Here is a 57,671-nt window from a genome sequence, read left to right as displayed (position 1 = left end):
CGACATTTACGTTTCGATGATGCAGAGAATGGACGCGATTATATAGCGGCCCCCAATGCAGCAGGCGATGTATCCAGTAAAAATGGAACACGCCGTAGATTGGTAGAAAGACACACCAAATGATAAACCAGCCAGGGTGATCAGAAAAATTCAAGATTGGTACGTATCCATTAGCGTATACCCACAGGCCAACAACTTCATACGCCGTCCAAATCGTCACCCCGCTGGCAATCGACCAAAAGACGTTGTCCAGGAATTGATTATTGAATGTATAAAGGGAGTTTTTCCTCTGGAATGGACGGGCATCATAACGAAAATGGTTGCCTTGCCTTTTGAATGTGTAGAGATAAAGATGCATCCCTCCTGCCACCAGGACCATCAGCGCAACGTTGCGCAGATAAACGGCCGCGATCCAATTAAAGGCGAAGTTTCGCGCTGTTTCCAATGAAGGTGACAGGTAGAACCATGTCAAAAACGACACGCCGAGAACAAGCAGCCGATCCGATATTGGAAGCCAGGAATTCCACAATAACGTGAGCCCAGCGATCGGACCACCTTTCACGTTAAACAGTGAACGGTCCTGCAGCGGGAGATCCGGGTGATAGTTCCAGGTCGATTTTCCCGGAACGGTCACTTCTGGTTTTGTGCTCTCTAGTGTCATTTCCCGTCATCCTTTGCTTTGCGAGCAGGACGAGCACGTCTCGTCCAGCCGAGCTCGGAAGACTTCAAGCTCATTAGTTTTCAACGAGATGGAGACGTCCTTGTAAGGGAAGGAGCCGTCGCGCACTGCCGACTGAAACGCGTTCAGGGCCTTTGAGCGTTCCAGCTCGATTTGCTGCTGTAGGCGAAGTACATTGCCGTACGCGCGGGCATGCCGTGGCGGATTTGCTGTTTCGCCGCAAATGTCCTCGGAAAAGAGAAATGTCACGTCCCCCCCGGAACCAGAGCCGATTGAGAAGGTAATCAAGCTAGTTCGCTTGTTGATCTCTTCTAGCACCTGCTGAGGGACCAACTCGACCTCGACGGCGAATGCTCCGGCTTCTTCCATAGCGCGAAACTCTTCCGCTAGTTTGACCGCCTCATCCGCAGTTGTACCGTAGGCTCGCAACCCTCCAATCCAGGTGCTGTAAGGCGGTACTAACCCGAGATGGCCCATGACTGGAAAATTGAGACCGGCTAACATCCTGATGGTGGCGAGGCTGCGGGTTGTATATAACGCATCTGCACCCTGATCCATCGCCCGCATTGCGCCTTCAAGAACGTCGTTCTCGGTCGGATGATCGACGAGCATGAGAGCCGCGGTGATGAATGTGTTTGGAGCCGCCTCGCGTACTTCCTTCAACATTTGACTGCGGGTGATGATCGTATCAATCCCGGCGGCGGCAGCCCGCGCTGCCTGTTCGCCATTCATTGCAGTCACTTCGGTTAGCTGCAACTTTCCTTTGTTGGCGCGCAAATCTGCAACGGTCCAATTTCGCTGAGCCGGACGGTGACCGAAAGTGAAGATATTGCGCATTCGTATGTCTTTCTCCGAAGGTGCCGAACCGGCCCCCTTCCTCACTAGGATGTTGCTTAGTGACCGTTGAAGCAAATGAAAGATGACACCCCCTTGCATTCCCTGGAGGAATTCATGGGGTCGATAACGCACGGTCCGGAGCGAATGCTGCTCCGGGTACATTCCTGCTGGCACCCGATGTCCTGCTTGTGGTCGGGAAGATCTCAGTAGCGATTGAACCAATCGGCACGAACTATTACCTGGACGCGAGCTCGGCCCAATTAAGCAGAGACAGTTGCCGATTTAGCAGCCATGAAGGGGCCATCCAGCCCTCACCCCGAGGTCGCCGGGCGGCTAAGTCTCTCGGTTTCAGACGCAATGAAGCCAAAAATATCCCCGCCGTATCGCCGCCAGAGCCATTGCTCAAATGGTTCGATTGCAAAATTGGGACGCCGATTCGCAGGCCAAGCCAGATGGTACTGGTCTTCTGTCTCTACAAACTCTGGAAGCGGTGTCACCAACTGGCCGCTACTCAGCGGGTCGCCCAAAAGACGAAGCCAGCCAAGAGCCACCCCTTGCCCAGCCAAGCAGGCCTGAATTGTATTGTAGTAGTTGTTGAAACCCATTGGCTGGTGGTTCTTTGGGAGTTCCAACGAGAAATGTCTCAGCCATTGGCGCCAGCCAATCCAAGAAGGGTGCTGAGCCTGCATATACAAGAGCTCGCACCTCAACAAATCATCAACGTGCCGCAGGGGTCCCGTTTTATTGATGAACTCGGGACTACAAACCGGAGCCAATATATCTCGAAACAACGGACGGATCTTGAAATCGGAAAAATCCGGTTTGCCAAATGAAAGTACGAGATCTATCTGGCCGGCGGTTTCAATCCCTTGGGGATCCGATGTCACCACAAAGATCTCGCCGCCAGGGAAGCATTCCCGCACCTCCGCGACGCGCGGCAATAGCATAAATGCCGCGTTTGCCGTGGAAGTCGAAAGGACGATCTGTTTTTTAGAGCTTTCTTGCAGGAGATCCTCTAGCGCATCCATCACTTGGGAAGCCGCAAGGCTGTATGCTCTGAGAAGTCTGTGACCAGCCGGGGTCAAGCTGACCGGTTTGTGCGCGCGGACGAAAATTGGCTGACCAAGGCGGCTTTCAAGCTCCCTTATCTGTTTGCTGACGGCGCTTTGGCTCAAGCCGATCTCTTCACCCGCCAGAGTGAAGCTTTGATTTCGGGCGGCTGCTTCGAAGGTCGGCAAGAGCCGTTGAATGTTCCGGTATACCGTTTTCGTTCGCATAGCTTATGTTGGTAGCGAGAACCGGCAGAGATGACAACTACATGCTCAGGCGCTGGGCCGACTTCGCCCGCTTCATCGAGGACGGCAGGATCTGCCTCAGCAACAACGCGGCCGAAAGAGCGTTGCGCGGCGTTGCTCTGGGAAGACGCAACTGGACCTTCGCCGGTTCCCAGCGGGGCGCCGACCGCGCCGCTGTCATGCTTACCCTCATCACCACAGCAGGCCTCAACGACGTCGACCCGAAGCCTGGCTTGCCGACGTCCTGGCCCGCATTGCGGATCTTCCCACCTCGCGTCTGCACGAAGTCTGTCCTGGCAATGGAAGCGCCTGCGCGAAGCCGCTAAGCCCGCCAATCAGCAGGCCATCTGACCTTCACGCAACGCCACTATAGATACCACCCGCGCGCACGCGCGTGCCCGCGCTCGCGAGCGGCTTCGCTGCCGCCGAGCTACACCTGTATGGGGCGATGATTGTCAAGCTTGCTCCTGGTTCGTTTCTCATCTCCTCGTTCTGCCGATTGGCGACCATCTCCTCGTGCCGACCTGGCTTCGAACTGGCCGCCGCGCGCAGTGACGGTCAAGGATGGCCTGCAGCCCATCGCGAAGCGACTTGTCCTTGACGGTCACGAGCACGGGCGGCCGGCTTTGCCGGGTCGGCACCGTTCGGGTGGGGCCAAATGCCGACGACAGCGGGCTGCAATAGTGACCGTCGGCCCGGATCAGGATCCGGATGTTCGGCCAGTTGCTCCGGATCGCCCGCACCAGGCGGCGCAGGTGAGCGCGGATCTCAGCCCCACTTGGCCGCTTGGCCGGTCGCAGGACAGCAGCCACGAACCGGCCGTCGCCATCGAACACAACGATCGGCTGGAAGCCGTACTCGTCGTGATGGGCATTGAAGAGGCGGAGCTGCTGGTTGCCGTGCACGGCGTCAAACGTGTCGTCGAGTCGAGCACGATCCGCTTCGGAATCTGCCGGAAGGAGGCGCAGTAGAGGTCGACCATCGTCCGGCCCATGGCCAGCGAGCGCACATCGGGTAGGTTCTCCAGCCGACACATCGTCGATTGCGACGCCAGATCCCGACCCGAAGGGGGCGCATCCTGGGCCATCTTGAAGACCGGGTCGGAACGCAGCCGGTTGGCGTCGTTGCCATCCTCGTAACCGGCGGCGATCATCTTCATGCGGAAGCCTACCGCGATCGGAGACTCGGCGAGGTCGAGAACATCGTTGAGATGAAGTCTGGTGTTTCGCGGAGCCTCTTAGGGCGCTCGTCCACCGGGGTTCTCCTCCTAGTCCAGGTTCAACGCTTGTCAACTGATCGGTGGCCTTCCAGGCAGGCCGAGCCTAATTCGCTGGCCTTCAGCGTAACTCTCGGCAACGGGCTTGAGCGTCGAATAAATGCCGAGTTATTCTGCCATTTCGACGACCTGGACAATCCATTGGCTGTCAGCATTTTTCAATCGCACGTCATTCGGTTCTCCGGCAACCACCTTCGTCTTCCGTTTCAGCAATCAAGAACGAGGAATGACAGTGGAAGTCCCAAGCCGCTGTACCGCTCTGTAGACAACAACATCCCCCGACGTGATATTCAAATCCAGATTTTCTGACAGCAGTCGTTGCTACACAACGGCAATCGCTTCGATATAGTCAGAATGCTCGACGCTCTAGAATGAAGGGCGCCTTGGTCAAGGGCGCCCTTCGCATCGGCGGCAGGCATCGGTCCCGGAGGTGCGGACCTAGGTACTTTGGAAGGAGCCGCCGATGATCCCCTTTTTTGGCGTCCCGCTTAGCCAACACAGGCTGGACGGACGGGGTCTAGCGCACGCAATCGCGACGGGCGCTATGGTTCAATGCTCGATCCGTCAGAACGAGCGCTGGAAGCGGAGGAAGCCGCCGATCGCACTATCGTCACCGGCCGGAATACCAGTCCAGCTGGAGTTGCCTTCGTTGATGTAGTCGACTTCGGCAGTGATTGTGAGACCCGGAACGATGTCGTAGGCGATATTCGCCGCAACGCCGAAGTTCTTGTCCTCGTCATAGGAGAGCTGGGCATTGAACGAGGTCTTTTCGTTGATGGTGTAGGTGCCACCGCCCCAGATTGCCCAGTTGCCGCCCCACTGCTTGTAGAAGCCACGGCCGCCGGCAGGGATTGCATAGGTCGGATCCGAGAGGTTGTCGTCTGTGCCGTAGCCGACCATAACGAACAGTGCCAGGTTCTGCACCGGGGTCACGTCCAGGCGAACCTTGCCGGCCACTTCTTCATAGTTGCTGTCATAGGCAACGACGCCGGTGATCGCACCCCAGCCCTGCGTGTACTTCACGCCACCGACGACATGCGGAACGTAGCTGTCGATCGTGCCGACCGCGCCAGAGCCTTCTTCGAGGGAGACCACGGCCGAGAAGCCATTGCCGGCGTCGAAATAATACTGCACGACGTTGGTGTCGAAATCGCCATAAGGAACCAGCGTATCGTTGATGACGTTGCCAGCGTAGCCGCTGAACGTGTCGAAGGCCGATTTGTCCTTACCGATTCGCAGGCCACCGAGTTGAATGCAGGCAAAGTTCAGCGTACTGCTGTTACTGCCGTCGGAATAGTTGAAGTTGGTTTGAGTGTAGGTCTTCAGGGTGCCGAGCTCTGTTTCCTGACCCGTCCAGGATCTTCAGCGAGAGGCGGCCCTTCTTGTGCCAGGTGTCGTTGATGCTGCCGTCCTCATGGCCAACAGCACGACGGCCATCGTACGAGCCTTCCTCACCGACCGAAGCATCCTAGCGGACATAGCCACCGATACGGAGGCAGGTTTCGGTGCCAGGGATGTAGAAATATCCGGCGCCATAGACGTCGCAAATCTTGACGTACTCAGCTGGTTCCGGCTCGGCGACAGTAACGGAATCGGCCGCGCGAACGCCGGTGACCGCAGCCAAGGCCGCAGCGGAGCCGAGAAGAAGGCTGTTGATGTTCATTTTGATCTCCACTCAAAGGATTAAAAAAAGGGCCAGGGTGTCATTGCTGAAAGACAGCATCCCTCCCCATCCCCACGATCGAAAAAGATGCGCATTGCGCTGCTTCTTCGCAGTCTTACGCTATCTATCACATTGAATATTCAATATATACAACGCAACGTCCTGAGCTATATCTGAGACCGTTGTGATTATGCCACAAAATGCAATAGATATTGCACGAGCAGTACAAACTATACAAATAAGGCAATCCGGACAACTTTCACGTATTGTAAAATGTGTCGATCGCGGTATGCCGAAGCGCTGTTCCAGATTAGGTTGGCCCTGCAACCCGACCCGCCAAGTCTTCAATTCGCAGGCAATCGCTTTGCAGATCTCGCGCTTTTAGCACTGCGTACCCACGCGCGCCCTCGATTCGAACCGCGAGCGGAGCCGCTTCATCGGCGCTTTCATTGGAACGACCCACTGCTTCGGCTGCGAGCCTGCGAACAACTTGGGACGCCAGGGCGGTCAAATCGTCATGAATGGTTTGTTGGGGCGGTGCAGAAAGTAAATCGGCGGCAGCGGTATTGCCCGTCCCGATGTGCGATGCGATTGAACTGCGTTCCTTCATAACCTCCTCGTGCTGAGCCAGAACGCGCTGGACCTCTTTTGCAACCAAGCTTGAAAGCTCGTCCTGGCGGGGCTCATTTCCAAAATCAAAAAATTTTGTCACGGTGTGGCTCCCCTGCCGCGTAAGAGTCCGCTTGATTCCCTGCGCGATCGAATTTTGATTACGGCTATGTATGTGGAGACAAGAGACGCGAGGCCGGATGGCCCGAATCGGGCGAAAGACGAAACGCTATCCGACCGATCTCACCAGTGAGGAATGGGAGCGAATTGCACGCTGCTGCGGAAGCCGGCCAGGCGGGGCTGAGCGTTGACCTGCGCGAGGTTCTCAACTGGCGCCGCCTCGTGCGCGCACTGCGAACGACGCATCGACGTCTCCGAAACCATGATCCACGCCGCCATGAGCAGTCTCTTGATGCGCAGAATGCATTGAACCAACCAAACAGATGGGGTGATTGGGGTCTTTGCCGAGCCCGGATAAGGGCGGCTGCTCCTGTCGAGATGTGAGAACGAGGTCGATGTTGATTCGCCACAAACATCGGGAAGGAGCAGCCATGAAGTATTTTGCCGGACTGGACGTGTCTTTGGAAGAGACTGCGATCTGCGTGGTCGAGGAGAGCGGCCGGATCGTCAAGGAAATACGTGCGGCGAGCGAGCCGGAGGCGTTGATCAACGCGCTGCGCAAAGTCGGGCTTCCGCTGGAGCGCCTCGGCCTGGAAGCGTGCTCGCTGACGGCATGGCTTCACGACGGATTGCGCGCCGAAGGCCTGCAGGCGATCTGCATCGAGACACGCCAGGCCAATGCGGCCATGAAGACGATGCCGAACAAGACCGATCGCAACGATGCCCGCGCGCTGGCGCAGATCATGCGCACCGGCTGGTTACCGGCAGGTGCATGTCAAGAGCCGGCAATGCCGGTTGTGGCGCGCGCTGCTGGTTGCCCGCCGCACGGTGCTGAACGAGATGCGCAGCATCGAGAATGTTGTGCGCGCCATGCTACGCGAGACCGGCGTCAAGCTCGGTACACCGTCGCGCACCGCCTTTGCTGATCGCGTGCGCGACCTGGCTGGCGCCGAGGTGATGGCAATGGTCGAGCCGCTTCTTGCGATCCTCAGCGTCATGCTGAAGGAGTTCGCCCGCTTGACCAAGCAGGTTCTCCACATCGTCCGCAAGGAGGAAGTGTGTCGGCGGCTGATGAGCGCGCCGGGCGTCGGGCCGATCACTGCGCTCGCCTTCCGCGCCACCGTTGACCGGCCGGAGCGGTTCAGCTCTTCGCGGGCGGTGGGGGCGCATCTAGGGCTGACGCCGGCGCGCTATCAGTCGGGGGAGACCGACGTCCAGGGCAAGGTCAGCCGCTGCGGCGACGAACTCGCCCGCACCGCCCTCTAAGAGGCGGCGCATTCGCTGCTCGTGCGCTCGAAGAAATGGTCGAGCTTGCGCGCCTGGGGCATGAACATCGCCAGACGCCGCGGCATGGCGCGTGCCGGCGTGGCGGTGGCCCGCAAACTGGGCGTCATCCTGCACCGCATGTGGGCCGACGCAACCGAGTTCCGCTTTGGAAAGGAGTCTGCCGCACTGGCACTGTGACCGAGATAGATTAAAGGAGCAAGGAACACGAACAATGCTTTCGCCCGAAAGGGCGATGGCCGGATCGTTCCGTGGGGACGATGGGCGAGGCGATCTCGTTGAGAGTCCTGAACCTGCCGAACCAAGGTTCGCAAGGTCGTGAACCAGATTGAGACGTTTCGCTCTCCTAATCCCATCATGCGGCGGCTCAAGCGCCGACCGCGAAGAGAAGCGAGTGACCCGCGGAACGGTCCGAGAAAAAGTGCAGGAGCACCTTGACCACCACGACCCCAATCAGAGAGGACTCTCAGCACCGACGACGTGGATCAGACAAGCAGACGCGGAATGGTACGATCCCAGGTCTTGGTGAAGACTTCCGCGTCCTTTTCGAAGGCCTTAATCTGACCCACAAACAGAAAGTTCTCCTTCGTCATGCTCAAACGCAGATGGCTCTCCACACGGATGTCCCAGTCACCGCGTCTCATCGTGTCAACATATTGCGCCTCGACTTTGGCGCTTGTCGGATCACGGTCAAGTATTTCCATAACTTCGCTTGTTGTCTGCGATATTTCCGTGCCGATCGCGTCGATCCTGTGACGTCCGCGGTCGATGAGGGTACGTGTCGTAAGTTTGTCGGTTGCGACGTCCCATTCATGGATTCTGGTCGGCGCAGGTGCTTCCTCCAAGACCGTTCGGCCAGAGACGGGTTCGGGCACGAAAGCCTGACCGAAGGGCTTCAGGTTCGCATCCTCGGCGCGCGGCGGTCGCACGGGCAGTTCGAGCTCCGACTGACCGGCATAAACCGTCAGTGTCACCGGCTCCGGCGACGGCCAGAAGGCCGGCCAATAGCTAGCCGACACTGCAATTCGGATACGTCTGCCGGATTTGAAGACATGGGCACAATCCTGCAGCGGAATGCGGATGCGATAACGCTTGCCGGGCTCCAGCGGTTCGGGTAACTCATGACTGTTCCGGTGGGTCAGATTTAGCACCTCATAAGTGACTCGCTTCGACAAGCCGTCGGGCTCGACTTCATTGAGCCTGAGGGCCAGGGCTGCAACCGGCTTGTCGACCGTCAGGTCGAGAGTGACCACCGGCTGGCCCAGAATCTCGAAATTCCCGTCGAGAGGCTCCGAATCGAATGTCAGTGAGCGTCCATCGTCAACTCGCTGATCGGTCGGCGTCTCCCTGTCGATGTCATGCTGATGCCAACGGGGCGCCGTTATTCCCACTGTCTGCAAAGACTTGAGAACACGTGCGGTTTCGGCGCCGGCATTGCTCTCCAGCCCGTCTTTGGTGAGATAGAAATGGCGCGGCGTGACGCGCGGCGACGGCCAAATGTCCTCGGCCGCCCACCGTCCGGGATTCTGGCGCACACCGCGCATTGTCGGCTCTTCCTGCATCCAGACCCGGTACATCGGCTCGGCCACTATGCCGGTGTCAATATCCTTGAGCCAGTAATCCCACCAACGCAACGATTGGGTGAGCCAGTCTATCGCCGGGCCGGGATCGCCCGTGTTTGGGTATTGGTGACCCCAGGGGCCGACGAGCCCCTTGCGAGGGCATTTGAGGTTGGCAAGCATGCGGGCAACTGTGCAACGATAGGGATCCGTCCAACCACCCACGGCGTAGACGGCACATTGAATGGCGCCATAGTCTTCGCTGATTGACCCATGCTTCCAAAACGCATCGCGGTGCTGGTGGGTAAGCCAGTTCACAGGGTAATAGTCTAGGTTATTGAGACGCTGCATCCACATGTCGCGCCAGCGGTCCCCAACGATTGCCGGATCGGGCGAGCGTGCAGGATAAGCGGCCCAACGGACGCCCCAGTCGCACCCGAGCGTCGCATCATTGATCAAACCACCAGTGTAGTGCCCGTCGTCGGTATAGCGGTCGTCGGTAGAGCAAACTGTGATGATCGCCTTGAGCTCAGGTGGACGCCGGGCAGCCACCTGGAGCGCGCTAAAGCCGCCCCAGGAAATCCCGAACATGCCGACCTTGCCGGTACACCAGGGTTGGCTGGCGAGCCACGCGATGATCTCGACCCCGTCGTCCTGCTCCTGTTTGACATATTCGTCCTGCGGCAATCCCTCCGAATCGCCCGATCCTCGAATGTCGGCTCGCACACAGGCATACCCGTGGGATGCCAAATAGGGGTGCATAGTCTCATCGCGAAGCCGCGTCACATCACGCTTGCGGTAGGGGATATACTCCAGGAGCACTGGCACCGGATTTTCCTCGGCATCCTCCGGCAGCCACATGCGGGCCGCAAGCTTCGTGCCATCGGACATCGGAATCCATATGTTCTCGATGTCGCGCACCCGGCGTGGACCTGCTTGCAACCCCGGCTGCGGCGCATGGGCGTCCCTTGTCGTGGTGCTCACGGATGCCCCAGCATTGCTGCCGGTGAGAACCGCCGCGTTCACATCTTGAGGAGCCGTGCGAATTGCCGAGCCACCATCGTTCTTCATTGTAACGGTCATTTAAAATACCTCTCCCTTCAGATCCATACAAACGGTCGCGACGTCGAATAGTGTGAGTCGCACTGCTTCAAGTCGAACTCACAACGGCCGATCCGTGCGCCGATTTTTCAGCTGCCATGCGCCCCAGGGGGGAATGGCATCTGAAGGTGTGCTCCGTATCATCTGGGCTCGTTGATGGTTCAGGGAAGACGCGGCCGCAGATGTCCTGCGCGTACCGACAACGGGTGTGGAACTCACAGCCGGATGGCCGCTTCATCAGGCTCGGCACCTCACCCTTGAGCTCGATCCTATTGAGCACCGCATCCGGATCAGGCTCGGGATTGGCCGCAAGCAGCGCCTCGGTGTAGGGATGACGCGGGTATTCAAAGATACGCTCGGTCGAGCCGACCTCAATAAAGCGGCCTAGATACATGATCGCCATACGATCGGTCATGTGACGCACCACGTTAAGATTGTGAGTGATGATCAGGATGGCCATCCCGAGTTCGTCTTGCAGCCGCGCGAGAAGATTGAGCACCTCGCCTTGCACCGAAACGTCGAGGCCTGCGGTCGGCTCATCGGCAATAAGTAGGTCTGGATTCAGCGCAAGAGCACGCGCGATACCAACGCGCCTAGCCTGACCTCCGGAAAGCTGATGGGGATAGCGGCGAGCAAAATCCGCCGGCAGGCCCACTATCCCAAGCAGGCGCTCGGCTTCGCCGCCAGCATCGCGACGTTTTAACCCATGGATGCGTAAGGGCTCGGATAGCAGCGATCGAACGGTTAGCCTGGGCGAAAGTGATCCGACGGGATCCTGAAACATCATCGCCATGCGCCGCAAGTACGGCTGGCGTTCGGCCCCGCTGAGTTCCTCAATTTCGCGTCCATCGAAGCTGATGCTGCCGCTCACAGCCCGCTGCAAGCCGATGATCGTGCGCGCGATGGTGGATTTGCCTGAGCCACTTTCACCGACAAGGGCGAGTGTCTCGCCCTTGTCGATTTCAAAGGAGACACCGCAGACTGCGTCGATGAAAGGCGCCATCGTCCCCGTCGCGAGCGCCTTCAGCGGACCCATGGTGCGGAAGCGGACGCGGAGGTCCTGGACGCGAAGTAGCGCAGTCATGCCGACACCAGCCGCTTTCCACCGAGGAGGTGGCATCGGGCGACTTGGTCCACACCGATGCGGTACTCGATCGGGTTCTCTTGCACACAGCGATTGAATTCCTGTCGGCAGCGTGTGCGAAAAATACATCCCACCTTGCTGCCGAGGAGACTGGGCACTTCGCCGGGAATGGTCGGCAAAGTGCGCGTGCTTTTTTTGATCCGTCCGGGATCGCACTCAAGCAGCGCGCGCGTGTAGGGGTGGGCAGGATTGTGAAAGATGTCCCTTACGGCCCCCTGCTCCACTACTTCGCCCGCATACATGACGGCGACCCGGTCGCACAACTCAGCCACCGCTCCGAGGTGGTGGGAGACGAAGAGAATCGAGCACCCGATTTCCTGTTGCAGCTCCTTGAGCAAATGAATGATTTGCACTTCCAGGGTTGCGTCAAGCGCAGTGGTTGGCTCGTCGGCGACGAGGAGCGCTGGTTTCACGAGCAGCGCCATGGCAATGCAAACGCGCTGACGCATTCCGCCAGAGAAGTGATGCGGATAGGCGCCGATACGGCTTTTGGGATCGGGAATTCCGACCCGGTGAAGCATCTCGAGGGCACGAGCGCGCTTTTCGCTCCGGCTTCCCTGTTCGTGGTGCTGAATATCGATCATCTGGCTCTCGATAGTCCGCACGGGATTGAGTGCGGTCATCGGGTCTTGAAAAATCATGGAGAGACGATCGCCAAGCAGGCTCCGACGCGCCTGAGCAGGCATTTTGAGCAGGTCTCTACCTTCGAACAGGATGCTGCCGGCTGTGACATCCGCGTTTTCAGAAAGGAGGCCCATCACCGTATAGGCGAGCGTCGACTTCCCGGATCCGCTTTCGCCGACTATGCCAACCACCTGTGCGGCTGGCACGTCGAGAGAAACGTTACGCAGGGCATGGACGCGCCCACGCGATGTGCCGAAATCGACATTTAGGTCACGGATCTCAAGAAGCGGCCGGGCGGACGTTTGCTGTTTCGGATCCTCGCGTCTCATAAATCTTTCCGCAATTTTGGATCGAATATGTCGCGCAGCGCCTCGCCCAGGAACGTGAAGCCAAGCGTTGCCAGGACGAGGGGAATGCCGCCGGCAATGACCGGCCAAGGTGTCTGGTTGATGTAGCTATAACCATCGTTGAGGATAGCTCCCCAATCGGGCGTTGGTGGTCGCACGCCCATGCCGAGAAAGCTGAGACCGGCCTCTACGGCGATGACGGCCGGTACGTCCATGCTCACTAGAATGAGAAGCGGGCCGAGGACATTGGGCACTATGTGCACGGCGAGAATGCGTGTCGTGCCGGCGCCCATACTACGCTCTGCGGCTATGTACTCACTGCTACGCAGCGCTTCTGTCTGGGTGCGCACGACACGCGCGTAAATGGGCATGGACGTTATTGCGATGACTAGAATGACACTCGCCAGGCTTGGTCCCAGAAGCGCGATCATGGCCAGCGCAAAAATGATACTTGGAAACGACCTGATCGTATCGAAGAAAAGCAGGAGCAAATTGTCGAGCCAACGCGGACCGAAGCCCGCGATCAAACCAAGGACCAGGCCGACTGCCAATGAACTGCCGAGAGAGGCGAAAGCAACGAGGAGCGGGATGCGGCCCCCCATGACGGTGCGAGAAAACGTGTCGCGGCCCAGTTGGTCCGTACCCAGTAGAAAATCCAGTGAAGGCGCGGCCAGACGCGGCCCGACCATGATCCGGGTCGGATCGTGCGTGACAATCAGCGGAGCGAAGATCGTGCTCGCGAACACGAGCACGACGAGCACGGCTCCAAGCACGCCCAGACGGTTCTTGCGCAATTGCCGCAGGAAGCTGCGAAAGGCGCCGATATCCATGGCCTCGTGGGCTTCTGGGGAGATGGCTTGAACGCCTACCATGTCAGAGCTTTTCCCGGGTTCGCGGATCGAGGAATGCGTTGACAAGATCCGAGAGCGTCGTAGCGGCAACGATAAGGAACGTGGTGACGAGGACGACGCCCATCACAATCGGATAGTTGCGCGTATTGACCGCGTTCACAATCAACGAGCCGACGCCAGGTCTCGCAAAGACCACCTCGATAAAGACAGCGGACGAAAGCAGCCACGCGATGCCTACCCCGAGTATGGTCACGGTCGGCAGGATCGCGAGCGGCAGCGCGTAACGCGCAACGATGCGCCATTCCGAGATCCCGAAGGAGCGAGCCATGCGTATGTGGTTTTCACCTAGAATCTCGAGCATGGATGCGCGCACCAATCGGGAAATGTAGCCGACCCAGCCTATCCCTATGGCAAATGCTGGGAGGATGAGATAGATAAGTGGATCCCAGAATCCATTGCCGGCTCCGATCGCTGGCAACCAGCGCAGAGTCACGGCAAAAATCAACAGCGCATAGACTGCCATGACGAAGGACGGAATGGCGATCGTGGCGACCGCCACGACCCCAACGACCTGGTCGATCACGGAGTTGCGCCGCATCGCCGAGTAGCAGCCGAGCGGCACTGCTATCACGACTGCCCAGAAGATCGAGACCAGGATGAGTTCGATCGTATAGGGCAGTTGCTCGAAGACGATGTCGGCAACAGGCCTCTGGCTGAACACGTCAAAGCCGAGATTGCCATGAAGCAGCCCGCCGAAGAACGTGACGATCTGCAGAACGAGCGGCTTATCCAGCCCCATCTGCTGATGCAGCAGCGCTTTCATCTCTGGCGTCGCCCGTGGGCCAAGAAGAGCCGCAGCGGGATCGCCAGGCACTAATCTGATCATAAGGAACAGTAGCGTCACCGCGATTGCAATGATTGCAATCGCGAGGGCTATCCGTTTGAGGAAATAGAGCCACATTGCTAGCTAGCTTCAGCTAAGTCTAAGCCGGCTTGAAATCGACGTATAGCGGGATACCGTCCGGGCGGGTTGCGGCCTTCGTTTGCGTAGTGCGATACATGAGGGGTGCACCTCCATGGGTCAGGAAACGGAATGCGCCGGATTGCTCCATGATGTCCTGCATCTCGTAGTAGAGCTTTGCCCGCTCTTTCGGGTCGTTGATGGTGACTGCTCTGTCGTTCAGCTCGTCGAAGCGGTCGCTGCGGAATCGCTGCCAGTTCCATACGCCGACCTGACCACTCACGAAGTAGCCAACTGCAGGAGACGGATCCGGAAAACCATCAAACTTCATTAGGAAGAGTTGTATGTCCTTCCAGCGCTCGCCTTCAGATTCCATGCCTAGGCTCCAGAAAGAGCCAGAATCCTGGGTATTGACCTCGACCGTAATGCCGATCTGTGCCAATTGCGCCTGCACCATCCCAGCGATCGTCGAATTAGTGCTGTCGTTCAGGCAATCGATGGTCAAGTTCAGATCGCTCACACCGGCCTTTCCCAGGAACTCCTTCGCCTTTGCGAGATCGCCCTCCGGCGGGACGAGGGCCTTGTCGCGATGCCCGACAAGGCCCGGAGCAATGGTGCCTGTTGCGACGACAGCGTGACCCGCATAGGCAGCGTCCAGGATCTGCGGCACATTGATGGCCCATTGGATTGCCTTGCGGACGTTGATGTCCTTCAGTTTGGGGTGATCCATATTCATGCCGACCCAGACGTAATCCAGCGAGGGCTTTTCCTCAATCATGCTGTCGGCGAGCGGCGCGTCCTTGAACATCGCGAGCGAATCCAGACTGATATGGGTGAAATCGATATCGCCCGCCTGATAGGCGCGTTCCGCCGTCTTGATGTCGCTGATCGGCAGGATGCGGATTTCATCAAAGCCCGGCTTCGGCCCTGACCAATCCGGATTGCGCGTCAAGAGCAGATACTGGTTCGCCTTCCAGTCGGCGACCACATACGGGCCGGAGAAAGCCGGCGGCTTCAAGCCGAAATCACCTCCGTCCTTGGTCGCCTTCATTACCGCGTCCTCGGAAACGATATGGCCATCAAAGGGAAGGCTCATCATCCAAACAGGCACGTAAGGACTCTTGAACACAATGACTCCGGTGTAATCATCCTCGATGTCGACGCGGTCGAGCGAACCCCAATCGGACTTCACCGGCGAATTATGCTTGATGACGCGCTCAAAGGAGAACTTGACGTCCTTCGCAGTCATCTCGCCATGACCGCCAGTGAACTTGATGCCCTTCTTCAGATGGAAGCGGACATGGGTCGGGTCGACCTGCTCGATCTTTTCCGCCGCCTCTAGCTCCCATCCCCATTCGGTACCCGCCTTGTAACGCGCGAGCTTTGTATAAATGCAACTCATCACCACGATATCGCTTACACCTGCGAAGAAGCCGGGATCGAACGTGACGATGTCACGAGGGGAACGCGCCTTGAGTACTTTGCCTTCGGCCGCCCAAATGACTTGCGACAACGGCATGCCGCCAGCGACGATACCCCCGCTGAGGATGGCACCAGCCTTCAGAATGGCGCGGCGACTCACATTGCCTACGATTTTTTTCATCTTCCTCCCCTTGTTTTGAGGCGACGTCCCTTAGCCGCCGCTTTGTGTAGGGGTGATAAGGCTTTTTCCGCCCTTTCACAGCCGAAATAATCTCAACAGCCGGGTTACATTTGTGAGGATCGCGGCTAATTGATATGACACCGGCAAGCAGACAATGATCCACGATCCACGATTGACGATGAATGTCTGAGTGGGATGGTTGGCGCTGACAGCGCGCCTCAACGACGAGAAATCGCAAGCGTTATCCCCGATATCGACGGCGGTTTGGCTTCGTGGACCCGCCGCCAATCAAAGCCCTTCAAGCGAAGGCCTACAGGAATATCCCTGCTGGTGAGTCCGACGGATCACCGAGCGAGGTGGTCCGGGTTCTGGACCCACATCATGCGCTTTGGGGCGATCCTTCCGGCTGATCCGCCAAGTGGCGCATGGAGGTGGCAACTTTCCACCATCATACGAAGGCGAGCACCTTAATGGATCAACACTGCTGATCCCGACGGCAGCAACGCAGAAGTATGTAGAAGACACGAATCAGATTAAATTGAGGGTCGAGGCGGTTCGGGATCTTGAACCAGGTTACGTGCCACCGTGTGCGAAGGCAGTTCGCCGGCAACGGTGGCGCGGCCGATCGATGAATGGCGGATTGTCGTGAAGGACCGGTATCCGCCCTACATCGACTGGCCAACCTATGAGAAGATCCGCGACATCGTGCGAGACAACCGAGCCGAATACATGCGCATCAAACGAGAGGTGCTCCCCGCAACGGCGAACTTCTGCTGCATGGCATCGCCTGCTGGCCAGCGAACAAGATCGGCCTGAGGTCAGGAAGGCACGCGAGGAATGGGTCGCCAGACGTCAGCCGAAGATGCGGCTCGAGCGGCACAGGCTGGTCTTTGTCGACGAAACCGGCACCAACACGAAGATGACCCGCCTGCGCGGCCGCTGTCTCAAGGGCCAGCGTCTCAAGGCCAAGGCACCGTTCGGGCACTGGAAGACCCAGACCTTCATCGCCGGGCTGCGATGCTACGGTCTGACGGCGGCCTTTTGTCGTCGATCGGCCGATGAACCGACGCATCTTCGAGACCTATGTCGAGACGCAACTCGCCCCGACGCTCGAAAAGGGCGATGTCGTCATCCTCGACAATCTCCCCGCCCACAAAAGCCCGGCCGCCGAAAAGGCGATCCGGGCAAGTCGTGCATGGATCCTGTTCCTGCCACCCTTCTGTATTCGGCGTGCTGAGGTCAAGCACTTTCGAGGATTCTACTCTGCCGGCTTCCGATGTCTCTCGCGGCTCTTGCTTCTCTCCGGGATCGGCGCGCGTCTCGGGCCTCCCAATATGGGATTAGAAGGACAAGACGGAACAATCTACAGCGCGTCCTAATCGCAATATGCGGTCGGAACCAGGGCGGCAACGGACTCATCTCATCCATCGTCCCGCCAAGGACGTCTTTCCGCCGGCTGGCGGAAGTTGTTCTCCTCCCGAAGACCGTTCAAGCAACTGCCGGCATACTTTCCCTCGTCCAGCGGAATTCGGTCGCATTGCTCCCATGCGATGCATGATCACTGCCAGTTGCCGCGCCAACGCGACGACGGCTTTCTGACGACCCCGTCGTTTGGCGACATTTATCGCCCAGGCTTTCAACCAGGACCATTTCGTCACACGCGTCAGCAGGCATTGGGCGGCTTCAGAGAGGAGCGTGCGCATTATGCCGTCGCCGCATAGTGAGACGCGGCCGACGCGCCGACTTTCGCCGGACTGATTGAGTACCGGCGTCAGACCCAACGCTGGACCAACGGCGTTCGAGTTGCTGAAGCGGGCCGGAACATCGGTTGTGGAACTGAAGGCCAGAGAGACGACAGGTCCGACGCCGGGGATCGTCATCGAGCGCCTGCAAACCTCGTCACCTCGGACGATCGACAGCAGCTTCCGATGGAGTTTCGCGAACTCTTCGCGCAGTTTCCGCCGGGCAGCCAGCAACGGCTCGACGATGTCGCCGATCTCAGGCTCGTACTCGACGAGTTCGCGAATTCGCTCTTCAAACTTGACTGCACCGAGGTGCCGACCTTGAGCCCAAAGTTGCGCAACAAACCGCGGATGTCGTTCTCGAAGGCGACTGCCTTCTCCTGCAGTAACTTACGGGCGCTCAAAAGGACACGGCGTTTCTGGCGCGTCAGCGTCTTGACGTGCACCGGCCGGAACAGATTGACCCGCATCATCTGTGCAATGCCGCGGGCATCATGCGATCGTTCTTATTGACCTGCGCCTTGAGAAACGCCTTCGTGTGCCGTATCTCAATACAGATCGCCGGCAAGCCGGCTGCTGCCAGTCCACTGAACAGGCATTGCGACAATGGCCCAGCCTCAAGCCCTACGCGCGCCAGTTGCCAGGTTGGGTCCTGCAGAACCCGGATAAGGTCATCCGGGTGGCTCGGGACCTTCACTTCACGGCAAACCTTGCCCGTTTCGTCGCTGATGCACACTAACGTCTCTTTCACCGAAATGTCTAACCCGGCATAATGCTTCATGCTGCGCTTCCTTCCTGATGCTTGTGGCTGTTCCTGAACAGACCACGTCTATCATCAACTCGAAGCGCAGCGCCTCTCCATACGAAGCCTAGAAGAGAGCCGAATACCCCATCTACAGCCCGGATCTCAATCCGATCGAAATGGCCTTCTCAAAGCTCAAGGCGCATCTGCGCAAGAGGGCGATCCGAACCATCGATGCACTCTGGAAGGCAATCGGAGACATCTGCGATCTATTCCCACCAACTGAATGCCGAAACTATTTCAAAGCCGCCGGATATGAGCCAACTCAATCGCACGACGCTCTCGCGAAATACATCTTTGCAGATTAGTCGATGCGCGCGGCAAATCGTCCTGCGGAAGATGCTGCGGCGGGATTGCGTGTCGCGTTTCTTCGCCAAACTGCCGCCATGCCTGGTGGCATGGAGGCTTTGAACGGGGCGCATTACTGGGTCCGCGTTCTCACCGCCCTCGGCCATCGGGTGTGCTGATCAGCCCCATTTGTGAATCCCTACGTAAAGTCAAACAACGCGACCGAAATGATCCGGAAGCCATCTGCGAAGGGTGGGCCGGCCGTCAGTGCGCTTCGTTCCGCCGGAATCCGTGAACAGTTGGCCGTGCAGGCCGTCCATCGGATTCGCCATCGCATCGGATCGGGTCAAGCCGGCGAACCAGGTGCGCGGCCTTCTTGCCGAGCACGGCATTGTCACCCCAGGGACATCAAGCAGTTGCGCGACGAGACCTCGCCGAGATAATCGCAGGCTGCGATGACGGCCTCTGCGAGCTGGTGCGTTCACTCAAGAGGGATCTGCGGGAGGAATTGGCCGAACTGGATCGGCGAATTGGATCCTACGATCGCCGGATACGGGAAATCTTCCGCAACAGCGAGCCGTGCCAATGCCCTGGCAAGATCGAAGGCATTGGCCCGATAATGGCGACGGCATTGATCGCAGCTGTCGGTGACAGAACCTGCTTCACGACGGCTGCCAGTTTGCGGCGTGGGTGGGCCTCGTGCCGAAGCAGCGATCAAGTGGAGGACGGCCTGACCGTTCTGTAAGCGGTTAGCTGATGGCGTCTGGCTTGAAGTTCCAGGGCATGAGCATGTCGATTTCGGCTGCGGACCAGCGTTGAGCGATGCGGGTCAAGGTTTGGGAGAGCCAGGCGAGCGTATCGACGTTGTTGACTTTCGCCGTCTGCAGAAGGGTCGCCACGGTCGCCCAAGTTCGTCCACCGCCCTCGCTGCCGGCAAATAGGCCGTTGGCACGAGTAATTGTCTGGGGCCTGATGGCGCGCTCGACGATGTTGGAGTCGATTTCGATACGGCCGTCCGTCAGAAAGCGTTCCAGCGCCTCGCGCCGGGTGAGCGCGTAGCGGATCGCCTCGGCAGTTTTGATTTCCGGAGACCTTGCCCAGTTCCTTTTCCCACTGTTCCTCCGGCAGCATTGGGGCGAAGAAGACTCGATCCGGCTGGCGGAGGCGATTCAGCGCTGGTGGGCGGCGCCCTAGCCGCAAGCCGTCAGCTCGCCAACGAGTTCAGCGTCATGCGCCAGCTTTGCCTCTACCGCCAGAGACGCGATCCGACCAGCTATGTGCCCGAGCACAGCTGGGCGCCGGTGAAGGAGTCGACCTTCTTCCCCTATATTTTCAGCCAGGACGAGATCCCCGGATCCCTTGCTGTCGCCTCGGGCGCTCGACACTGGACGCTCCATCTTCCTTAGCTTCGGCGGGGTCCCAACTGAAGTGCTGTTCGACAATCCGAAGACGCATGGGGAGGCGGTTGCGTCAAGATATATCCGTCTTTGAAACGCCGACCGCACGTAGCGCTGCGGTTTGAGCTGCCGTTTGAAATGTCGTCAGCTTCTGAGACCCACCTCGGACCAACCGGGGGTGAATTCGGAAGCGGGCGCAAGCGCAGAACTAGGAACTCGCCGGATCAGTTCAAGGCGTCTCTCTCGTGCTCTCGATTGCACCAATGTCCTGCGACAATCACTTTCTATCCTGCATCTGCGCCGGTGCTGGGAGGTAGGTCCGCAGATTGTTCCTATTCGCCAATGGCCGGAAATGGTGTGATCGACCAACCAATTAAGTCGATAGCCTGCTGAAGTGTCGCCTTGGTCTGAGCAGTGCTGGGTGAAGCGGCGATGACATGTCCGATCCAGTCTCGCGAATCGCCTTTTCTGACGATCGGCGTGTTGGGTTCAACATAGAATTTGACCTCGGCTACACCTGATAAAGCAGCCGCCCGGCTCTCGCCACCGATCCAATCGAGGGTGCCATCGCGATCAGGGACAAGGATCCGCGCGGCCGCAGCGTGCGAATGCCTTCTGCGCAAATTCCATTCGTCGCCGATGACAAGCTTAATATGCTCGGTGATGAGATCGACACCGTAAGCCAGCTGACTCAGTTGGGGAGTGGGCGTGCCAGAAAGACGTGGATTGACTTCAATGACGACCGGGCCACGCTTCGTCCACCGGAGTTCAATGCCCGTTGGCCCCCAGCCAAGGCCGAGAGCTCGCAAACAGCTCTGCGAAATATCGGCGATACGTTTATACTCGTCATCAGTCAGCGGGGCCGGATGGGTGCACTCACGAAAGACGAAATACGGTTGGTGGCCCAAGTCAGCGGCGCCAATCCCAATGACCTCATTTCCCATTATCTCAACGCTATAATAGGGGCCCTGCGCGAATTCTTCGACCAGTATTCTGGGCGAAGACCGCCATATGTACTGCCCGCTCAACAGATAGGTCGTATGTTCGGACAACTCATCCATGTTGCGGCACAATCGGACACCTCTGCTGCCGGCGCCTACGGCTGGCTTAAGAACCACCGGCAGGCCGACGTCCGCAGCAGAGCCTTCCACGTCCGTCGCATTCGTGGCCAAGCGGTAAGCAGGTATTGGAACGCCGGCCTCCGCGAGGAGCTGACGTTGAGTGAATTTGTCGCAGCATCGTTCAATGGAGGCCGGGTCCGGTCCGGGTAGCTCGAAATGCCGGCAGAGCTTGCCAACTGTCGCATAGACCGACTCTCTGTCGGACGTAATGCCAGCAATGTCATAAGTCGCACCTAGCCGGGAGCATTCGCGGATCAGCGCATCGAGATTCTCTGTATCGACACGAATTGCTTCCAAGCTTTCCGCAGCAATGTAGTCGTACCGAGCTGGATCGGCCGACAGGATAATTGGATGAAGCCCAAGACGTCGGGCGGCTTGGACGTATAGCAGACCAGTGCCCCTAGGATGGCCTTCAACCAGGATGAGTGCTCTTCTTGCCATTGGCTGTTAACTCCGACGTTGCGATGCTGTGCGGCGGTTCGAGCGCAAATCGGCATCAGCTTTTCCAGCCGTGCCCGACCGCAGACTTGGTGAAAAAGTACCATTGACAGCGATTTGCGGTTGCAAAGATTCTGTAAATTTATTTGAAGGACCTGTTGCAACCGATCGGGCCGACTTTGACGCAATGGATCTTTCTGACCACAAGGCAGAGATCAAGGACTTGTATTGACGGGCCCCTCGCCGGGAGTACGCTAGAGAAGAACTCCTGATTTCCTTTCAATGGCTTCGCCCCGCTTCCACGCTCAGATGCACGAGTCCGGCTCTATGGAGGCGTAAGCGGATAGCCTCGCCCTTTGACGCGCCTATTCCGGAAGAGCTCTGGGATCAGTGCCTGGCCCGTTTCGCGCTTTCGGATAGCCGTCAGGATCGACGGGGACAGCCTCGGCATTGACCTGAGTGTCATACCGGGCGCATTAGCAAAGCTTTACGGTCACGCCCTAGAACGCAACGCACAGACGTCTAGTCTAGTTTCCATCCATAAACGGCAACTGTTTGATTTTGTTTAGTGAATCGTAGCTTTGCGCGAGCGAGGCCCGGCGGTTTCAGGTATCTTGGATCATGCCACTGAGTCCAAATCCCTGCCACCGCCGGAGCCGACAATGCGCCAAGAACGCACCGTCCAAGCCAATATATTCGATGTTTTCGCCACGCACGAGATCGGCCACGAGTTGAAGGCGATGTCGCGATGGCTGGACGAGCATCGCAATCTGCTTGGCTTGGTGGCCCGCGATTTGGTCCGGGTCGGCGTCAAGGCTACGGGACGGCAGGGCCTGCCGGCCGAAGCGGTGTTGCGCTGCGCGATCCTCAAGCAGTACCGGCAACTAAGCTACCAGGAGCTGGCGTTCCATCTTGAGCACTCCGCCTCGTTTCGCGCCTTTGCCCGCCTGCCATGGTCGTGGAGCCCACAGAAGTCGGTGCTGCAAAAGACGATCAGCGCGATCCGGCCCGAGACCTGGGAGGCGATCAATCGGACGCTGCTGTCGAGCGCGCGGCAAGCGAGGCTGGAAGATGGCGCGGTGGTGCGGCTGGACAGCACCGTGACCTCGGCACTCATACACGAGCCGAGCGACAGCAGCCTGCTTTGGGATGCTGTGCGGGTCATGGTGCGCCTGCTGAAGCGGGCCGATACCTTGGTCGGCGGCTCCGGCTCATCATGGTGCGATCATTGCCGCGCAGCCAAGAAGCGCAACCGCAAAATCCAGTTCACGCGCGGTCGGCCCAATCGGGTCCAACTCTACCGCGAGCTGATCGCAATCACCCGCGCGACCTTGGCCTATCTGAAGCAGACGAGCGAGCGACTGGTAGTGGCGAGCACTCCGTCCATCGCACTGTGGCAGGCTCAGGTTCGTCACTTTCGGCCGCTGATCGAACGCATCATCAGACAGAGCGAGCGGCGGGTGTTGGCCGGCGAGCCGGTGCCAGCCGGCGAGAAGTTGGTCAGCCTGTTCGAATCGCATGCCGATATCATCGTCAAAGGCAGTCGCGACACCGAGTACGGCCACAAACTCAACCTGACCACCGGCAGGAGCGGCATGATCCTCGATCTGGTGATCGAGAAAGGCAACCCGGCCGACAGCGACCGCTTGCTGCCGATGCTGGAGCGTCACATCGAACTCTATGGTCAAGCGCCGCGGCAAGCGGCGGCCGATGGCGGCTTCGCCACCCGCGACAACCTGGCCACAGCGAAGGCGTGGGGCGTCTCCGACATGGCCTTCCATAAGAAGGCCGGCCTCAGGATCGAGGACATGGTCAGAAGCAAGTGGGTCTATCGCAAGCTCCGCAACTTCCGCGCCGGCATCGAAGCCGGCATCTCTTGCCTCAAACGCGCTTACGGCCTGGCACGCTGCACCTGGCGCGGGCTTGACCACTTCAAGGCCTACGTCTGGTCCTCGGTCGTGGCCTACAACCTCGTCCTCTTCACTCGTCTCAAGTCAACCTGATTCCGCGCAAGGTATCGCGCTTGCGTCGCGCCGGCCATTTGCCGGCCCTCATGGCGTGCGCCTGATGTGCCGATGACATCATTTTCTCGACAATCAGCGCTCCTAACCCTGACTATGTCCGTCAAAAGGCCTATCCAGTACGGCACAAGCCATTGTAAACGCTGCAAAATGCGCTCGTTTGTGGACGGAAACTAGTCTAGTTCAGTGCCGCCCAGGAAATGCCCTGCGACACCAGATAAACCTGGAACGCACGGACGTCCTCCACCCGGAAGGCGCCGATGACCCACCGGCACGCCGCTCGCTCGCTACGGCGCTGTTGAGGGCGCGCTCGCGAGCGGCTTCGCTGCCGCCGAGCTACACCTGTATGGGGCGATGATTGTCAAGCTTGCTCCTGGTTCGTTTCTCATCTCCTCGTTCTGCCGATTGGCGACCATCTGCTCGTGCCGACCTGGCTTCGAACTGGCCGCCGCGCGCAGTGACGGTCAAGGATGGCCTGCAGCCCATCGCGAAGCGACTTGTCCTTGACGGTCACGAGCACGGGCGGCCGGCTTTGCCGGGTCGGCACCGTTCGGGTGGGGCCAAATGCCGACGACAGATTTCCGAGGCGAGCTCGCCGAGCAGGCGCGAAGGTCGCGCGGCAGACTTGCATGCGGTAGATCGCAGTAGATCTGACCATGATGCAGCATGCGCATCGGTGGCGAAGCTCCGGGGCGGCGGGGCCCATTCTACGTCGGCGGTCCGAACGACCATGTGTAGCTTCGGGTTGCCGCCACCTCGGATCGTCATCGGCAGACCCTGCTGCGGGCCTGCCAATTGGGGTGTGCCTTTGTTCTACCTCTTCCCACGTGCCTCCATCACGGCGCAGGCACGATGACGCCCTCAGGCACCTCGCCCGCGGTGACGAAACGCCACAGCGCAATCAGCAGCTTGCGCGCCAGCGCCACGATCATCGTCTTGCGCGTGGTTTTGCGGCCGTCGGTCGTGCGTGCCTGGAACTATCGGGCGAGGTCGCTGTCCTTCTGGAAGTGGAGAAAGCGCCAGGCCAACTGGATCATGCCGCCCCGCACGCATTGCCGGCGCGTGCCAGCCCCTTCTCGCGGCGGCGTTTGCCGCTCTCGTCCGGCGCCCCCGTGAGGCCGGCGTAGCGCGCCACGGCGCGGCGGTCGCGCAGCTTGCGTGATAGCATCTCGTTGACCAGCATGTCCGCGGTCTCGACGCCGATGCCGATGATCCGCGCGAGCAGGCGAACCATCGCGTGCGGGCCGTTCGCCGCAGCCGGAGCCGCCGCCAGCCGGCGCAGGCGTTCCTGTTCGATGGCGCGGATCTGCGCGCGCACGAGGTTGAGCCGCTCAAGGAAGCGGTAGAGCTCGGCGCGGGTGTTGTCCGGCAGCGGCATTCCCTCCGCCGTTCGGATGCTCTCCAGCCTGTCCGCCGCTGGGCGCAGGCTCAGCCGGAAGCTGCGGACGCCGAAGCGGGCGAGGATCGCCTTGATGCGGTTGATGAGCCGCGTCTGCTCGCCGACCAGGGTCCCCCGCTCGCGGTTCGGCCGCCGCGCGTCCTCTTCTTCGACTGTCGGGATCGCCGCCATGGAGCAATGGCGTTTCTCGCCGCGCAGCCAGCCGAGAAAAGCGCGCATCAGCATCTCGGTGTCGAGACGATCGGTCTTGGCGCGGCGGTGCTCGCGCGACACCGCAACGCCGAGGGATGGATGGCATAGGCCTCGATGCCGTGCGCCCGCAACCAGCGCGCCAGCCAGAAGCCGTCGCCGGCCACCTCATAGGCGACGGCGATCCGCTGGACCGTGTGCCCGGCCCGGCCGGCTTCGTCGCGCCAGCGCTGCAGCAGCTTCAACAGTTGTCAATGCCGCTCGAATTTTCCCCAAAAGTGCCGAAGTAAAATTCCCCAGTTTCGCCGCTCAGGCTGTCGCGGAGGGGTGTCCATTTTTCGGTGGCCGGCCGCGCGGCCGCGATGGTGGATTTAATGTCGGCGGCGTGATGGAGGCTTTCGATCGCAAGTGTTCGGGCATGAGCTCGGCGTGCTGGCGGAGCCGATAACTCGATCCTTCGATCTGGACGACGACCGCATGGTGAAGCAGGCGATCGAGAAGTGCGGTTGCGACGACAGGATCGCCGAAGACCTCGCCCCATTCGGCGAAGCCGCGATTTGAGGTGAGAATCATTGCGCCCTTCTCGTAGCGGGCGTTGACGAGTTGGAAGAACAGATTGCCGCCACCGTGGACGACGGGCAAGTAGCCGATCTCATCGACAACGAGCAGAGCAGGCCGGCAGAAGAAGCGGATGCGTTCCTGCAGGCGGCCTTCGCGTTCGGCCCTTGCCAGCGGCGATGAGTTCGGCGAGCGTGCAGAAATAGACGCTCTTTCCAGCCTTCACAGCCTCGACTGCAAGCGCAATGGCCAGATGGCTCTTGCCTGTGCCGGGCGGGCCGAGGAAGTGGACGACCTCGCAGCGGGCGACGAAGCCGAGTTGGGCCAGCGTGAAGATTCGATCGCGGTCGAGCGAGGGCTGGAAAGAGAAGTCGAAGCCGGCGAGCGTCTTGATCGTGGCCAGGCGCCCCATGCGCAGTGCCGTCTTGATCCGGCTGTTCTCGCGCAGGGTCAACTCTTCCGAGAGGAGGATGTCCATGGCTTCGAGGGCGGCGATCTCGCCTTGCTCGAGCCGGCGCACGACATGATCGAGTGCTTCGAGCGCCCGCGGCATCTTCAGGCCGACGAGGTCGTGGCGGATCCGGTCGATGGTGGATGGCGTGGTATCGAGCGCGTTCGTCATGGACGTTGCTCCTTCGCCATCACCCGGGCGACGGCGTCGTAGAAGGCCAACGGGCGCTGAGCGACCCTGTCGCCCGAGCCATGAAGAATGACCTCGTCGTTCCTCAGTCTTTGTCGGCGCTTGTGGACGTGGATGTTGCGATGACCCGGCTCGACATGACGCTGGTGCCGGCCTTCGAGAATAGGATGGGTGGCAATCAGTGCGCCGTCCTCGAAGATGCGCAACTCTTCGGCCAGCGTGTGTACCTCGACGACACGGCGCCTGGTGGCGTCGGGCACGCTGTAGAAATTGCCGCCGACGCTGACCATGCCCTCCCGGCTGATACGTCGCTCGAGCTTTAGGACCGATCGGAACGGAGCCAAAGGCAGCGGCCGCAGCGCTGCGCGCTCCTCGGCGAAAGCTTCGTTGACGACACGCCTTGTGGTGGCGTGAACCCTCGGGTTTGCGACCGTGTCCAGCCAGTGACGCAACTGGGCGTTCAGGTCTTCGAGATTGCGAAAGGACCGGGCCAGGAAGAAGTCCTCGCGAATGTAGCGGAACGGCCGCTCGACCTTGCCTTTCGTTTTGGCGCGGTAAGGCCGACACGCCTTGGGATGGAAACCATAGTGGCGGGCAAGATCGACGAGGGCACGGTTGTAGACGATGCCGCCGGTATCGCCTTCGCCGATCACAGCCGTCTTCATACGATCGTAAAGCACTTCGCGAGGAGCGCCGCCCAGCGCCTCGAAAGCCCCAGCATGGCAGCGCAAGACAGTCGGCAGATCCTGGTGGACGACGAAGCGTGCCCAGATAAGGCGACTGAAGCCAAGCACCATGGAGAATAGCCAGACGATTCTCGGCGTGGTCGGCTCATCGGCAAAGACGACATTGAACTGGGCGAAGTCGACCTGCGCCTGCTCGCCGGGCGGGGTCTCGAAGCGAACCTCGTATCCGCGCTCCGCCGCGGCAGGACGGACGTCGCGCAGGAAGTCGGTAACGGCCGTGTAGCCGCCGCCATAGCCGAGGTCCTTCAGTTCGCGGAAAAGCCGGCTGCCGGTGAGCCCGGGATATCGCGTGACCCGCTCGCGAAGATAGGCTGTGAAGGGATCGATCACCGCCTGACGCGGCTTGCGCGGTCCGTAGGCCGGAGCCTCGAGCCCGCGCGCAATGTATTTGCGCACCGTCTTGCGGTCGATCCCGCTCTCCCTGGCGATCGCCGATACCGACAGGCCCTGCCGATGCAAATCCAGTATCATCATCATCTCCCCGATCTTGATCACCGAAATCCCTCTCCCGACCATCAGGAGAAGCATCAACGATCACGCGCCGCCGGTCTCCCGGAGCGCGCTCCGGAAGACCGGCGACAGCGCTAAACTGGGGAAGATTCAAACGGCACTTCTGGGGAGTATTGAGCCGGCATCGACAACAGTGCTGGCGCGACGGCATCGATCTTCTTGAGGGGCTGGCGCTTGAGGCCCGCAACAAGCGCGGCGACGAGCCACTTCGTCTTGCTCATTTCGATGACGGCGATGATCGTGTTATCCTGTTCAAGAGCGGTAAGGGACCGGCTCGCGTCAAAAGATTGTGACATGGGACGCCTCCTTCTGATGGTGGTTGAAACAGCGAAGGGATGCCACACCCTCGCCGCTCGCCCCATAGCATCTACTCAGCGTACAGTTCCCCAACCTGACCATGTCGATGAGTCAGTCAGCGCCGCAGCACGAGGAAGGAGAACTGTCGTGACGAAGTATTCCGCCCTGGATGTCTCGATGGAACAGACGGCCATCTGCGTGGTCGACGAGAACCGGAAGAAGATCCCGGAGGGGGAAGGTTCCTACCGATCCAGACGCGATCGCAGACTGGCTGGCCGGGAAGGCGGGAAAGGTTGCAAGGATCGGGATGGAAACCGGTCCGCTGGCCGTGTGGCTGTGGAACGAGTTGGTCACCCGCGGCTTGTCGATCTGTCTGGATGCCCGTCACGCCAGCGCCGCCCTCTCGATCGCCTGCCGAAGGGTGCATTGAGGAGCGATCCAAACGGCCGAGGCTCTGCCGCAGGATGAAAGTTCAGTGGCAAGTCACCTTCAGTCTCCGCAGAGATGAACCACCGAACAGTAGCCGAACCGCTGTCGGGAGCGTCAAGCCACCAGACTTGGCAGTTCCTGGAAAAACGTCAACACACTATCTTTCAAGTCCTGTCAGCGACCAACCGGGCACAAAATGGCCCGGTGGCGCGAGGCTAAACGAGGAGGAGATTTCCGCGCTCCGGCGGCCGCGCTACGCCTAAGAATCCGTCGGGTTGCGTTAACGCCAACACTTTAACGCAATTAGATAGGAACTGCCATGACAATTGCGACCCTGCCTGCAATCGGCGAGGCGGATGCACGAATTGAACGCCGACTTTGGGAGCTCGCAACTTGCGATTCAGCCTCGATCTGGGAGGCTCAAGACGCACTGTCCAGCGCGGTTGCAGAGGCGGGCATGCACTTTGAGGGACGGGCGTATCCCGTATGTCTCCGGCCCCTTGCGATAGACTGCGGTCTGGCAAATCACCTCAGCGCTGCCGCTGAGGCTGTGATTAAGCTCCTTGATGTCGCCGCTGAAATGTATTGCTGCAATGAAGACGTACAGGACCAATTTCCAGCCTATAAAAATTTGCGGCATTGGATCACTAATCTACCAAAACATTGGCCGGTTGTAAGAATTTGCAGACTGGAGGGCCTTTTCGGCAGCGATGGCTATTATAAGATAATTGAAACGAATGCCGAAGCACCTGGCGGCGTTATTCAGAACGGCCTCGCCGCAAAAATCTGGACCCGTATACCCAACCCATTGACACATGGCCTGTCACTTGACGTGAGCAAGCAGCCTTTTGCGAAGGATCCGAACTGCTTTGTCGGGGAGCTGGTGTCTACCTACTACGCTGTGACTGGCAGCGAACGCAGAACTGCCGCCGTTGTCAACTTTCGCGGTCGTTATACAAACGAAGTAGATTGGATTGTGAACGGTCTAAGAGACGCAGGCGTCAAAGCGGAGTTGCTTGATGCCAGCGCGATGAAGCGAACACCTCGTGGACTAGTCGGTCCGGATGGCGACCTCATCGAACTTGTTTACAATAAACTCGACCCAAGGGATATCATTGATGCTAACGAATCTGGCGACTACTTAGACGCCTGTGCAGCTCAAGAGGTGGTTTCGATAAACCCGTGGATTTCACAGTGGATATTATCTGACAAGGCGATCCTTGCGGTACTCAGCGACGATCGATTCAGCTCGAACTTCAACGCCGAGCAGATCGAGCTTATTGCACGCCACGTTCCGTGGACCCGTCTTGTTAGAGCAGGAGTAACAACTGATCCCGAACGGCGTCGGATCGAGCTCATCGGCTACATCCGGAAGAACAAGGCCAATCTTGTTCTGAAGCCCTCTAACGCGACGCGTGGCGAGCATGTCTTGGTTGGGCCCCTCACATCCTCAGAGGTGTGGGAAGAGCGCCTTGAGCGGGCCGCCCGCAACCCATACGTCGTTCAAGAGTACGTCAGGCCCGGAGAGGTTACGGCTCTGCACCTGCCAAGCCGGTCGATCAAGAAAATGGCTTATGGAATTGACTGTTACGTATTCGGTGGCTAGCAGGTTTTCAGTCGCGCGCAAGCCTCGATCCTGTGATGAACGTTGGGCGAAGCGGGATTCTACTAGCGATCGCTATCGACTAATTTTCGCGGCTGAGGTCGCCAAAAGCCGCCTATATCCTGCGCAGATTCGTTTCGACGATCGCCGTCATTGCGATGGTCGGGATCTTCGTCTTCCTGCTTCTCATGCTGGCGCCCGACGACCCGACGACCATGATCGCCGGCAAGTCGGCCACGGCGGAGATGATCGCCGGCATCCGCGAGCAACTGGGACTCAACGATCCCCGGCCGGTTCAGTATAAGTTGGGTGCGGGACATGCTCGGCGGCGATTTCGGCACCTCGAAGACCCTCGTACATCGGGCCGCGGGACCCCGAATGGGTATTGCTCGGCAGGAAGCGTGGCCATGCGGCGCTTCTAGGAATCGATAGAATCGACCACCCCCATGACCCTGTTCGGATTCCAACCGCTACCTGCTTTCGCCACGCAGGATCGTCTCGGCGGCATCAGCCAGCACCTGACAGCCGAGCACCAGGTCGGCATCGTCTGTGTTTTCGGTCCAATGATGGCTGATACCCCCGATGCTTGGCACGAAAAGCATAGCGGCTCTCAGTTTACGGGCCACGACCTGCGCGTCGTGACTGGCACCGCTTGGCATTCTCATATAGGCGGTTGTATGGCGCTCGGCCGCACTCTCTATCGCTCCCTGGAAGGTCGCATCCATATACCATGGTTTACCGGCCTCGGTCCGCACGATCTCGGCGCGGCAGCCGGTTCTGGTCGCGGTCTCTTTGACCACTTCCCTTAATACCGCGTCGAGACGCTCAAGCACCTGCATCTCTGAATCTCGGAACTGGAAAAGCATCTCTGCCTTGCCCGGAATTATGCTGGGAGCGCCCGGCTCCAGGCTAATGCGGCCTGTGGTCCAGACGGAACACGGCCCGGCCACTTCAGGAAAGCGCTCGGCAATGGCCATGGCCAGCGTAGCTGCAGCGATACCGGCATCCTTTCGGATAGCCATGCGCGTCGTACCGGCGTGATTCTGGATGCCCTGAAAGGCGATTGAGTACTGCCAAATCCCAACGATGCTCGTAACAACACCGATCCGCTTGCCCGAGGCTTCCAGCGCGTCGCCCTGTTCTATGTGTGCTTCTAGATAACCGACGTAGCGTTCCGGTTCCACCAGAGAACGGGGAACGCCGGCCAGGCCGGCCGTACAGAGCGCGTCCCTGAGCGGCAACCCGTGATGGACATTCAGAGCGCGGTCGATCTGCGCCTCGCCGATGTCACCGATGAATGAACGACTGCCAAGTAACGATATATAATGGCCTTCTTCGTCCGCCCAAGCGACTGGGGCGATGGGAAGGCCAGCGCAGTCCGGCGTTTCCGCGAAGGTCCGGGCAATCTCGAGGCCGTACATTACGCCAAGCGCCCCGTCGAGCCATCCGGCATGGTTCTCGGACTCTGCGTGCGACCCGATTAACAGGGATCGCCGTGCCGAGTGAGGGGTGCCGAACACATTGCCCACCCCGTCGATATGCGCCTGAAGCCCCACGATTTCGTATTGCTGCGCAAGCCAGCGGCGGCTGTCCATGTCCTCTTTCGAATAGGTCGGGCGATGGACACCCGTCCGGTACGCGCCGAATTGCGCGAAACGTCTGAGCTCCGAGAGCAAGCGCCCGGCGTTGATCTTTGGCATCTGCTGCACCACCGTCCTGTAGTTCGTCCTGATTAAGTTTAAGTTATAGGCTAGTGCTGTTTTCCTTTGGACGGCCTCTCGGAGGTATGCCGTCCCGAATAGCCGGGGCGGCCAAGCGCAGCTCAACACAGATCCTGATCGACTGTCCAGCATCGGCCACCCAGCTCTCCCAGACCGCCCTGAACTTGTCGAAAGTGGCGATGTCGGAATTGGGCCGCGAAAAGACTGCGTACCTATCCTAGACGCCAATGACTATCATGACTTCCTCGCGAACATCGACGATGGCATTCCGTCATGTCGGACATCGGATGACTCCCAATTCCCTGCCTACCTCCGTGAAGGCCTCGACGGTACGGTCAATATCCGCACTCGAATGTGAGGCAGACATCTGCGTGCGGATACGCGCCTGATGCTTCGGGACCACGGGGAAGGAGAATCCGATCACATAAATGCCGCGCTGGAGCATCTTCTCGGCCATCTGCTGGGCGAGGCTCGCCTCGCCCAATATCAAAGGAATTAACGGATGGTCTGCGCCAGCCAGCGTGAAGCCCGCCTCGGACATCTTGGAGCGGAAGCGGTCGGCATTGGCATAGAGCTTTTGGCGCAGCGCATCGCCTTTTTCGATCAGATCGAACACCTTCAGCGACGCCCCTGTGATTGCGGGCATCAGCGTATTGGAGAAGAGATACGGCCGCGAGCGCTGGCGAAGCCAGTCGATGACCTCGCGCCTGCCTGCCGTGTAGCCGCCCGAGGCGCCGCCGAGCGCCTTGCCGAGCGTGCCGGTGATGATGTCCACCCTACCCTCGACGCCGCAATGCTCCGCCGTGCCGCGCCCATGCCTGCCGACGAAGCCGACCGCGTGGCTGTCGTCGACCATGACCATCGCACCGTATTTCTCGGCCAGACCGCAAACGCCGCGAAGATTGGCGATGATGCCGTCCATGGAAAACACACCATCGGTCGCGATCAGTTTGAAGCGGCTGCGCTCAGCCCTCTTCAACTCTTCTTCCAGCGCTCCCATGTCATTGTTGGCGTAGCGGAAGCGCCTGGCCTTTGAAAGCCGTACGCCATCGATAATCGAGGCGTGGTTCAGCGCGTCGGAAATGATGGCGTCTTCCTCGCCGAGCAACGTCTCAAATAGACCGGCATTGGCGTCGAAACAAGATGAATAGAGGATCGCATCTTCCACCTTCAGGAATGAGGAGATGCGCGCCTCGAGTCGCTTGTGCACTTCCTGCGTCCCGCAGATGAAGCGGACCGACGCCATGCCGTATCCATAGCGGTCGAGCGCAGTCTTAGCCGCGTCCCTCAGATCTTCATTGTCGGCGAGGCCGAGATAGTTGTTGGCACAGAAATTCAGGACCCTGCTGCCACCCGCAAGCTCGATCTTGGACGACTGCGTTGAGGTGATGACGCGCTCAGATTTGTAGAGCCCCGCAGACTTCAACCCTGCCAATTCCGCAGACAAATAGGCAATGAAATCGTTGTTCATCGGCAACTCCGCAGGAATGGCAAGAGTACGTCCATGGTAACCGCAGTCAATTCGCTCAACCCGCGCGCAACGACGCATAGGGTAGCGAAGCAGCTGCGAGCCCGACATATTCCACAGGGTTTGTGACGCCCAGCAAACCGGCATCACCAGTTCGCGGAAGGTCGACGGGTCGGTCCCCTCGTTGAGGTGCACGTTCACGGAGGGTGACCCGAGCTCGGCGGCGCAGAAAATTGCCGCAGCATCGCGGATCGCGCTCGCCTTCCGATTGCGGTCTCCCACCAGCAGGAGACGTCGGTGCGCATCGAGCAATCATCCAAATCCAGGGCGGCGCCCCGACGAAGCGCGCCTGCTCGAATTTCGCGAGTTTGCGTGACGACAGCTCATCGAGATCGTCACGGAGTTGCTCCTCAAGTAGCCGTCGCATGGCCCGCTTCTCATCACGGGTAGACGACAGGGGTCGACCATTTCGGATCATCGTGCTTTTGCCAGTAGAGATACATGAGCCGATGGGTAACGGGTCCCACGTGCCCATTAGCGATCGCTGCGTCGTCGATACGCGTCACGGGCATAATGCCGCCGGCAGTCGAGGTGATGAACACCTCGTCAGCCCCTTTGATGTCAGGACGACAAATATCAGCAGCGGTGGCCGAGAGCCCGATCTCGGCGCAAAGATCGAACACAGTCCGGCGCGTGATGCCAGGCAACACCCCAAAAGCGGGTGTCCTCAGGGACCCCTCCTTTACAAGGAACACATTGAAGCCAGGCCCCTCCGCAATGTGCCCGTTTGTATCTAAGATCAGCGCCGTCTCCGCCCCCCTGTCGTAGGCATCGAAAAGACCCTTCACTAGATCGAGCCAATGGTAATTCTTGATCGCCGGGTCGACCGATTTCGGTGGAATGCGGACCGTTTCGCTGATCGCGACGTGCAAGCCTCTTTCGAGTTGCTCCTTATTGGCAACCGACCCAAACGGCACAGCAAACGCGATGAAGCGGTTCTCCGCCTGGCGGGGATCGCGACTGAACGTCGGCGATGTACCGCGCGTGCAGATCATCTCCACGTAAGCCGATCTGTGCCCCGACAAAGCAACGCAATTCCTCAGGATCGACTCTATTTTCTCCCGATCATAGGGCAGCTCCATTCGCAGCCGTTCCACGCCCCCAAAGAAACGGTCAAGATGCAAATCCAGCCGGAAGAACCTGCCATTCCAGACGTGCACCGTGTCGTAAGTGGCATCGGAGTGCAGGAAGCCCCAATCCAACACGGAGATTTTGGCCTCCGACATCGGCAGGTATTGCCCATCCACAAAAGCGATCCCGTCCGGGTAGCGCCGTTGGTCACAGTAATGCTCATCGACAGTTGGAAGAACAGGTAAGATCTGTACCATCGTGGTCACCATTCTTTTCCTTACACCGGGCGGTTACTTTTCCTGCGTCGAATATCGGGCAAATCACACCGTCCTCACGCAGGATAGACTGCGCCCTCTACGTCGCACAGTTGCTTAGGGGAAAAAGCTCAATCTGATGCTGGACGCGCAACGGTGGTTTCAAAAGGCGGGCCGGAATGCTGACTTCAACGCAGCGCGCCCCAGCGTCCACCGTCACCGGCGGCTCGAACTTGCGTTGGAGGAGCGTGGTTCACTCGGTTCGACCGCGGCGAACTGAGGGAATGGCGAGTGTCCAGGCCACGCGAGAAGCGCGAGACGGGAGAGCAGGATCTTTCCGCTCCAGGCTCGATCAGATCATCAACGTGAAGCACGAACTGGTGCATCTGGCGCACCCCAGCCATGAGCGCCAGATGCGCCGCCGCTCCGCGATCGGCCACATCAAGGCCGAGCACCGGATGGGCCGCAACTAGCTCGCCGGCAAGTAGGGCGACTCCGTCAACACCATCCTGGCCGCCGCCGGCCACAACTTCTCCCTCGTCCTCAGGTGGCTGAAGGCTCTTTTGTGCCCTCTCTTCGCCGCCCTCCACACTCGGCCGATGGAGATCGAAGCCTGATCCCTCTATTGTTCACGGCAGACTGTCTCGAGACTATGATGAACAACGGCCACACGGCGCGATCGGGAACAAGGTCCCGGCAGTGCTCATGACATCGGCAGACAACGCCAGCCCCTCTTGCTGATCAGGCCAGAAAACTCTAGCGCCTGCCGAGAGTGGATTGGGGAGCGGTCCAAACGGCCGAGGCTCAATCACCGCAGGATAAATTCAGCAGCAGGTCACCTTCAGTCTCTGCAGAGATGAACCGAGGAACAGTTCCGAAGCCGCGGTATCGCGGGCAGCGTCAAGCCACCACATTTGGCAGTTCCTGAAAAACCTTAACACACTATCTTTCAAGTCCTGTCAGCGACCAACCGAGCACAAAACGGTCCGGCCACGCGATGCCAAACGAGGATGAGATTTCCCGCGCTCCGGCGGCCTGCTGACTGGCTGATCGGATGCTAAATTCGCGCTGCCCAAGAATTCATCCGGTCGCGCAAACTCCAATACCACAAGGCCACTAGACAGGAGCTGCCCATGACAATCGCGACAGTGCCAGCAATCAGCGAGGCGGATGCACGAATCGAGCGCCGACTTTGCGAGCTCGCAACTTGCGATTCAGCCTCGATCTGGGAGGCTCAAGACGAACTGTCCAGCGCGATTACAGAGGGAGGCATGCACTTTGAGGGGCGGGCGTATCCCGTATGTCTCCGGCCCCTTGCGATAGACTGCGGTCTGGCAAACCACCTCGGCGCTACCGCTGAGGCCGTAGTCAAGCTCCTTGATGTCGCCGCTGAACTGTATTGCTGCAATGAGGACGTACAAGACCTATTTCCAGCCTATAAACATTTGCGGCATCGGATCACTTCTCTCCCGAAACATCGGCCCATTGTAAGAATATGCCGGCTGGATGGCCTTTTCGGTAGCGATGGCTATTATAAGATAATTGAAACGAATACCGAAGCGCCTGGCGGCGTTATTCAGAACGGCCTCGCCGCAAAAATCTGGAGCCGCATACCCAACCCATTGACACATGGCCTTTCACTAGACGTGAGCAAGCAGCCTTTCGCCAAAGATCCGAACTGCTTCGTCCGGGAGCTGGTGTCTGCCTATTACGCTGCGGCCGGCAGCGAACTGAAAACTGCAGCCGTAGTCAACTTTCGCGGACGCTATACAAATGAAGTAGATTGGATCGTGAACGGTCTAAGTGACGCAGGCGTCAAAGCAACGTTGCTAGATGTTAGCGCGATGAAGCGCACGCCTCGCGGACTAGTCGGGCCTGACGGCGAACTCATCGAGCTTGTTTACAATAAACTCGACCCCAGGGACCTCATTGACGCTAAAGAATCTAGCGACTACTTAGAAGCCTGCGCGGCTGAAGAGGTGGTTTCGATAAACCCGTGGATCTCCCAGTGGGTATTATCTGACAAGGCGATCCTTGCTGTACTCAGCGATGATCGATTCAGCTCGAACTTCGACGCCGAGCAGATCGAGTTCATTGCACGCCACGTTCCATGGACCCGTTTTGTTAAAGCTGGAGTAACAACTGACCCCGAACGGCGTCGGATCGAGCTAATCGGCTACATCCGGGAGAACAAGGCCAATCTTGTTCTGAAGCCCTCTAACGCGACGCGTGGCGAGCATGTCTTGGTTGGGCGTCTCACCTCCTCAGTAGTCTGGGAGGAAAACATTGACCGGGCCGCCCGCAACCCATACGTCGTTCAAGAGTACGTCAGACCCGGAGAGATTACGGCTCTGCACCCGCCAAGCCGGTCAATCAAGAAAATGGCATATGGAGTTGACTGTTATGTATTCGGTGGCCGCCTAGCAGGTTTTCAGTCGCGTGCAAGCCTCGATCCTGTGATGAACGTTGGGCGAAGCGGGATTCTACTACCGATAGCTATCGACTAAATTTTCGCGCCTGAGCTCGCCAAGACGTTCCCTTTGTGGTCGTTTCCCATGAAGTTCTAATCGCCTCTGTAAGTGGCCCTTTCTTTCTGTCGACGCAGCGCCTGCGGGTTCAGGGTTCTCTCCGTGGTCGATCGCAAGGATCGCCGCATGTTTGCGTTGGAGCGGGTGGGGCGAAGTGGTATTCGCGGTTCCATGCGCACGCCTGAGAGCAAACTCAGCGTGCAGCGTCCCGGCAGGGACGCATCTCGGGAATAGAACTCGGTTAGGGAATCTGAAGCTCCTTTCAGGCGGCGGCACCGGCGTGCCGGAATGGCTCATTCGTCTTAACATGGCGTGGAGTATGACGGCGACCTTGCGCGCCACCGCTACCTCACCTTCTTGCGCCCGGCACTCTCTTAATCCACAGGCCCCAGGCCTTCTGGGAAGAGAAGTCAATCTGCTGCGTCAGGATCACGTTGGCGGCTTCAAAGAATGGGTTCGCGTGAGCTTGTCGCCTCGCTTCGAGATGCGGCCGTTTCGACTGACCACGCCGGATTCGTAGCATCTGGGCGTGAGGCCGAGATAGGCGCCGGTGCTGAAGGATCGGCGAAAGCGGGAAGCATCGTCGTAGGTCGAGGCGACCGAAAGCGCGATCGTGGTGCTGACGCCAGGCGCCCTCATGAATAGGCGGGCCTTGGCATTCCGCTTCGCGGCAGCGCGAACCTGCGCGTCGAGTTGATGCGCTCGATGATGGAACGGTGGGCCTCCATCATCGCCTCGACGATGCCTTAGTCTCAGGCGCGGCGTGGCGGTCTGTACTATTGAGACATCCAGGGCGGCATACTTCGTCATGGAAGTTCTCCTTCCTGCGCTGCGCCGCTGACCGATTCATCGATATGGTCAGCTTGGGGAACTGCCGCCCGGAATGCGAGAGCGCCTCGACGGTAGCGAAGCCGCTCGCGAGCGCGGCCCTCAGCAGCGCTGAAGCGAGCGAGGCGGCGTAGCGGTGGTCATCGATGTTCCTCGGTAAGGTCGGATTGCTGACACCAACCCATTCGGCATGACCACCGATGACCGACCACATGATGAACCTGGCACGTTCGTGGTGAAGACCCCGACGCCAATTCACCCATAATCAGGGATGAAATCCTGTTCAGGGTTTTCCGTCGTGGTACGGCATCGCAGGCATGGCCGTTCGGCCGTGATGTCCGCCTGGGTCGGCACGCTGCACTCCGGCGCCCCGCTCACTGCCCCTTCTAGATCTGCGCCTTCGCGATATCGATGCCGGTGACTTGGTCGGTCACTGTGTGCTCGACCTGGATGCCGCAGTTGACCGCGAGGGAGGTGAACCTGCCGTATGTCGGCATCTATCAGAAATTCGACTGTGCCGGCTGCGACGTAGCCCCATTGTCTTGGCAAAGTGTTTCAAGTCGGCCGACAACGTCAGCGTTTCGTCTCCATCCACAGCCCGACCAATCTGTTCAAGTGTCCAGGGAACAACGTGACCGCTGCTCAGAATCGTGACCTTCGCAGCGCAGCCGTCCAAATGTGGCGCGCGACAGTCATGCCAGAGACCGCGTGAAATGCGATCAGCGAAGAGCAGCGCGGCACGTGTCAAGTTAAGGCGACGGTACCCAACCAGCTTTCCGAGGTCAGCTTTGACTGGTCCGATGCAGCTTGGTCGATCAAAAAAGTCGGCCGGCCATGGTAGCAATTCATGAGATTGGCCACCTTATCGTGCACATCTGCTGGACCTCAGATCCGGGTCCCCAACCACTTGTGGATATGCGGCTTGATATTGTCCAAGTCGGCGAAAACGCGGTCGATATCCATCAAATGGAGAGCGCTCGGAGGCGCGTGGTCCGTCAGGAGAGCTTCCCCCACCGACCTTCAACTCCGCATTCGTCCGATACGAGCGTGCGAACGCTACTTGTTACGGGGCCAAGAAGCCGACCGCGGCTTGCCGGCCGAGCCGACGCTGGATCCTCGGCGAAATCTACGGTTGCTCTAACTCGTCCTTCTCGCAGATAGATAATCAATTTGCCTGAGGTAGCCTTTTCGCAACGGCAGGAGGCACCGCGATTTGGGTAGGCCAGCAGCACGGCCGTGTTGTCGTCAACCTCGCTGTCTTGTAGCTGATAATCGCGCTCCAGATTTGGTAAAGAGAGAGGCGCAACCTGGGCCGATCGGAAGCAGACGCATTTTGATCATCTGCCGGGCCAGGAGAGCCCCCTTTGTTTCAATGGGCGGCGTGAATTGCAACAAATGTTGCGCAAAGTTATGCGATTGTTAAAATCACATAAAATTAGGCATAGCTGGCATCGCTCGGTGGACGACCTAGATCGAAGGATCCTTACGGCACTACAAACGGACAACCGGCTCTCCTTTGCCGAGCTCGCGGAACTTGTCGGTTCCTCAGCCGCCTCATGCATGCGTCGAGTGAACAAGTTGCGTGCGGAAGGAGTGATCGTTGCGGACATCTCGTTGGTGGATCCGAAGGCTCTCGGCAAATCACTCACCGTTGTGCTCACGGTAGAGCTAGACCGTGAGCGTCTTGACCTCGTGGATGATTTCAAACGCGCGATGCGCGCGGCCAAGGAAGTAACCCAATGCTACATGGTTACGGGCGACGCCGATTTCGTCCTGATCGTGGCGGTTGAGGACGTCGAGGCCTTTGATGTCTTCGTCAAGACAAAGCTCTATACAAATCCGAACGTGCGAAAATTTAAAAGCATGATTACCCTTGATCGTGTTAAGTTCGAGCCACGGATCAAAGTGTAGCTTTCGGTGAGTTGCGCTGAAACCCGAGTTTTCTGACTGCCTATTGCACGCGCAGCTTCGGATTGTTTCGCCTGGCGGCTGTGCATCTAGGTGTTTAATCCCGAGATTTGCTTGAGGGGATTTTAACCTGAAGCGGTCTGGCTGTGCAGCGCAGGCCTCGGCGAGGTGCTGCCGAAGTTGATTATGGCTGCCGCAATACAAGCGCTTGACGATGGCGTCCTTGATGGTCCGATTGTTCTCTCGACCCGGTCGTTAGTCGGCGGTGAACTATCCGCAACGCATTGAGCTGGCATCCTAAAGCGGCTTTGGATTGCAGGATTTGCGCGTTTGGGGCGCTGTTTTCCTGCTATTCGGTTTTGCGATTGCCTTGTGCTCGGAGCGTGATTCACTCGGTGCGGCGGCGGCGATTCAAAGGGACGGCGAGTGTCCAGGCCACGCGACACTAAAGAGCAGGACCTCTTCTGCTCTAGGCTCGACAGATCATCAACATGAATCACGGGCTGGTGCGGCCTGGCGCAGGCGATCGACTGGCCGTCTCGGCGCGTCTATTCGGACGGACAGGCATGCGGTCGGCCGCCGACGCGGCTGATCGCGGGACTGGCGCGATTCTCACACACACTTTCTTGGACGCGCTCTTCAAATGGCCGCTCTGCCAGGCCGCCACCGTTCTCGAGCAGCGTCAGCGCAGCTGCGAGATCTGCAGCCTGCACGCGCACGAGGTGGAATGCATCGGCAAGGCAAGGGGCAATGCGCCCGTACGAGTTCGGGGTGAAGGTGTCGGTCGTCACCACGCTGAAGCGCTCGAAGGGCGGCCATTTCGCCCTGCATGCAAAAGCGCTGCCCGGCAATCCTATGACGGCCACTCGCTCGCAAGCTTCATCCCCGACATGGAAGAGATCAGCTGCGTCCTGGCGACGCCGGCTATTGCGGCCACAACGCACCGGAGAGCCACAAGTTCTGGGTCTTCATCAGCGGCCAGAAACGCCGCGTCACCCCAGCCATGAAGCGCCACATGCGCCGCCGCTCCGCGATCGAGCCCGTGATCGGCCATATCAAGGCCGAGCACCGGATCGGGCCGCAACGACCTCGTCGGCAAGCAGGGCGACGCCGTTGTCAACGCCATCCTGGCCGCTGCCGGCTACAACTTCTCCTTCGTCCTCAGGTGGCTGAAGCCCATTTATGCCTTCTCTTCGCTGCCCTTCCAAACTGGGCCGAAGGAGATCGAAGCCCGATCCATTGTTCACGGCAGACTCGTTGGTCATGGGTGCCTGGCCTCGATTGTGCGGTGCTCGATGTCATTTCTGGCGCAAGTGTATTCCAAGGCGTGTCACTTCCTCATTAATTAGCGGCACAGCCGAGCGACCGGCGGGCAGTGCCGGCTTGCGTTGCCGGAGACTTTCCTACAATTCTATAATGCGCAAGTTTGCTGCTTTTATTGCCGCAGCCGTTCTGCTGGGAGTATCCATTTTTTGCTTTACTTTTTTTATGTGGAAATTGACAGTGTTTGCGGATATTCCAAGAATAACTCCTATTTCCCACGAGGATTTCCCTCTCGCTGTCCATAGAATACACTCTTTTTCTCTTACAGAAAGGTAAGGTGCCTGGTCGACACCAGTCGAGTTCGTGAACGTCATGGCCCTAAGATGGAAATGAAACGCGGCAAGTTGCAAATAGGTGATTGTTCTATTTGGGAATTCGCGGTCCCAAGGTCGAGCAAAGCTCATGATCGCAAAGCTGCCATCGGGGCCGCGCAATGGAACGCTAATGCCTGACCTTAAGCCGAACGTCGCAGCCTCGTCGAAAACGCGCCGTTCGTCCTCAGTCGTGCTTGCGTCATTGTGCACCTCGCTCCATCGAAAGGCGCCTGCCCGCGTTCGACTCGCCTTGATGATGGGGTCTATCCTGTCATAACCCATTTCGAAATAGCGCTTCTGCCATTCATCAGGATAGTTCAGCATGACCTCCGGATCGGGTCGGATCGGCTTCAAAAGCCTTCCCTCGGGAGAACCATAGGCAATCCACGGGCAGTCAAAGTTCAGGGCAAACGCAGATAACAGGGAGAATAACTGCTTGGATTGAGCAACGCCGTCCGTCTGATCAAGAAATCGGCCGAACTCGACCGCAAACGCTTCTTCCCTCGCCGCGTTCGAAAAATGCATCGACGGTACCAACGAGAATTGGTTAGACACTTTGGTTGCCGGCCCTCGAAGTTGAGAGACCGCGGTCGTCGGCACCCGTTCCATAGTCTCTGCTCCGCAGCCATTTGCGCCGGAAGTCATCAATGGTGCACAAAGCTGCTGGCAGTAAGGCCTGCGGCTCTGCGCGCTGCCCCTTTCGAACCGGCTCGTCAAGCTCTGCCATAATCTAGCAGACCAACCCAAAGCAGAAATTATTTTCGGTTAAGTGTAGTTGCTACAGTTTTACATAAAGGTGTCATTTTTGCGATTCGTTAGTTAATTTATGCTAATCTTTCTTGAGTCGACTTCGACGGCCATTTCGATATCTGTGACACCGCAAATCTTGCGATTCCAAAGCCGTCCTCCGCCTCAATCAGGTGACTTGCGGATAGTTTCACGGCCGAACGAGGCATCATCATGCCCCGTCATTGCGGCGAGCTCGGCCGCAGCCGGATCACTCCAACACCGTTCTCGATGGCGGTTTGCGTGCCAAATGGCTGCGAGAGCTTCTTTAGCCTCGCCAGAATGCCTAAAGCTTGCGATACGGCAGCGAGATGCGCACGCCCCGGTTGGCAAACCTTTTCAAGTGATCGAGCTCTTCAAATCGGAATCGATGGCCGGCTTCGTCGGAATACGCAGCTTGGATCCTGTGCGGCGGGATTGTAATTTGGCAACGCTGCACGGACCTGCCTCAGGCTTGCCAGCTTCTCCGGCGGGACCACGATGCTTTTGTCCAAACGAAGAGCATTGAGTCCTGGTCTGCCTGGCGCCTCGCCAGCAGGATCGCACGCGCGACCCATGGGGCTGAACGATGTAGCAAATGACACCAATGCCGGGCGGCCACGACCAGTCCAAGAAGCGAGCGGCGCCGGCTTGGGCGAGATTCTCGCCCGCACCTGCATGGATGATCCCGTTCTCATCAGCGCCCGGGTCTCTCGCGCATACTTGAAGGCCCCAGTCGAGGGTATGGTTGTTCGCGCGACTAATCATATTGAAGCCATTGCTTTTAAATCAGGCCCCAACTCCGGGACACTGATGCAATACGCACCACCGTACTCGGCCTGCGGACTTCCTTTGACCGACCGAATATCGAAGATGTTGGTTTCCATGTTGCCGAACGTCACATCGGCTTCTTGAAGAATCCGTCAGGCAGGCTTCGAGCAGCAGGCCGTGGCGGTTCTCTATCAGCCCATGTCCCATGAAGCACAGCTTGGCCTCCTTGCCTTTTGCCCTTGCGATAGAGCCTGGCTTCGGGGTCGGTGGTCGAGGCATGCGTATCGTTCGACCGCTTATGGCCGTGGAAATCCGCTTCCGCGTTGCGGCCCGCCGCCCTCTGCCGGCGGCTCGCCGAGCCGTTTCCCGGGTCGTCGTCCGACAGGCTCTTCGGCTTGAGGCTCTTCATCGACGCCCACGCTTCAATCAGCGTGCCGTTGACCGAGAAGTGATCCGTAGACAGAAGCTTCTTCACCTTGGGTTGCGCCAGCACCGCCGACAGGAACTCCGCCGCGATGTCACCTTCAAGCAGACGCCGCGGCCGTCCGACCTCGCCCGTCCGGCGTCAACCCGGACACGCGCCGGTTTCGGCCAAGGACCTGGCGCAAGCGCTGCCCGAGGACGCCTGGTGCGAGGGCTCCAAGGCGCCGCTCGCCTCGCGCTTTGTCGCCGTCCGCGTCCGGCCGGCCCACCGCGATTACTGGCGCTCCGCACCACGACCTGAGGAATGGTTCCTGATCGAGTGGCCGCAGGGCGAGATCGAGCCGACCAAGTACTGGCTCTCGACCTTGCCGAAAGATACCGAGCTCGCCGACCTCGTCTACCAGGGCAAGCTGAGATGGCGGATCGAACGGGATTATCAGGAGCTCAAGCAGGAGATCGGCCTTGGCCATTATGAGGGCCGAGGTTGGCGGCTTCCATCACCACGCCACGTTCTCCATCGCCGCTACGGATTCCTGGTCTCCGAACGGAGGCTGATTCCCCCCTCAGCCCCACGCTTGGCGCCGCTCCTCAAGGCACCTGCGCTATCCGAAGATTATCGACCCCGCGGCGCCGCCGCTCCGTCCCGAACGCCACGTCAGCAATTCCATCGCCACATCCGGATTAGACTCGCCCACGCCTTGGCGCGGCGGCTGCCACGATCTCCATGCTGCCATAACTATGACACAGTAGTACTAGAGCCCGCGCAAGCGAATCCGAGCTTGCTCGTGGTGCCGACTATGAGGAGCTTCCTGCCCAGTGCCAACGTCTGCGCCATAAGGATCGGATCGTTGCCCGCGCTTGGACGCCCACCGGATGCGACGAGAAGGCGGTCGCCCTCAATGCTGTGGATCTGCGAACGTACGAGATCGAGTCGCTCAAGCAACCAGTACAGCTTTGCACGGGAGTTGTCCGGCGTCGTTTCCTCCGCGATGCGGAAGTCCATGAGCTTCTCGGCCCGTTTCACATTTTGATCGTCAGCGCATATTCGAACTTAGACTCGCAGGGATGGCAGTTTCCGACATAGCGCGAGCGATGGAATGCTCGCGAATGCAGATTTACCGGATACTCAAAGGCGCCTCAGACAGCCCGGCCTAAGAAAAGTTGAACGCCCTGATTCTTCGGCCGAGCACCGCCAAAATTAATCTGCTTCTCGTGGGCGGTAGTCCGTTCGGCGGCAGCTAGGCGTCTCGAGACTCGCGGTAGGACATCGATCCCGTTTCACTCTACGCTTCCCGTCGATTTAAGACGTTACTTGCCCGCGAAGCTATCAAGGACGACAGTAACAGAGAAATGCGAAAGGGCCCGCCATGTGGATCGAGCTTGAAACATTTCCATCACTCGACACGCCAGAAATCCGAGACTGGGTGCTGCATAAGAGTGCTCCGTTTCCGGGGCCGGTGCCGCCCGGGAAACCCGACCAAACTCGTGAGCTCGGTGCGCCAACAATGGACACAGACAAAAAACCCATCAAGGCATTCGGCTATCAGCGCGAGTATTACAACCTATTCGAGCGCAACAAATTTCTGAAATCCATCTCGGTCTTAGTCATTACCGAGCAAAACGTGCTCGTGCGGATTCTCTCCAATCTATTTATCGGGGCTACCGTTGATCAAACGAAGAGAGATAAGATCACCCGTTTTTTTATGGACTATGACCAAGCCAAGCACGGCGATCCCATCGTTTACGCAGCGGCTATGATGCCACCCGACATTACGCCGGATATGTTCTCCGTTCTGCCCTCATACGTAATCGAGAAGGTCGGAAACGCGAGAAATCACAATGAAGAACGCGACGCTTTGTTTAAATTCTTTAGTGGGCGGGGTGCGGAGATGATCCCATTCAACGGTGGGGACTTCGAAAGGTACATTGAGCAAGGACACTTCTCGTTGAAACTAACAAAAATTGAGGACGTTGACGGACCCCCTCCCGTTAGCTCGAACCCTCGAAATGCCGAGGGCGACGCGGACAATCCGGACAGTATCATCGGTCCTATTTTGAATGAAGATGCCAAGGGGATGACCTGCGAACCAAACCGGACCGAAAAGGAGAGAATTCTCACTGTGTTGTGGTGGCCGGAGTTCATGACTAAACTTAAAAACGTGACGATTGACTTAGGATGTGGTGTACATATTGTAATTTCGGTTCCCGTTCTTTGCTATCGGGACGGCAAGGAGGCCATGTGGGTTGCGCTGGCACATCCGGCCGAATTTGATCAGCTGTTGGTACGCCAATTGGTTGACTGTTTGATCAGAGCAGCAGTGGCTGGCGTTGTCGTTGGTGTCGTCACCTATAATTTTGAGGCGGCGCTGGCGGCGTTTGTTGGAGTCTTTCGAGCTCAGCTCCTAATCTATGTCGGTCATGACGTCGATTGTGTAATACCAGAGCTCTTTCTAATTACGGAGCATGGGACCTGGAAGGAGAAGCTTTAGCGTAGTGAATTGACTACCCAGAAAGGCTCAGAATTTCTGACGCACCCATATGTAGCCCTTCGGCGGGTGGTCCTGATCGATGAACTGGGTGCGTACGGTGGTGTCCTTTCGGCTGCACCGTTTGCACTCGAACCTGATGGCCTCCAGCGGCTTGTTCCAGCCTACCACCTTGGCCACGTCGTTGGCCCGGAAGCGCCCAAATGGTAACAGTGGCCGCACTCCACGATGAGCAGCATGTTGGCCTTTGCAGCCCGCCCAATGCTGTCCATCGGACCTGCCATGGGTCATTTCCGAGTATAGTAATCCTCTGGGAGCGGGAGGAGCCCAAGGCTCGGCAAACGGTAGTCAGGCTCCTTCTCCGCGACAGTGGCCAGCACCTCGTGCAGTTTGTCTACAAGCCCGCGAAGCTGCCAAAACAATGAACCGCTGGCATTCAGGGTAAGCGCTGTTCTCAGGCCACGGCCTTGAGCTCAGGCGCGCGGATGTAGGCCCAGGGCAGCAGGTCGTCGATCTGGCTGTTCGGATGGCCGTTGACGATCCTGGTGAGGACGTTGGCGAGATAGCCGAGCGGCTCGACACCGTTTAGTTTGCAGGTTTCGATGAGCGATGCGATGACTGCCCAGTGTTCGGCACCGCCGTCCGAGCCCGCGAAGAGCGCGTTCTTGCGGTTGAGCGCCATCTCGGGGTCATTCTGCCCATGTTGGGCAGGAGGTCGAGGTCCATTACCGTTGGCACCCGTATTTCGGACATCGGCTTCGCTGCGAGAACAGCGAAGAGCGCGCCAACGGCCGGATCATTCATCTCGTCGTCGCGCCCGGGCATGTCATTACCGCTCCGGCCTGGATGATCGATCCCGTGGCTTGCGCGGCGATGGACCTGGGCTCCCCGCGCGTATCGCTTGCCGCGCTGCCTGAGCTTCACAAGCTCTTGATCGAACGCCGTTTCCGGCGAGGCTGTCCGGATGGTTTCACCATCGCGGAGGCGCAACATGAGAACCCTGCCACCACCGACACGATCTCTCGTGGTCGTTCGCCAACTCAGCTTGCCGCTCGACTCGCAGAAGCTGAACGGGCTGAGTTCAGCGCAACGGACCATAGTGATCGTCCGGCTCGCCAACGTATTGATGGCCGCCGCCGGCGTGGCAACGGAGGAGGAGAGCTGCGATGACGAGCGGTAATCTGATTCCGACTGCCGTCCTCAAGCGCAAGGCTGTCGTCTATGTGCGTCAGTCCACTCAGGCGCAGGTCCAGCTCAACCTTGAGAGCCAACGTCGGCAATATGAGCTTGTCGACGTCGCGCGGCGCTGGGGATTCCGCAAAGTAGAGGTGATCGACGAGGATCTGGGACGAACCGCAAGCGGGGCTGTGGAGCGTCCCGGTTTCGAGCGCCTGGTCGACGATCTGTGCACCGGCCATGTGGGCGCCGTGCTTTGCCTGGAGGCGTCCCGCCTGTCGCGCAACGGGCCGGACTGGCATCGGCTGCTCGAGTTGTGCGGCGAAGTTGATGCACGCGTGATCGATCTGGACGGAGTCTACGATCCGGGATTGCCGAACGACCGCCTGCTGCTCGGTATGAAGGGCAGCATCAGCGAGTTCGAGCTCGGCGTGCTGCGTGCCCGCATGTACGAGGCCGCCCGCGCCAAGGCACAGCGCGGGGAACTGCGCATCTCCGTGCCTTTCGGCTATGTCTGGCACCGCGATTACGGTCTCGGGTTCGATCCCGACATGCGCCTGCAGGAGACCATTCGCCTGATATTCGCGCGCTTCCGCGAACTCGGCAGTGCGCGCCAGGTCCTGATCTCGATGATCGACGATGACGTGCATTTCCCCAGACCCTCCGACGGCAAGAAGATGGTGTCCTTCGACTGGGTTCCGATCCGCTACCGCAACGTGATCTCGATCCTGAAGAACCCATTCTACGCCGGCGCCTATGTCTATGGTAAGAGCGAGAAGCGCACTGAGATCGTCGATGGCCGCGTTCGCAAGAGCTATGGCCATTACAAGCCGGCTAGCGAGTGGGCGGTGGTGCTCAACGACCATCACGAAGGCTACATCGGATGGAGCGAGTACGAACGGAACCAGGAACTGCTCGCGGCCAACGCTTATGGCAAAGCCGGCGGCGTCAAGTCGGGCCGCGGCGGTCGCGCACTGCTCCCCGGTCTCATCTCCTGTGGTCGATGCGGGCGAAGACTGGTTGTCATGTATGCCGGACGCGGCCAAGGTTATCCGGTATATCGCTGCGAGCGCGGCAACCTCATGATGGCCCAGGCGCGATGCATGTCGTTCAACGGCTTTCGCACCGACGCGGCGGTGACCCGCGAAGCGCTGGAGGCGGTTGCGCCGATGGCGATCGAAGCGGCGTTGGAGGCTGAACGGATGCAGCTGGAGAGCGAAGCCAAGCGGCGGCAGATGATCGAGATGGACCTGCAGCAGGCGCGCTATGAGGCATCGCTCGCCGAGCGCCGCTATGCCGCTTGCGACCCGGAGAACCGGCTTATTGCGGCCCAGCTCGAGAGGAGTTGGGAAGCCACGCTCAGGCGCGTGGAGACCTGCGAGGCCCGGCTGAGCGAAGTCCAGCGTGTGGAGCCTGTCGACGCGGTTCCGGACTTCACGGGCCTCGCCCAGAATCTCGAGGCCACTTGGAACGCGCCGGGTGTCGACATGCGCTGTCGTCAGCAACTGCTGCGCGCGCTCATCAAGGACATCGTGGCGGATGTCGATGACGATGCGCGCGACGTGATCTTGACCATCCACTGGCACGGAGGCCAGCACTCGCAGGTACGGGTTCGCAAGCCCAAATCCGGAGAGCATGGCCAGCGTACGCCTGAGGAGGCTCTGGCGATCATGCGATCCATGGCAACCCGATGGTCGGATGCCGAAATCGCTGCCACACTCAACCGCATGGGCATGCAGACCGGTCAGGGAAAGACCTGGACCGCGCGTCGCGTCCAATCGCTGCGCACGGTGCACAAGATCAGCGGCTATCGCTCTTCCGACAAGAATGGCGAGTGGCTCACCATGTCGGACGCGGCCGCCCGGCTTGGAGTCTCGCACGTCAAAATCCGCCGGTTCATCAGGGATGGCCTCTTGCCTGCCGAGCAGGTCATGCGCGGCGCACCCTACCAGATCCGCGTCAGCGACCTCGAAGACGAACGGATCAAGGCCGATTTGGCGCGCAATACTCCGCATCGCATCCACGACGACAACCAGGAATCGCTGTTTTCCGCCATTTGAAAAGGAGGTGCATAATGAATCGGTCTTCGCGATCGGACGGATTGAGCGCTCGACGGTGTTGCTGTCGATCTCGATGCGGCCGTCGTCAAGGAAGCGCGAGAGGCCTTGCCAGCGCGAGAGCGTGTAGCGGATCGCCTCGGCGAGCTTTGTCTTCTGGCTAATCAGGCCGAGCTTCTCGCGCAGCCAGGGTTCGAGATCGGCGACAATGGCACGGCTATTTTCCTGACGCATCGCACGGCGTTCATCGGCCGATCGGCCGCGGATATCGTCCTCTATTCTGTAGAGTTGCACGATCCTTCTCAGCGCCTCGCTGGCAATCGGCGCGGGGCCAGCGGCGGCCAATTCATAGAACCGTCGGCGAACGTGCGCCCAGCAGAATGCGAGCGTGATGTCGCTCTTGTCGGCCAGCACACGATAGCCGCCATAGCCATCGACCTGCAGGATTCCAGTGAAGCCTGCGAGATGAGCGATCGGACGCTCGGCCTTCCGGTCGGGCGCATAGACATAGGCGACACCCGGCGGGTCGGCTCCCTGCCATGGCCGATCGTCACGCGCATAGGCCCAGAGCTGCCCGGTCTTTGTCTTGCCGCGGCTGGGATCTAGCACCGGCGCGGTGGTCTCGTCAGCAAAGAGCTTCGGCGACGCCTTCAGATTGCCAAGCAGCCGCGCATGCACTGGACGCAGATGCCAGGCGGCACGGCCGACCCAGTCGGCGAGCGTGGAGCGATCGAGATTAATGCCCTGCCGGGCATAGATCTGGGCCTGACGATAGAGCGGCAGATGATCGGCATATTTGGAGACCAGGACCTGGGCGACCGTTGCCTCGGTCGGAAGACCACCCTCGATCAGGCGGGGCGGGTGCCGGAGCCTGAACCACCACGTCCTCGCAGGTGCGGCAGGCATATTTGGGCCGGCGCACGACGATCACACGCAGCTGCGCCGGCACGATGTCGAGCCGCTCGCTCACGTCCTCGCCGATGCGATGCAGACCATTGCGGCAGCACGGGCAGGCTTGATCCTCGATGTCGACGACCATCTCCACGCGAGGAAGGTGTGCCGGCAGCGCGCCCCGATTCGCTCGGCGCTTTGCGACACGCGCCTGACGTTCGCCAAGAGCGGTCTGTGCCTGCTCTTCCTCACCGGCCGCCTCGATCTGTTCGGCTTCCTCAAGCCCCAGCAGAAGCTGGTCTTCGGGCAGCGTCTCAGCACGACGGCCGAAGCGGTGGCGCTGCAATTCCTTGATGATCTGGATCAGCCGGGCGTTCTCGACGTCGCGCGCCAGGATCATCGCCTTCAGCGCGTCCGGATCGTCGGGAAGCTGGTCAGCCGTCATAGCCATGGCCGGATCAGACCATATTCGACGACAGCCCGCGACAGCGGAATCCAGACTGATTCACTTCGTCGCGGGTCAGCCGGCCTGGGCTGGAACGCGGGTCCGGCGCGCCTCATGGACGCGCCGCCAGTCGAGACCTTCGAGTAGCGCCGAGAGCTGCGCGGCCGTCAGCCGCATCATGCCGTCATGCACTTTCGGCCAGCGGAACTCCCCATCCTCCAAACGCTTGGCATAGAGGCAGACGCCGGTGCCGTCCCAGAAGATCAGCTTGATCCGGTCAGTCCGCTTCGCCCGGAAGACGTAGACGGCCCCGCTGAACGGATCGGCCCCCATCGTCTCTCGCACCAGCGCAGCCAATCCCTCCGCACCCTTGCGGAAGTCGACCGCCTTCGTCGCCACCATGACCTTGACCGCACCCGTCGGCCCGATCACGACGTCGCCTTCAGCGCGCGGACCACTGCGGCCACCGTCTTGGCATCGGCGCCCCGGCCGACGCGCATCGCAACCCCGTCGATCTCAAGCTCGATCACTCCGGCGTCTCGAGTGGCTTGCCGTTTCTGCTGCTTCGGTGAACGGCTGGCTACAGGCTCCGCCGTCGCCACAACCGCCGGCACGAAGGCAGGAGAATTTTGCTGCACCGAAGCGGCCTGTTTGCGCGCTTCGCGGCGCCAGGCGAAGACCTGCTGCGGCCTGAGGCCATACCGGCGGGCGACCTCGGAAACGACTGCGTTCGGCTCCAGCGTCTCCGCGATGATCCGCGCCTTGTCATCCACCGACCAATGACGCCGACCGCCGGCACCGTTGATCACCTCGAAACGCCGAGGCTGCCGCTCCGGGTCAAGCGTAAGGTCAAGTCCAGACACAAGCCGATCTCCGATCCCAATACAGGATCGGCAACCTCACAGATCGCGACCACTCCCGAAAGGTGGTCCCACAACAGCGCTTACGTTTCACAGGCCTAAGTGGAAGCTGGGAATGGCGAAATGGGCAAGAATCGCCTTGACGAGCCGCGTGGCTCACCCACCAGGGGTTGTCGTTGGCGGTCCGGCTGCCGCTCGTCCCCCGCTTCGAGCGTGGGGATCGCCATAGTGCAATTCTTGCCGCGCAGCCAGCCGAGAAAGGCGCGCATCAAAAGCTCGGTGTCGAGACGATCGGTCTTGGGCGCCGGTGCTCACGTGAGCCGGCAACGCTGGCGGGGTGGATGGCATAGGTCCCGATGCCGCGCGCCCATATTTCGATGACCGCGACGATCATGTTATCCTGTTGGCGGCCGGTAAGGGACCGGCTCGCGTCAAAAGACTGCGACATGCGGCCTCCTTATGGTGGTCCTATCAGAGCCGAAGAACGCCACACCCTCACTTCTCGCCCCATAGCAACTACTCGCCGGGACATGACCATTGCCAATGCAGGACGCCAGTACCATTGGACGTCGTCCATGTATCCACTCCTTAGGAGGCTTGGTGCTTATCAATGAATTCTTTCACCTTCTGTTTGCGATGCATCTCAGCGTGCGCCCAGCGCTCCCGTATGTCCTCGCATTTGAGCTGCATGTCCCGAAAGAGCTTTTTTGCTACAGAAACCTGGTCGTCGGTTGATGTTTTAGCGGGGCCTCCTCCGAACCGCAGAGCGTCCCTGCACTCTTCAAGACTCGCCGGCAACACGCCGTCGAGCTGGCTGGCCAGACCGCTTCGGCGCTCCGCGACGCTGTTATCCTGGGACAGGCGCCTGGCGATCTCACCAATTAGTGTGTGGGCCTTCCTGAAAGGAACACCTCGCAACGCCATCCGTTCGGCGGCGACGGCCGTCATAGACGAGCCGTCTTCCAGATTTTTGCGCATCGGCTTCACGTTGAAAGACATGAATTGCACAATGAGCGATGTGAGGGTTATGGCCCGCTTCAAGGCATCTTCCGCAAGGCCCAAAGGAGAGCAGCCGTAGTTGCTCGCTTCGATTGAGTTGCTGAAAGGCGATTTGCTGGTAGCCGTTGCCGCAGAAACATATGCGCCAATCACGATGCTTGCCGATCCCTTGACGTGTTCAAGCAGAAACGGGTTCTTCTTTTGGGGGAGCATGGAAGAGCCGCCCGCAAGGTTGTGAGGAATGTCTAAGAGGGCGAACTCCCGCGTGGTCCAAACCTGCAGGTCCTGGGCCACACGACTGAGCAAGATTGAAACGTTAGCGAAAACTGAAAGCCCTTGCAGGTGATGATCGCGGCTCGCGACCGCATCAAGTGAGTTGAAGGACGGCAGTTCGAATCCCAGAAGACTTGCTGTTTTCAAGGGGTCTATCTGCATACTGGTGCCTCCGCCCGCACCCGCCCCCATAGGGCAATTTCTGATATCTTCCAGCAGGCGATGGAGGCGCTGGCGCTCGCGCCCCAGGGCGAAGAAGACGCCAAGCAGGTAGTGTCCCGGCGACCCAGGGAGTGCGATCTGGTATTGACTGTACAGCGGAGCCACAAGTCGCGATGCCTCTTCAGCTCGCTGGAGCAGGGCATCTTGTGCAAGTCCTATTTCTTGCGAGATGGAACACGCAGCTTCCCGAAGAGCCAGGAGAGAAATGGTCGCATTCAAGTCGTTGCGGGACCTCGCAAGGTGCAGCCAGCCGGCCTTGTCCGGGCCAGCTCTGGCGGCAAGTTCCGCCTCATAGGCCAGATAAAGGCCACGCGGAGCATCGCGGCCCGCCAAAGACTGAAAGCCCTCGTCCTGCAGGTCCAAGATGTGCTTGAGGAGATCGGCAGCGGCTGCTTGGCTGACCAAGCCCTGGTCCGCGAGCATCACTAGATGTGCTTCGTCTATGGTCGCCTGGTGCCGCAGAAGGCGACCGTCACGCGAGATTTCGATAGGCGGAGCGAGCAACTTCATCGCTTCGGGATGCAGAGTCCACCTGGCATCGCTTGACCCACCGTGCTGCTTGTTGTCCGATTCACCAACAGCCGTCTCGATGTCGATCACAAGGGAGGCGATCATCCCTTCAGCTGCCGCGGCAGCTGCATTGACATCATCAGCGACGCCTACGGCGTAAGCCACTCGGTCTCTGAAGTCGCCATTTATTTGAACTTCGTCTCCCTCAGACTTCAGAAGACCCGCTTCAGGCACTACAGGCTCTGGATTTCGAGAAAAGCCCAGGCGTTTGAGCTTCCCGGATGTGTGAGCAAGTCGGAAACGGATGGCTCCCGCCCTTGCGCTCGCGCGTGGAGGCGTGAACCCTTTTCCCGCGTAAAGTCCAATCACTGTGTCAAGGATTGACGTGCCCAAGGCGTGCGAGAGCATGACTGGAATCATTCCTCCAGCCAGTCTGGGGTTGACCTCGATGATGACGGGGCCCGACTCCGTTATCACGAACTCCACATGAGCCGGTCCGAACTTCAGGCCCAGAGCCGACACCGCTCGCGCAGCGAAAGAAGCCAGTTCCTTGAGGGATGGCTCCGGTAGCGGGGCCGGGAAGTCGTGCCCTACCTCGACGAAGCAGGGAGCCGGCCCTTTGTGCTTGGCAAGAATCCCAAGGCAATGCAGCGCCCCATCGTACGCAATTATCTCAGCAGAGTATTCTTTACCCGGTATATATTGCTGGATGAGGACGTCGGGACTGGGCAGATCCACTTGATCCAATAATACGTCCTTTGCACTCTCAAACGCCTTGGTGGCGGCTGCAGCACTATCGCATAACCTCACGCCGCTACTACCGCTTCCGGAGACCGGCTTCACGACCACTGGCAGAGTAGCTTGGGCAAGAATGTTCTCCACGTCTCTGACTGAAGTGGCCAGCCGAGTTTCAGGGATAGTGATTGATTGTCGCTGCAACTCGGCCGCTTGCTTCCATTTGTTCCGGCAGGTAGCTATAGCCTCCGGATTCGCTGCTGGTAGCCCGATCGTAGTCGCAGCACGTGACGCTGCTTCCACAAAATAATCCGACGACGAGTATATTCCTGCCAGCCTTCTTAATTTGACGGCGACCCCAATGAGTTCGTCCGGACTACGCGTTTCAGCTTCGATCACTTGAGCGACGGATTCCCTGTGAAACGGATAGCGCGCAGGATTGCGCGTGACGAGATAGGGCTCAAAGCCCAGGGCTCGGGCGCGCTTCATCAACAGTTCGCCAGTGCCCGTCGTGTTGCTTTCTACGAAAAGGAAGCTACCTCGGTTCATCATGAAGCATTCTCAAGCGCGTGTAGGACAGCCTCCCGGCTTCTCCGATTCCAATGATATCGGTTCCATGGTGGGAGAGCCCTCGAGGGATGATTTTGGGTTGCCGGCGCGTCCAGGAGTACACCTTCATTTAGACATCCGTTCTGCTCGAGCCACTTATGGTCGTAAACAGCTTCGACGTAGCGGTGGCCTTCATCAGGACATATGACGACTACGGTCTCTTCTGGATACTGCCGAGAGCGCCAGCGCCCCACGATGTAGCTCGCTCCGGAAGTCGGTCCAGCGAAAACGGCGTGCCGCTCGTGGAGAGTACGCGTTGCAGCAAATGCGAGCGGAGCCGAGATGAAATGCACCTCGTCATACAGTTCGTGCTTCACGTTTTTGGGGACAAGACTGTTCCCCAGCCCCCGAAGTTTCCGCTCGCCGTCCAGTTGGCCAAAAATGACGCTATTGAAGGTGTCCACGCCGACCAGGCGCGCACCAGAGGCTTTTTGGCGAAGGCGCTCTATCGTTCCGCAAGTAGAGCCGCCTGACCCGACAGAACCAACCAAAGTTACATTGTCATCCAACATTTCAGATACTTGATCAGCGAAGATCTTATAGGCCGCGGGGTTGTCTGGTGTTTCGTATTGCTGGGGCCAGAAACAGGAGCGGCCCAACTGTCTCATTCTAGCGTGTAATGCATCGAGGCGGCTTCTTTGAAAGCCACCCTGATTCGCCTTCTCAGTTATTATGCGGACTTCGGCTCCCAAGGATATTAACCTGTTTTCCAGGCCTTTCTCCATCACTGGATCTGTGAAGATTTCGAGCTGGAATCCGCATTCCCGGCAAACTACTGCCAAACCCAGCGCGAAGGTTCCACTTGAGGTCTCAAGAACTTTCATGCCGTGCGTCAAAGCTCCTCGAGCCAGCGCTCGCTCAATGATGTACTTCGCAGGGAGAAGCTTCATGAACGCGAACTGCGCAAGATAAAGGTTTGTCTCACACCTGATAATGCTGGGGAGAGCATAGGCATCAGAATAGCCGGAGAATGGCAGGCGTTTGCGAACAGCGTCCATATTGCTTACCTCACCGGCAGCCAGTAATGGTCAGATATATTTTTGGCGAGTTGTCGTATGGCGATACATGGGCGAGCACGGACCGAAGCTTCCGTGGAAAATCAGCCGCCATTCGATCAAGCAGGATTCCAATCATTGTGCCGCTGTGCGCGACTATGACCCCGAGAGCGTCAGTGGCCTCGGATGCTTTCAGCATCGGGTTCAGATGCTCCTTTGGAGCCCGCTCCTGATGCAGGAGCGCGCTGGTCGTAGCTATTCTGCCTATCGCGGCCGTGTCACTCCGCGGTATTGCGATCCGTGCGCAGTCGAGTAATTGGTGATATTCTGCTCTGTGACTGGTGGAGATTTCACCTCGCCGTTGATCATAGTCGACAGTTTCGACAGTCCCTCCTTCATCGATGCCAACGATTGCAAGCGGCGGCATTTGCCCAAGGAAGGAGAGCAGCCTACATGCACGCTGCTGATATGCGACCACTCCTGGGTACATCACCCCGTCGGATGGCTCGATCTCCGCCATTAGCTTCTCGATCAATGATGTCCGGACCCTACGCTTGAAGCAGCAGGCGATTGACCGTGCAGCCGCAACAAGATCCGCAGACGAACTCGCCAGCCCTTTGCCTTCGGGGAGCTCAGATTGCAAAACGAGGATTCCTCCCGAGGTGCCGAGCGCAACGACGAGATTCTCAGCCAATCGTTTTGCTTTGACTTTATGTGACGGATAAACGGTTACGGATCGTGTGCCTGCGATCGGCATGAAGTGCGCTCGCGCAAAGAGCGCGATGGGCATCGTGACCAAGAAGTGAGGGTCCCGGGGAACGGAGCCGACCGGCAACTGGCCTTGCAGTAACTCGCCGAATGTGCCGCAACAAAGAGCGTCGCTGGAATGAACCCTTGGCTGCTGCCCGTCCTCGGCGGTAATGAGGGCTGCATCTGCGCCATCGAACGTCTGGTGATACATGTATGGCCTCCACACTTCATCGGCGGCCGCTTTGAGAAGTTCTCTAGTCGAGATGCTCGCCCCGCTTCCTCGAGGGCCGATAGGATGCGCAGAATTTTGGATCGTCATATCACTTCCCCGTCAGGTATATTGAAGTGTGATTTGCTGCTACGACACGAGACCCAGATCATCTGAACTGAGCTCGCGTTTCGGTTGGCATACTTTTAAGTACCTAGGGGCGCTAGGCGCCTAACCTCGGACTCTGGAGGTGAACGTACCATTGTCAGCGATTTTACGTCGCAAAGATTCTGTGAAATTACTTGTAGGATCTGTTGCACCGTTTAATTACCGCGGCTTGGCATGGAGCGTCTCAGTGAAACTCGTTGGGCGCGACGTTCAGCCATTTTGAGCAGACCGGTGGTCCCGCTTTGCCACCTTTGGGCGGAATCTGATCGGTAACGGCGCGCCACTGCCGCGCACACTGTTCTCGACATCCCTCAGCTTCGTTTGAATGAGCTTGCGCGCCGTCAGCACCCCCGCACCTTTTGCGCGCCAGCGACTTGCAATGCACCGGTCGGACCAGCCAAGCCGCACCAGCTGCGCGATTCCACGCGCGTCATTGCGGCCCGACTTCACCGGCATCCCCTTGAAGGCGTCGCGCACATGCCGCGTCTCCAGCAGCTCCACCGCCAATCCCGCTTGCCGCATTGCCGCATAGAGCCATTGCGACAGCGGCCCGGCTCCCAGGCCGATCAGAACCAGAGGAAGGCAGAGCGACGCATTCATGCATTCAACGCCTTCGGCTCGCTTGCCACCTTGCTCTAGCTAGTTTCCGTCCACAAACGCCCATTTTGGTGAGCGTTTACAGAGGTTTGCCGCAGGAAGAAACGTCGTTTGCGGTACCGG

The 57,671-nt window shown here is 59.1% G+C and carries 35 protein-coding genes and 21 pseudogenes (1 of these 56 running past the window's edge); 19 read left to right on the top strand and 37 right to left on the bottom strand.

Annotation, left to right across the window (positions count from 1 at the left end; translation table 11 throughout):
- From NKH16_RS24165 to NKH16_RS24155, 3 genes are all read right to left on the bottom strand, one after another.
- On the bottom strand, nt 1-661 hold the 5' portion of the coding sequence (locus tag NKH16_RS24165; protein ID WP_352902141.1) for a sterol desaturase family protein. It extends 353 nt beyond the left edge of the window; the window shows 661 of its 1,014 coding nt (coding positions 1-661); the start codon lies at nt 659-661; the stop codon falls past the left edge of the window.
- Nucleotides 662-667: 6 nt separating this feature from the next.
- A complete protein-coding gene (locus NKH16_RS24160) occupies nt 668-1,516 on the bottom strand; it encodes a 3-methyl-2-oxobutanoate hydroxymethyltransferase (protein ID WP_352902138.1) in 849 nt (282 codons plus the stop codon).
- A 311-nt stretch (nt 1,517-1,827) separates the two neighbouring features.
- Nucleotides 1,828-2,754, bottom strand: coding sequence for a LysR substrate-binding domain-containing protein (locus NKH16_RS24155; RefSeq protein ID WP_352902136.1), 927 nt, complete (start codon nt 2,752-2,754; stop codon nt 1,828-1,830).
- A 74-nt stretch (nt 2,755-2,828) separates the two neighbouring features.
- Between NKH16_RS24155 and NKH16_RS24150 the strand changes: the two are divergent.
- Nucleotides 2,829-3,162, top strand: a pseudogene (locus NKH16_RS24150) (IS66 family transposase); the annotation flags it as partial.
- A 320-nt stretch (nt 3,163-3,482) separates the two neighbouring features.
- Here the strand turns inward: NKH16_RS24150 and NKH16_RS24145 are convergent.
- From NKH16_RS24145 to NKH16_RS24135, 3 genes and pseudogenes are all read right to left on the bottom strand, one after another.
- Nucleotides 3,483-3,982: pseudogene (locus NKH16_RS24145) on the bottom strand (transposase); the annotation flags it as partial.
- Nucleotides 3,983-4,651: 669 nt separating this feature from the next.
- Nucleotides 4,652-5,750, bottom strand: a pseudogene (locus NKH16_RS24140) (porin).
- Nucleotides 5,751-6,060: 310 nt separating this feature from the next.
- Nucleotides 6,061-6,462 (bottom strand): hypothetical protein, encoded by a 402-nt coding sequence (locus NKH16_RS24135; protein WP_352902133.1) that lies wholly within the window; start codon nt 6,460-6,462, stop codon nt 6,061-6,063.
- Between the two features lie 70 nt (nt 6,463-6,532).
- Here NKH16_RS24135 and NKH16_RS24130 point away from each other — a divergent pair.
- Nucleotides 6,533-6,707 (top strand): annotated as a pseudogene (locus NKH16_RS24130) (IS5/IS1182 family transposase); the annotation flags it as partial.
- Between the two features lie 203 nt (nt 6,708-6,910).
- Nucleotides 6,911-7,943, top strand: a pseudogene (locus NKH16_RS24125) (IS110 family RNA-guided transposase).
- Nucleotides 7,944-8,248: 305 nt separating this feature from the next.
- Here the strand turns inward: NKH16_RS24125 and NKH16_RS24120 are convergent.
- The 6 genes from NKH16_RS24120 to NKH16_RS24095 all read right to left on the bottom strand — a co-directional run bounded on the left by NKH16_RS24120 (nt 8,249) and on the right by NKH16_RS24095 (nt 15,953).
- Nucleotides 8,249-10,405: a CocE/NonD family hydrolase gene (locus tag NKH16_RS24120; RefSeq protein WP_352902131.1), complete on the bottom strand. Its 2,157-nt coding sequence runs from the start codon at nt 10,403-10,405 to the stop codon at nt 8,249-8,251.
- Between the two features lie 67 nt (nt 10,406-10,472).
- On the bottom strand, nt 10,473-11,507 hold the full coding sequence (locus NKH16_RS24115) for an ABC transporter ATP-binding protein (protein WP_352902129.1): 1,035 nt from the start codon (nt 11,505-11,507) through the stop codon (nt 10,473-10,475).
- Nucleotides 11,504-12,520, bottom strand: a complete 1,017-nt coding sequence (locus NKH16_RS24110) for an ABC transporter ATP-binding protein (RefSeq protein WP_352902126.1) — start codon at nt 12,518-12,520, stop codon at nt 11,504-11,506. Before NKH16_RS24110 ends, NKH16_RS24115 begins: the two co-directional genes overlap by 4 nt.
- Complete coding sequence (locus NKH16_RS24105; RefSeq protein ID WP_352902124.1) at nt 12,517-13,410, bottom strand: ABC transporter permease; 894 nt, start codon at nt 13,408-13,410, stop codon at nt 12,517-12,519. Before NKH16_RS24105 ends, NKH16_RS24110 begins: the two co-directional genes overlap by 4 nt.
- A 1-nt stretch (nt 13,411) precedes the next feature.
- Nucleotides 13,412-14,350 (bottom strand): ABC transporter permease, encoded by a 939-nt coding sequence (locus NKH16_RS24100; RefSeq protein WP_352902122.1) that lies wholly within the window; start codon nt 14,348-14,350, stop codon nt 13,412-13,414.
- A 22-nt stretch (nt 14,351-14,372) separates the two neighbouring features.
- On the bottom strand, nt 14,373-15,953 hold the full coding sequence (locus NKH16_RS24095) for an ABC transporter substrate-binding protein (protein WP_352902119.1): 1,581 nt from the start codon (nt 15,951-15,953) through the stop codon (nt 14,373-14,375).
- Nucleotides 15,954-16,740: 787 nt separating this feature from the next.
- On the opposite strand from NKH16_RS24095, the pseudogene NKH16_RS24090 reads away from it, so the two are divergent.
- Nucleotides 16,741-17,173, top strand: a pseudogene (locus NKH16_RS24090) (transposase); the annotation flags it as partial.
- Nucleotides 17,174-17,441: 268 nt separating this feature from the next.
- On the opposite strand, the pseudogene NKH16_RS24085 reads toward NKH16_RS24090, so the two are convergent.
- Nucleotides 17,442-18,476, bottom strand: a pseudogene (locus tag NKH16_RS24085) (IS110 family RNA-guided transposase).
- A 107-nt stretch (nt 18,477-18,583) separates the two neighbouring features.
- Here NKH16_RS24085 and NKH16_RS24080 point away from each other — a divergent pair.
- A pseudogene (locus tag NKH16_RS24080) lies at nt 18,584-18,805 on the top strand (transposase); the annotation flags it as partial.
- Nucleotides 18,766-19,514, top strand: a pseudogene (locus NKH16_RS35080) (IS110 family RNA-guided transposase); the annotation flags it as partial. The pseudogenes NKH16_RS24080 and NKH16_RS35080, both read left to right, overlap by 40 nt.
- A 20-nt stretch (nt 19,515-19,534) precedes the next feature.
- Here NKH16_RS35080 and NKH16_RS24070 read toward each other — a convergent pair.
- Nucleotides 19,535-19,886 (bottom strand): annotated as a pseudogene (locus NKH16_RS24070) (IS66 family transposase); the annotation flags it as partial.
- 77 nt (nt 19,887-19,963) lie between these two features.
- Here NKH16_RS24070 and NKH16_RS24065 point away from each other — a divergent pair.
- Complete coding sequence (locus NKH16_RS24065; RefSeq protein WP_352902116.1) at nt 19,964-20,191, top strand: hypothetical protein; 228 nt, start codon at nt 19,964-19,966, stop codon at nt 20,189-20,191.
- Nucleotides 20,192-20,514: 323 nt separating this feature from the next.
- Here NKH16_RS24065 and NKH16_RS24060 read toward each other — a convergent pair whose 3' ends face one another.
- The gene (locus NKH16_RS24060) at nt 20,515-21,744 is read right to left on the bottom strand and encodes an ATP-grasp domain-containing protein (RefSeq protein WP_352902114.1); all 1,230 of its coding nucleotides are present in this window, start codon (nt 21,742-21,744) and stop codon (nt 20,515-20,517) included.
- A 659-nt stretch (nt 21,745-22,403) separates the two neighbouring features.
- On the opposite strand from NKH16_RS24060, the gene NKH16_RS24055 reads away from it, so the two are divergent.
- Nucleotides 22,404-23,744, top strand: coding sequence for an ISNCY family transposase (locus NKH16_RS24055; protein ID WP_352902112.1), 1,341 nt, complete (start codon nt 22,404-22,406; stop codon nt 23,742-23,744).
- Between the two features lie 854 nt (nt 23,745-24,598).
- Here NKH16_RS24055 and NKH16_RS35075 read toward each other — a convergent pair.
- The 4 genes and pseudogenes from NKH16_RS35075 to NKH16_RS24030 form a co-directional block, all read right to left on the bottom strand.
- A pseudogene (locus NKH16_RS35075) lies at nt 24,599-25,598 on the bottom strand (IS110 family RNA-guided transposase); the annotation flags it as partial.
- A gap of 61 nt (nt 25,599-25,659) precedes the next feature.
- Nucleotides 25,660-26,530, bottom strand: a pseudogene (gene istB, locus NKH16_RS24040) (IS21-like element helper ATPase IstB).
- Nucleotides 26,527-27,789, bottom strand: coding sequence for an IS21 family transposase (gene istA / locus NKH16_RS24035; RefSeq protein ID WP_352773192.1), 1,263 nt, complete (start codon nt 27,787-27,789; stop codon nt 26,527-26,529). Before istA ends, istB begins: the two are co-directional and overlap by 4 nt.
- 89 nt (nt 27,790-27,878) lie before the next feature.
- Entirely contained in the window at nt 27,879-28,100 is a 222-nt protein-coding gene (locus NKH16_RS24030) for a hypothetical protein (protein ID WP_352902103.1), read from the bottom strand.
- A 749-nt stretch (nt 28,101-28,849) separates the two neighbouring features.
- Between NKH16_RS24030 and NKH16_RS24025 the strand changes: the two genes are divergently transcribed.
- Both NKH16_RS24025 and NKH16_RS24020 read left to right on the top strand, forming a co-directional pair.
- Entirely contained in the window at nt 28,850-30,136 is a 1,287-nt protein-coding gene (locus NKH16_RS24025) for a hypothetical protein (RefSeq protein ID WP_352902101.1), read from the top strand.
- A 155-nt stretch (nt 30,137-30,291) separates the two neighbouring features.
- Nucleotides 30,292-30,478: pseudogene (locus NKH16_RS24020) on the top strand (ABC transporter permease); the annotation flags it as partial.
- A gap of 125 nt (nt 30,479-30,603) precedes the next feature.
- Here NKH16_RS24020 and NKH16_RS24015 read toward each other — a convergent pair.
- The 3 genes from NKH16_RS24015 to NKH16_RS24005 form a co-directional block, all read right to left on the bottom strand.
- Nucleotides 30,604-31,833, bottom strand: coding sequence for a hydantoinase/carbamoylase family amidase (locus NKH16_RS24015; RefSeq protein ID WP_352902099.1), 1,230 nt, complete (start codon nt 31,831-31,833; stop codon nt 30,604-30,606).
- Nucleotides 31,834-32,125: 292 nt separating this feature from the next.
- Entirely contained in the window at nt 32,126-33,325 is a 1,200-nt protein-coding gene (locus NKH16_RS24010; RefSeq protein WP_352902176.1) for a glycine C-acetyltransferase, read from the bottom strand.
- Nucleotides 33,326-33,762: 437 nt separating this feature from the next.
- Nucleotides 33,763-34,710 (bottom strand): aminotransferase class IV, encoded by a 948-nt coding sequence (locus NKH16_RS24005; RefSeq protein WP_352902173.1) that lies wholly within the window; start codon nt 34,708-34,710, stop codon nt 33,763-33,765.
- 281 nt (nt 34,711-34,991) lie between these two features.
- Between NKH16_RS24005 and NKH16_RS35070 the strand changes: the two genes are divergently transcribed.
- A complete protein-coding gene (locus NKH16_RS35070) occupies nt 34,992-35,180 on the top strand; it encodes a hypothetical protein (RefSeq protein ID WP_502906958.1) in 189 nt (62 codons plus the stop codon).
- Nucleotides 35,181-35,840: 660 nt separating this feature from the next.
- The gene (locus NKH16_RS23995) at nt 35,841-37,214 is read left to right on the top strand and encodes a hypothetical protein (protein WP_352902097.1); all 1,374 of its coding nucleotides are present in this window, start codon (nt 35,841-35,843) and stop codon (nt 37,212-37,214) included.
- A gap of 450 nt (nt 37,215-37,664) precedes the next feature.
- On the opposite strand, the gene NKH16_RS23990 is transcribed toward NKH16_RS23995, so the two are convergent.
- Together NKH16_RS23990 and NKH16_RS23985 are read right to left on the bottom strand one after the other, a co-directional pair.
- On the bottom strand, nt 37,665-37,874 hold the full coding sequence (locus NKH16_RS23990; protein ID WP_352902094.1) for a transposase: 210 nt from the start codon (nt 37,872-37,874) through the stop codon (nt 37,665-37,667).
- A 447-nt stretch (nt 37,875-38,321) separates the two neighbouring features.
- Nucleotides 38,322-38,594, bottom strand: a pseudogene (locus tag NKH16_RS23985) (ATP-binding protein); the annotation flags it as partial.
- 927 nt (nt 38,595-39,521) lie between these two features.
- On the opposite strand from NKH16_RS23985, the gene NKH16_RS23980 reads away from it, so the two are divergent.
- A complete protein-coding gene (locus tag NKH16_RS23980; RefSeq protein ID WP_352752850.1) occupies nt 39,522-39,974 on the top strand; it encodes an Lrp/AsnC family transcriptional regulator in 453 nt (150 codons plus the stop codon).
- 623 nt (nt 39,975-40,597) lie between these two features.
- Nucleotides 40,598-41,155 (top strand): annotated as a pseudogene (locus tag NKH16_RS23970) (transposase family protein); the annotation flags it as partial.
- A 219-nt stretch (nt 41,156-41,374) separates the two neighbouring features.
- Here the strand turns inward: NKH16_RS23970 and NKH16_RS23965 are convergent.
- From NKH16_RS23965 to NKH16_RS23955, 3 genes and pseudogenes are all read right to left on the bottom strand, one after another.
- A complete protein-coding gene (locus NKH16_RS23965) occupies nt 41,375-42,217 on the bottom strand; it encodes a LuxR family transcriptional regulator (protein WP_352902091.1) in 843 nt (280 codons plus the stop codon).
- Nucleotides 42,218-42,792: 575 nt separating this feature from the next.
- A pseudogene (locus NKH16_RS23960) lies at nt 42,793-43,293 on the bottom strand (CapA family protein); the annotation flags it as partial.
- Between the two features lies 1 nt (nt 43,294).
- A pseudogene (locus NKH16_RS23955) lies at nt 43,295-43,679 on the bottom strand (IS5/IS1182 family transposase); the annotation flags it as partial.
- A gap of 1 nt (nt 43,680) precedes the next feature.
- Between NKH16_RS23955 and NKH16_RS23950 the strand changes: the two are divergent.
- Nucleotides 43,681-44,211, top strand: a pseudogene (locus tag NKH16_RS23950) (transposase family protein); the annotation flags it as partial.
- Between the two features lie 92 nt (nt 44,212-44,303).
- Here the strand turns inward: NKH16_RS23950 and NKH16_RS23945 are convergent.
- Nucleotides 44,304-44,570 (bottom strand): hypothetical protein, encoded by a 267-nt coding sequence (locus NKH16_RS23945; RefSeq protein WP_352902185.1) that lies wholly within the window; start codon nt 44,568-44,570, stop codon nt 44,304-44,306.
- A 38-nt stretch (nt 44,571-44,608) separates the two neighbouring features.
- Between NKH16_RS23945 and NKH16_RS23940 the strand changes: the two genes are divergently transcribed.
- Both NKH16_RS23940 and NKH16_RS23935 read left to right on the top strand, forming a co-directional pair.
- Nucleotides 44,609-44,722, top strand: a complete 114-nt coding sequence (locus NKH16_RS23940) for a helix-turn-helix domain-containing protein (protein ID WP_502911743.1) — start codon at nt 44,609-44,611, stop codon at nt 44,720-44,722.
- A gap of 212 nt (nt 44,723-44,934) precedes the next feature.
- The gene (locus NKH16_RS23935; RefSeq protein WP_352902086.1) at nt 44,935-46,056 is read left to right on the top strand and encodes a hypothetical protein; all 1,122 of its coding nucleotides are present in this window, start codon (nt 44,935-44,937) and stop codon (nt 46,054-46,056) included.
- A gap of 451 nt (nt 46,057-46,507) precedes the next feature.
- Here the strand turns inward: NKH16_RS23935 and NKH16_RS23930 are convergent.
- A pseudogene (locus tag NKH16_RS23930) lies at nt 46,508-46,735 on the bottom strand (transposase domain-containing protein); the annotation flags it as partial.
- A gap of 309 nt (nt 46,736-47,044) precedes the next feature.
- Between NKH16_RS23930 and NKH16_RS23925 the strand changes: the two are divergent.
- Both NKH16_RS23925 and NKH16_RS23920 read left to right on the top strand, forming a co-directional pair.
- Entirely contained in the window at nt 47,045-47,233 is a 189-nt protein-coding gene (locus tag NKH16_RS23925) for a hypothetical protein (RefSeq protein WP_352837131.1), read from the top strand.
- The gene (locus NKH16_RS23920; RefSeq protein WP_352902083.1) at nt 47,220-49,289 is read left to right on the top strand and encodes a recombinase family protein; all 2,070 of its coding nucleotides are present in this window, start codon (nt 47,220-47,222) and stop codon (nt 49,287-49,289) included. Before NKH16_RS23925 ends, NKH16_RS23920 begins: the two co-directional genes overlap by 14 nt.
- Here the strand turns inward: NKH16_RS23920 and tnpC are convergent.
- The 8 genes and pseudogenes from tnpC to NKH16_RS23880 form a co-directional block, all read right to left on the bottom strand.
- Nucleotides 49,257-50,628, bottom strand: a pseudogene (tnpC, locus tag NKH16_RS23915) (IS66 family transposase); the annotation flags it as partial. The gene NKH16_RS23920 and the pseudogene tnpC overlap by 33 nt on opposite strands.
- 69 nt (nt 50,629-50,697) lie before the next feature.
- A complete protein-coding gene (tnpB, locus tag NKH16_RS23910; protein WP_502911741.1) occupies nt 50,698-51,024 on the bottom strand; it encodes an IS66 family insertion sequence element accessory protein TnpB in 327 nt (108 codons plus the stop codon).
- Nucleotides 51,025-51,050: 26 nt separating this feature from the next.
- Nucleotides 51,051-51,485 (bottom strand): IS66-like element accessory protein TnpA, encoded by a 435-nt coding sequence (gene tnpA / locus NKH16_RS23905; protein WP_352773010.1) that lies wholly within the window; start codon nt 51,483-51,485, stop codon nt 51,051-51,053.
- 265 nt (nt 51,486-51,750) lie between these two features.
- On the bottom strand, nt 51,751-51,930 hold the full coding sequence (locus tag NKH16_RS23900) for a hypothetical protein (RefSeq protein ID WP_352902078.1): 180 nt from the start codon (nt 51,928-51,930) through the stop codon (nt 51,751-51,753).
- Nucleotides 51,931-52,070: 140 nt separating this feature from the next.
- On the bottom strand, nt 52,071-54,773 hold the full coding sequence (locus NKH16_RS23895; protein ID WP_352902076.1) for a lyase family protein: 2,703 nt from the start codon (nt 54,771-54,773) through the stop codon (nt 52,071-52,073).
- On the bottom strand, nt 54,770-55,828 hold the full coding sequence (locus tag NKH16_RS23890) for a cysteine synthase family protein (protein WP_352818862.1): 1,059 nt from the start codon (nt 55,826-55,828) through the stop codon (nt 54,770-54,772). The genes NKH16_RS23895 and NKH16_RS23890 overlap by 4 nt, the downstream gene beginning before the upstream one ends.
- 10 nt (nt 55,829-55,838) lie before the next feature.
- Nucleotides 55,839-56,786 (bottom strand): GHMP family kinase ATP-binding protein, encoded by a 948-nt coding sequence (locus NKH16_RS23885; protein WP_352818859.1) that lies wholly within the window; start codon nt 56,784-56,786, stop codon nt 55,839-55,841.
- Nucleotides 56,787-57,236: 450 nt separating this feature from the next.
- Nucleotides 57,237-57,518: pseudogene (locus tag NKH16_RS23880) on the bottom strand (IS110 family transposase); the annotation flags it as partial.
- Between the last annotated feature and the right edge of the window lie 153 nt (nt 57,519-57,671).

Source organism: Mesorhizobium sp. M1307, from assembly GCF_040318155.1.
In the GTDB taxonomy this organism is placed as follows: Bacteria; Pseudomonadota; Alphaproteobacteria; order Rhizobiales; family Rhizobiaceae; genus Mesorhizobium.
The sequence above is the reverse complement of the archived record's forward strand: the minus strand, read 5'-3'. Positions and strand labels throughout refer to the sequence as shown.

Bases quoted from the DNA above. Each gene is read 5' to 3' on its own strand.
- NKH16_RS24160 (WP_352902138.1), bottom strand. From the start codon at position 1,516: ATGCGCAATATCTTCACTTTCGGTCACCGTCCGGCTCAGCGAAATTGG.
- NKH16_RS24120 (WP_352902131.1), bottom strand. From the start codon at position 10,405: ATGACCGTTACAATGAAGAACGATGGTGGCTCGGCAATTCGCACGGCT.
- NKH16_RS24115 (WP_352902129.1), bottom strand. From the start codon at position 11,507: ATGACTGCGCTACTTCGCGTCCAGGACCTCCGCGTCCGCTTCCGCACC.
- NKH16_RS24110 (WP_352902126.1), bottom strand. From the start codon at position 12,520: ATGAGACGCGAGGATCCGAAACAGCAAACGTCCGCCCGGCCGCTTCTT.
- NKH16_RS24105 (WP_352902124.1), bottom strand. From the start codon at position 13,410: ATGGTAGGCGTTCAAGCCATCTCCCCAGAAGCCCACGAGGCCATGGAT.
- NKH16_RS24100 (WP_352902122.1), bottom strand. From the start codon at position 14,350: ATGTGGCTCTATTTCCTCAAACGGATAGCCCTCGCGATTGCAATCATT.
- NKH16_RS24095 (WP_352902119.1), bottom strand. From the start codon at position 15,953: ATGAAAAAAATCGTAGGCAATGTGAGTCGCCGCGCCATTCTGAAGGCT.
- NKH16_RS24060 (WP_352902114.1), bottom strand. From the start codon at position 21,744: ATGGCAAGAAGAGCACTCATCCTGGTTGAAGGCCATCCTAGGGGCACT.
- NKH16_RS24055 (WP_352902112.1), top strand. From the start codon at position 22,404: ATGCGCCAAGAACGCACCGTCCAAGCCAATATATTCGATGTTTTCGCC.
- NKH16_RS24030 (WP_352902103.1), bottom strand. From the start codon at position 28,100: ATGTCACAATCTTTTGACGCGAGCCGGTCCCTTACCGCTCTTGAACAG.
- NKH16_RS24025 (WP_352902101.1), top strand. From the start codon at position 28,850: ATGACAATTGCGACCCTGCCTGCAATCGGCGAGGCGGATGCACGAATT.
- NKH16_RS24015 (WP_352902099.1), bottom strand. From the start codon at position 31,833: ATGCCAAAGATCAACGCCGGGCGCTTGCTCTCGGAGCTCAGACGTTTC.
- NKH16_RS24010 (WP_352902176.1), bottom strand. From the start codon at position 33,325: ATGAACAACGATTTCATTGCCTATTTGTCTGCGGAATTGGCAGGGTTG.
- NKH16_RS24005 (WP_352902173.1), bottom strand. From the start codon at position 34,710: ATGGTACAGATCTTACCTGTTCTTCCAACTGTCGATGAGCATTACTGT.
- NKH16_RS35070 (WP_502906958.1), top strand. From the start codon at position 34,992: ATGGCGAGTGTCCAGGCCACGCGAGAAGCGCGAGACGGGAGAGCAGGA.
- NKH16_RS23995 (WP_352902097.1), top strand. From the start codon at position 35,841: ATGACAATCGCGACAGTGCCAGCAATCAGCGAGGCGGATGCACGAATC.
- NKH16_RS23990 (WP_352902094.1), bottom strand. From the start codon at position 37,874: ATGAGGGCGCCTGGCGTCAGCACCACGATCGCGCTTTCGGTCGCCTCG.
- NKH16_RS23965 (WP_352902091.1), bottom strand. From the start codon at position 42,217: ATGGAACGGGTGCCGACGACCGCGGTCTCTCAACTTCGAGGGCCGGCA.
- NKH16_RS23945 (WP_352902185.1), bottom strand. From the start codon at position 44,570: ATGGACTTCCGCATCGCGGAGGAAACGACGCCGGACAACTCCCGTGCA.
- NKH16_RS23935 (WP_352902086.1), top strand. From the start codon at position 44,935: ATGTGGATCGAGCTTGAAACATTTCCATCACTCGACACGCCAGAAATC.
- NKH16_RS23925 (WP_352837131.1), top strand. From the start codon at position 47,045: ATGAGAACCCTGCCACCACCGACACGATCTCTCGTGGTCGTTCGCCAA.
- NKH16_RS23920 (WP_352902083.1), top strand. From the start codon at position 47,220: ATGACGAGCGGTAATCTGATTCCGACTGCCGTCCTCAAGCGCAAGGCT.
- tnpB (WP_502911741.1), bottom strand. From the start codon at position 51,024: ATGGTGGCGACGAAGGCGGTCGACTTCCGCAAGGGTGCGGAGGGATTG.
- NKH16_RS23900 (WP_352902078.1), bottom strand. From the start codon at position 51,930: ATGTCGCAGTCTTTTGACGCGAGCCGGTCCCTTACCGGCCGCCAACAG.
- NKH16_RS23895 (WP_352902076.1), bottom strand. From the start codon at position 54,773: ATGATGAACCGAGGTAGCTTCCTTTTCGTAGAAAGCAACACGACGGGC.
- NKH16_RS23890 (WP_352818862.1), bottom strand. From the start codon at position 55,828: ATGGACGCTGTTCGCAAACGCCTGCCATTCTCCGGCTATTCTGATGCC.
- NKH16_RS23885 (WP_352818859.1), bottom strand. From the start codon at position 56,786: ATGTATCACCAGACGTTCGATGGCGCAGATGCAGCCCTCATTACCGCC.